The sequence below is a fragment of the Cryobacterium sp. genome (genome assembly GCF_026786305.1).
Classification (GTDB): Bacteria; Actinomycetota; Actinomycetes; order Actinomycetales; family Microbacteriaceae; genus Cryobacterium.
This window is the reverse complement of the sequence record NZ_JAJAYI010000011.1, coordinates 1-52,219: the sequence shown is the minus strand read 5'-3', so window position 1 is coordinate 52,219 and position 52,219 is coordinate 1. Positions and strand designations below refer to the sequence as shown.

Sequence of the window (52,219 nt, the reverse complement as noted above, 5' to 3'; positions counted from 1 at the left end):
GACACTACCGCGCACACCTTATTCTTTTGGAGTACCACTGTGGCCCCCCAGGGGGGCCCGCTAACAAAAAAAAAGGTGTCTATACCGCTCACCTGTTGGGCTCGGTGGGCCGCCGGTGTCTAGCGGGGGGGGGCACACCCGGTCATGCCTGTGGTGCTGATCTAGCTTGACGGCCAGCCTGCTTCGATGCTGGTCAGCACCTCGGAGGTGGGAGTTCCGTTGATCCAGCTGACGATGCCCTTGAAGAACGTTCCGGAACCTACCGCACCCGGCATCAGGTCGGAGGCGTCAAAGCGGAACGTGGTGTCGGGATCCTGCAAAATCCTGATCGATTCCGCGAGGATCGGGCTGTCGACGAGGTCGGGGTCGACACCCGAGTTGGCGCTGATACCGCCACCGATCGACACGAGACTGTTGGCCCACTCCGGGGTGGAGAGGTATTCCTGCACGGCCTGGGTGTCCGCGTCATCGGCGAAGGCACCCACGATCTCGCCACCACCGACAACGGCCTGGCCACCGGCTTCGATCGACGGCGTCATGAACGCCCAGATGTCCGAGTCCGGGCCGACCTTGCCGCCGGCGTCGCCGAGGAACCCGTCGAAGAAGGATGCCTGGTGGGTCAGAGCGCAGGTACCGGCGACGATGGGCGCAGCCACGTCACCGAACGGGACGCTGTTGATCGATTTGACGTCACCGAAGCCGGCGTTCACGTAGTCCGGGTTGAGCAGGATCTCACCGACCGAGTCAAAGGCTTCGGCGATGGCAGGATCGGTGAACGGAACCTCATTGGCCACCCACTGGTCGTAGACGTCCGGGCCGGCCTGACGCAGCACGAGGTCTTCGACCCAGTCCGTTCCCGGCCACCCGGTGGCATCCCCGGAACCGAATCCGGCACACCACGGCGCCGCACCGGTCTTCTCCTGAATGGTCTTGGTCACGGTGAGGAGTTCGTCCCAGGTCGTGGGTACCTCGACGCCCCATTCCTTGAACTTGGCGGGCGAGAACCAGATGAAGCCCTTGAGGTTGGCTTTGAACGGAGCGCCGTAGAAGACGTCGTCCACGGTTCCGTACGCCTTCCAGTCCTCCGACCAGTATTCGTCAACGTTCGCTTCAACGGCCGCCGGGGCCGGCTTGATAAACTTGCGGCTGGCCAGGTCGGCCAACAGGCCAGGCTGGGGAAAGATGCCGATGTCGGGGGGATTGCCACCCTGAGCACGAATGGAGATCTGAGACTCGAACTCCTTCGACGATTCGTACTGAATGTCGATGTTGTTTTCTTTCTCCCAGTCAGCCCAGGACTTTTCGAGCTGTTCCGCTTCGAAGTCTGCGATGGTGCTGTAGACGGTGACGACGCCGTCGCCCTCCGCTCCGGCGTCATTCGTGGTTGACCCGGGGCCGCCGGAGCAACCGGCCAGGGCCAGACCAGCAATCGCCGCCATCGCGATGGGTGCTGTAATTCGACGGTGCAGGGAAGTCCGCATCTTGTATCTCCTCATTGAGTGTTGCCGGATCGAGTCGTGCCGGATTGAGTCGTGCCGGATTGATCAGGACGGTTGAGCGCTGGACACTGCCTGCGTTCGGCTGGAATTCGGGAACCGGTTCCAGACCATAAATTACGTCACCCTTTTGGGGATAGCAAGTGCGCAAACATAACGAAATGGCAAAGATATCGACAGCGTTGCCGCCGGATACCAAATTTTAGTGAAGAACTGGACGGAAAATCAAGGGCATCACTGGAACCGATTCCATACGGGGCGAGAGCACGCTAATGTGAACGCATAGACCCCAAGGACGGAGGCCGTATGAGTGCTATCGGCGATGTCGCGCGTCTTGCCGGCGTGGCAAAGGCCACCGCCAGTCGGGCGCTCAGCGGCCGGGGCTACGTCTCGGCCGAGACTCGCGAAAAGGTCGTCGCGGCTGCACGCGAAATTGGCTACGTCGCTTCACCCAATGCGGCGAGTCTGGTGACCGGACGCACCCAAAGTGTTGGCGTGATCATCCCCTTCATCAGCCGGTGGTTCTTCGGCGAGGTGCTCGAAAGCCTGGAACGGGCACTGCTCGCGCAGGGTTACGACATGACCCTCTACAACTTGCCGCCGGAGTCCCCCGAACGCGACCGGGTCTTCGACTTCTTTTTGGCGCGCAAGCGATTCGACGGCATCATCTCTGTCGGCGTCGCCCTGAGCGAACAGGAAGTCGACCACCTGCACCGGCTCGGCCGCCCGCTGGTCGGCATCGGCGGGCCGATCCGGGGCGTTCCGACGATCGAGATCGATGACGTAGCCGCGGCCCGGCTGGCGACCGAGCACCTGCTCAGCCTGGGGCACCACGACATCGTGCACGTGGGCGGCAGCCAGGCGGACGAAATGGATTTTCAGGTGCACAGCAATCGCCTGCGGGGGTTTCACAATGCGATGCTGGCCGTCGGCGTCCCGGTGAGTGGACGCTTCTACGCCTGCGAATTCACGATGCCCGGCGGTTATGCCCGCGGCCTGGCCGTGCTCGGAGACCCGCGGCGGCGACCCACGGCCATCTTCGCCGCGAGCGATGAGATTGCCTTCGGGCTGATTCTGGCCGCGAGAGAATTGGGGATCAGTGTTCCCACAGAGCTCAGCGTGATTGGCATCGACGGTCATCCGCACGCCGAGATGTTTCGTCTCACCACCCTGGCGCAGCACCCGCGGGCGCAGGGAGAACGCGCCGTGCGCACCCTCCTCGCCGAACTTGCAGCCCGTGGCGAAACGAGTTTCCGCGCGAGCACGCGTTCCGAGGTGGGTGGCCCGGAGAGCCGAGCGGGTTCGCTGGTCCTGCCGACCACCCTGATCATTCGGTCGTCCACGAGCGCCCCGCGGGGTCGCTCGTCTTAACCAGTCAACAAGAAAAGGGGCGCCGATTCCCTGCGGAAACGACGCCCCTTGCGCACACGGTCGGCTCAGGAGCCGACCGGCTACGCCTCAATCAGAGCCCCTCGCGGGGCTCAGACTACTTGAGGGTAACGGTGGCGCCGGCCTCTTCGAGGGAAGCCTTGGCCTTGTCGGCAGCGTCCTTGGCAACGCCCTCGAGGACGGCCTTCGGCGCGCCATCGACAACGGCCTTGGCCTCGCCGAGGCCCAGGCTGGTGAGCTCGCGCACGACCTTGATGACCTGGATCTTCTTGTCGCCAACGGCGTCAAGGATGACGTCGAACGCGGTCTGCTCTTCAACCTCTTCAACAGCGGCGGCGGGGCCAGCGGCTCCGGCAGCGGCCACGGGAGCGGCAGCGGTGACCTCGAAGGTCTCCTCGAACGCCTTGACGAACTCGGAGAGCTCGATGAGGGTCAGGCCCTTGAACTGCTCGAGCAGGTCTTCAGTGGAAAGCTTTGCCATGATGTACTCCTTCTAGTTTCTTAAAAATTCGTGAACCGCGGGGACCAGGCAGGTGCCTAGTTCGCGGACTCCTGCTTCTCACGCAGCGCGTCGATGGTGCGAACAGCCTTCGACAGCGGTGCCTGAAAGAGATAAGCGGCTCCGAACAGCGATGCCTTGAAGGCGCCGGCCAGCTTGGCCAGCAGCACCTCGCGGGACTCGAGGTCGGCAAGTTTGCCAACCTCCGCTGCGGTGAGCGGGTTACCGTCAAAGTAACCGCCCTTTACCACCAGGAGAGGGTTTGCCTTGGTAAAGGCACGCAGGGTCTTCGCGACGGCGACGGGGTCTCCGTGCACGAAGGCGATAGCGGACGGACCGACAAGTTCCTCGTCGAACGAGGTGATGCCGGCCTTGTTGGCCGCAATCTTGGTGAGCGTGTTCTTTACCACGGCGTACGTGGCGTCCTCACTGATGGACTTGCGCAGGCTCTTGAGCTGCGCAACAGTGAGACCGCGGTACTCGGTGAGCAGAACGGCGGTCGAGCTTTCGAATTTCTCCGCAAGCTCGGCGACCGTTGCTTCCTTGTTCGCCATGGTGCTCCTCATTAATAATCATGTGCCGGGTAGCCCGGGGCGCAGACATGAAAAAAGCTCCAGCGCAGGGCGCCGGAGCTTGGGGAACAATCCAAAAAGACTGTAACTGAACTTCGAACACCTGCGCGGGCCGTTCACGTGAATGAACCTTCGTCTGCACGTGTGTCTTTCGACATGGCGCAGCAACCGGCGGTCTGTGGCTGAGAGTAACTGTACGGCAGGTTTCAGACGCGTGCAAATCGCAGGGCGGCGGCATCAGCTCATCGGCAGCTCAAGGTGGTTGACATTCATCAACTACTCGATTATCGTTGATAGCTGTCAATCACTGAGGAGTCGCATGAGCCGCGCCAGCCGCACAGTTCGAGAACCGGTCACCGCGGGCTCGATGACGCATCGGCACGTACTCGAAGCCCTGTCGGGCCTGCTGCTGGGCATGTTCGTGTCGATTCTGGCCAACACCGTCGTGAGCACGTCGCTACCGCTCATTCTCAGTGATCTCAAGGGCTCGCAGTCCGCCTACACCTGGGTTGTCACGGCGACGCTGCTGGCCACGACGGTCAGCACGCCGATCTGGGGCAAGTTCGCCGACCTGTTCAATCGCAAGCTGCTCATTCAGCTGGCCCTCGCCGTGTTCGTAATCGGCAGTGCACTCGCCGGCTTGTCGCAGGATGCGGGCACGCTCATCGCGTTCCGGGTGCTGCAGGGCCTCGGCGCCGGCGGTCTCGTGGCCCTGAGCCAGATCATCATGGCCGACATCATCAGCCCCCGGGAGCGCGGCCGGTACGCCGGCCTGTTTGGCGCGGTCATGGCCCTCGGCACCATCGGCGGCCCGCTGCTCGGCGGCGTCGTGACGGACACCTTCGGCTGGCGCTGGAATTTCTTCATCGCCCTCCCCGTGGCGATCGTCGCGATCGTGCTGCTGCAGCGCACTCTGCACCTGCCGCTCCGGGTGAAGCGGGTCGTGAGCATTGATTACCTCGGCGCCGCGCTCATCACGAGTGGCGTCTCGCTGCTGCTGATCTGGGTGACCCTGGCCGGTTCGCAGTTCGAGTGGCTGTCGCTGACCTCGTTCGCCATGGTGATCGGCGCCGTCGTTGTGCTCATCGCGGCGGTCATCGTCGAGTTTCGTGCCCCGGAGCCGATCATTCCACTCAGCCTGTTTCGCAACCGCACCTTCAGCCTCGCGACCGTCGCGAGCCTCGCGGTCGGCGTCTCGTTGTTCGGCACCTCGGTCTTTCTCAGCCAGTACATGCAACTCGCCCGTGGCGCCACGCCCACCCAGTCAGGCCTGCTCACCATCCCGATGATGGGCGGCTTGCTGATCTCGTCAACTCTGTTCGGCACCGTGATCAGTCGGCGCGGAACCTGGAAGTCGATCATGGTGTCCGGTTCGGTGCTCATGCTCGTCGGCACGACCCTGCTCGGCACCCTCGATGTACACACGAGCCTCGTCTTCGTCGGCGTGTACATGTTCATTCTCGGCGCCGGCGTGGGCATGGTCATGCAGAACCTCGTTCTGGTCGTGCAGAACACCATTGAGGTGAGGCACCTCGGCGTGGCCACGAGCTCGGTGACCTTCTTCCGCAGCCTGGGTGGTGCGATCGGCGTCTCGGTGATGGGGTCGATACTCGGAAGTGTCGTCGCGACGCAGATCACGAACAGCGTCGGCCACCTCAGCCCGACCCATCAAGCGGATGCCGGCCGGCTGCTCGGCGACGGCGTCATTCCGCAGGTCACTCTTCTGCCCGACGTGCTGCGCATCATCGTGGAAACGGCCTACGGTTCCGGAGTCGGCACGATCTTTCTGATCAGCGCACCGCTGGCCCTCGTGACCCTGCTCACAGTGTCGCTCCTGCCGAATCATCCGCTCGGCACGGAGACCGGCATCGATCGGGCCCGCTTTGCGGCCGTCGAGTCGGAATCAACGTCGGAGTCGGCATTTCAACGGGAGGCCGAAGACGTGGAGGATATTCTGATCGACGTGAGCGCGGCATCCGCTGGCCCGCAGCCGGTGGGACTGGCCCAGAAAACGCAGTCAATTCGCAGAGTCCGACCCTCCAGCCAACAAGCCCCATCGACCCGGACCGAGCGCAATGAGTGAGACCGCCCCGCCGCCCCTGGTGGATGAAGACAGCCCCGAGCTCACCCGCGTCGAGGCCCAGATGGCCATGCTCGCGGCGAAAATTCGGGCCAGCACCCGATCGACCGCGGCCGGGATCGACCCCACGCTCGAGCCGTTCGGACTCGCGCTGCTCCGCGTGCTGGCGCGACGAGGCGAATCGCATGCGAGCGTTGTCGCCGATGTCCTCGCGGTGGATCGCAGCATGATCAGCCGCCAGGCCAAGCTGCTCTGCGCGCTCGGACTCGTGGAGACCCGGGTCGATCCGAGCGACGGGCGCGCTCGGTTTCTCGCCCTGACGCCGCTCGCCCAAGAGAAGCTCGCCGAGGTTCGCCGCAATCGCACGGCCCTCGTACACCGGCGGCTCGGCCGGTGGACGGCCGCCGAACTCGACCAGTTCGCCACCCTGCTGGAACGACTCAACGAGCCCGACTAGCCAGTGCGTCTACGGCGCGGCGAGCGGCAGCGCCACGCGAAAGTGCGTGCGACCGGGTTCACTGTCGACCGTGACCTCGCCGTGGTGCGCGGCGACGACCGCGGCCACGATCGCGAGGCCGAGGCCCGTGCTGCCGGTTCCGCGAAAACGCGAGCTGTCGCCCCGCGCGAACCGTTCGAACAGGGTGCTCCGGAGGTCTGCGGGAATGCCCGGACCGTTGTCGGTGACCGTCACGACGGCCCGGTCGCCGACGGCGGAAAGGTGAACGACCACGGTGCTGCCGGCATCCGTGTGCACCCGCGCGTTGGCGAGCAGGTTCGTAAGGACCTGGCGAAGGCGCGGTTCGTCGCCGATTGCCTCGATCGGTTCGTCGGGCAGTTCGAGGTTCCAGACATGATCACGTCCGGCCGCATGAGCGTCGCTGACGGCGTCGACGAGCAACATGGTGAGGTCGACGGGTTCCATTTCGAGTTCGCGGCCCTCGTCGAGGCGGGCGAGCAGCAGCAGGTCTTCAACCAGGCCGGTCATGCGCACCGACTCGGATTCGATGCGGCCGAGGGCGTGCATCGCGTCGGGCGGCAGCCCTTGGCCGCTGCGCCGGGTGAGTTCGGAATAGCCACGAATGGAGGCGAGCGGGGTGCGCAATTCGTGGCTCGCGTCGGCGACGAACTGGCGCACCTTGCGCTCGCTGGCTTGCCGGGACTCCAGGGCGAGGTCGACGTGGTCGAGCATGCGGTTCAGCGCGGCGCCGACCCGGCCCACCTCGGTGCGCGGATCGGTATCGTCGGCCGGAACCCGATCGTCGAGCGAGACCTCGCCGCGGTCGAGTGGCAGTTGCGCGACGCGGGTGGCGGTCGCGGTCACGCGTTGCAGCGGGCGCAGGGCGAGCCGCACCACCCAGGCCGCGATGATGGCGACCACGATAAGCCCGGCGAGCGAGACGAAGGTGATGATCAGGGCGAGCTGGGCGGCTGTGGCCGCGACGCCCGACAGTGGCAGCCCGACCAGGTAGAGGGTACCGGTGCGGGAGGTTTCGGCCTGCACCCGGTACTCGCCGAGCTCACCGCCAAGGTCCACCGTGACCGCAGCCGACTGGTTGACGTGATCGGCGAGCTGCTGCATCTGCTGGGCCGAGAGTTCTTCGATCGCCCCGCTCTGGTCGTCGGTGTAGCCGGTCGTGATGCTTGACCCGTCATAGACGAGGGCGAGCAGCCCCGGCGGCTGGGCGGGGCCGCTGAGGATGCTGTCGGCCGTCGCAGCACCAAAGTAGGTACTGCCGGGGCTGTCGCCGGGGCGGTCGCCATCGTTGTCGCCGCCGCCGCCGCCCAGCACGGCACCGGATCGGTCGACGGCCGAGGCGAGTTGCTCGTCGAGGCGGTCAACCAGGGAGGCGCTCAAAATGACCACGCTCACCACGCCGATCGTGACGCTCACGAGGGCGAGCAGCCCGACGACGGTGAGCACGAGACGCCGCTGCAGGGTCCACGGCGAGCGCGGACGGCCGCGGCGGCGCCGCATCCGATGCGGTGAACGTCCTGCCATCAGGCAGTTTTCAGCATGTACCCGGCGCCGCGCACCGTGTGGATCATCGGCTCCCGGCCGGCATCGATCTTCTTGCGCAGGTACGAGATGTAGATCTCGACGACACTTGACTTGCCGCCGAAGTCGTAGCTCCAGACCCGGTCGAGAATCTGGGCCTTGCTGAGCACCCGGCGCGGGTTGCGCATGAGAAAGCGCAGCAGTTCGAACTCGGTCGCGGTCAGTTCGATGGCTGCGCCGTCGCGAAAGACCTCGTAGCTGTCTTCGTCGAGGGTGAGATCGCCGACGGTGATGCGCGGGTCGGTCGAGTCGGCCACGGCGAGGGTGGAGCGGCGAATGAGGCCGCGCAGCCGGGCGACGACCTCTTCGAGGCTGAACGGTTTGGTGACGTAGTCGTCGCCGCCGGCGGTGAGCCCCGCGATGCGGTCTTCGAGCGAGTCCTTGGCGGTGAGAAAGAGCACGGGAGTCTCGTAGCCGTCGGCGCGCACCCGCTGCAGCACCTGGAGGCCGTTGATGTCGGGCAACATAATATCGAGCACGATGGCGTCGGGCCGGAATTCGCGGGCGATGGTGAGCGCCTGACGGCCCTCGCCGGCGGTGCGCACCTCCCAGCCTTCGTAGCGCAGGGCCATGGAGAGCAGATCGGTGAGGGTGGGTTCGTCGTCGACGACCAACACCCGGATTGCGCTGCCATCGGCTTTGGTCAGTCGCGGGCCGTGGCCGGTTTGGGTGCTCGCACGTGTGCTCATTCTGGTGAGTATCCGGTAGTTGTCTATGAACGCGCTATGAGAATGCCCTCGGGCTGCTGTGGCCGGCCAGCGTCAGGCGACCAGCGCGGCCAGGAGCGCCGGCGCCGGCACGAGCGCGTGACTGCCGGGCAGGAACACTGGCTGGCAGCCGTCGAGTTCGACCGTGATCGGGGTGTCGGGGTGCGTGGTGGTCACATCCGTTCGAAGCGGAGCGCCGAGCTGAGCGGCGTTCCCGTAGTGGAGGTTGGGTGCCTGGCAGTCGACGTCGGCGACGAGCTGCGCGAGCGGAGTGTGCGAGACGCGACATGACTTTCCCCATGGATGGCCGTTCTCTCAGGCTGGCGAACCCAGGTCTCTTCGCGATAACGATTCCCAGCGTCATTGGGCCGCGCACGCCTGCAGCACGCGTGGCGGTGGCCCGCCGACCGGTCGCGCGGGCACACAATAGAGAGATGCCGAATTCCACGCTGTCCCTCTTCGACTTGGACCAGCACTCGGCGTACCCCGCGGCATCCGTTCTCCCGCCGGCACAGGCACCGCATACGCTGCGCGTCGTCGCCGATTCGACCGATCAGGTGGCGTGGCATCGGGCCCGCAAACAGGGCATCACTGCAACGGATGTCGCCAAGCTCGCGACCGCCAAATCGGTCGCCAACGCCGCGCACGACAAGATGCACGGCACGAGCTTCACCGGCAACAGTTTCACCGACCACGGACGCGCGCGAGAACCGGTCATCGCGGCCTGGGTTCTTCAAAACTATGGCATCGAGCCGAGCACCAACCTGTACCGTTCGGCAACGCACGACCGGCACTTAGCGACACCCGACGGTGTGGGCGTCGCCGCCAATGGCGAGCTGCATCTGGCCGAGATCAAGACCACAAGCAAGGCGTGGCGCAGCATCCCACGCAACTACCTGCGACAGGTCTGGTGGCAGCAGTACGTGCTCGGCGCCGACCGGACCCTGTTGGTCTGGGAGCAGCACCTCGATTTCGTGCCGGTCGACCCGGTTCCCCAGTTTCGGTGGATCGAGCGCGACGAAGATCAGATCGCCATCCTGATCGGTTTCGCAAACGATCTGATCGACCTGCTCAATCGCAAAAACCAGCGTTAGGTATCCGCTACCCGCTCCTTCGGCTTCGGCTTCGGCTTCGGCTTCGGCTTCGGCTTCGGCTTCGGCTTCGGCTTCGGCGATAGTCTCGTGGCTAATTCCGGAGATTCCCGGGCGCAGAGGGGCACCGGTCGCTCAAATCCGCCCCGCCGTCACGAGGCTGCAGCCAAATTTGCTGAATTCGCCATCAGGAAACACCGAGAAACACCGCGCGACGCCACGAGACGCCACGAGACGCCACGAGACGCCACGAATCAGCGTCTGGCTGGGATCAGGGACGCGACAGAATGGGGTCATGACTCTCGAACTGCCGAGCACCATGCGCGCCCTCGTCATCAACCGCACCGGGGCACCCGATGAGCTGCACATTGAGCAGGTTCCGTTGCCCCTGCAGCTGTTCGACGAACTTATTGTGCGGGTCGTCGCTGCAGGCATCAACCCGATCGACGCCAAGACGCGCGCGGGCAGGGGCGTCTCGGCCGCCATCGAGAGCTACCCGGCCATTCTGGGCAATGATTTCAGCGGTGTGGTCGTGCGCGCACCCTACGAGGCCTTCCCCCTGCAGCCGGGCGACGATGTCTACGGCATGGCCCGCGTTCCCCGCACCGGCGGCAGCTACGCGCAGTACGTGACAGTGTCGAGCCTGAGCGTCGCGCGCAAACCGAACAAGCTCAGCCACTACGAAGCGGCCGCCCTGCCGGTTGCCGCACTCACCGCGTGGGGAATGGTCGACCTGGCCCAGGTCACACCGGGCCACCGGATGCTCATCCACGCCGGCAGCGGCGGCGTCGGTCATCTCGCGGTACAGTTCGCCCACGCACGCGGGGCGCACGTCACCGCAACGGGATCGCCGGCAAACCTTGATTTTCTGCGCGAACTGGGCGCCGACGAGGTCATCGACTACACCACGCAGCGCTTCGAAGACGTCCTGTCGGGCCTCGACTCCGTGATGGACCTGATCGGGAACGTGCACGACAACACCGGCAGCCGGTCGCTCCGAGTGCTGTGCCCGGGCGGGCTGCTCGTCAACGTGCCGACCGGAAGCTGGCCGACCCTGCAGGAGGAAGCCGCGGCCGCGGGCATCCGGGCGACCGGTTTCAAGGTTGCGCCTGATGCGCGTGCCCTCGACCAGATCACGACACTTGTCAATTCGGGCGCGGTCCGCGTGCACGTCGACCAGATCTTCGAACTCGACGAGGGCGCCGCCGCCCATCGTCTGCTCGAAGAAGGCCACACCCGAGGCAAGATCGTGCTGGGCGTCGCTGGCTAGCCCCGTGGACCCAGCGACCGGCCCGGTGCCACGGTGCCCGGCCTAACCTGCGCTTCCGAACCGCAACAGCGAGCCCGCTCACGAACAGGCAAGTGGCGTAAGCGAACAACGCAGTCGGCGCGATCGGAATGATCCAGACCTTGTTCGCTCCGTTCACGAAGTTGTTGAGATAGCCGAGGTAGGTCACCAAGGACTCGGGCTTGCCCTGAATCTGTGCGGGCAGAACCAGATCGGCGTCGGGCCTGGTGTTGTTGTCCCCTCGGAATTGAAACGACCGAGTGCCATCAGGTTCGACAAGACAGCGACGATGCGGTGAGTGATCACTCCGGGCTGGCCCGGGTGTTTGGCCGGTGGCGACGTCTCCGATCACGAGAACATCGGGGTTCACCGGCCCCACCACACTCAGTGTTCCCGGCGGTCGGCGCGGCTTCATCGATCTTGTCAACACGGTCAGTGGAATGGCTCCGGTGACCTTGGGGACGCCAATCACGATGGCGGCCAGCGCGAGAACCAGCGGGAGAACCAGCGGGAGGATGGCAGCGCTCACCGCGAGTCCGATGTAGTGCAACAGACACTTTTTTGACCGTCGGCACCTCCGGCGTGGCCGGGTCAGCGCCAAGCGACGCCGTCATGACCGTCGGTGCAGGCGAGAGCGCCGGGTCGACACGAGCCACAGTCGACACGAGCCACAGTCCACCGCCAACCAGCAGCCCCGCCCACAGCAGAGCCAGGCCGGCGTTCTCGGCGCTGGTGTGCGGCAGAGACGATCGCGTCGTCTCGGGTGCTGAAAACGAGGACTTCCTGCGGGGCGGCCCCGGCCGGGGCCGCCCAAGGACACTACGAGCACCGCACCCACGACGAAGGCGGGCGCCCCCTGGCGCGTGGCCGTTTTCCAGCCAATCACGGTCAGGAAAGCGCCGTCAGTGAAGCGCCGTCAGTGTGAATTGTTGCAGCGCTGCCGTCGAGTTGCAGGTTTGCAGACCGAGCGATTCACCAGCGGTGCCTTGGGGTACGAAGATACCCAGGCCGCCGGTCACGGCAGCGGCCGAATTCCACAGCGCAAATGTTCCGGCGTCGCCCGGAAGAAGCGTGAGGCCTGCAGTACCAGCGATTGCACCAACAATGAGCTTGTTCATGAAAAGTCCCTATCGAGACAGCGGTCTTTGGATGTCGTCCATCGCAGGCCGTATTTCGGCTGGCAGATCTGTGTGGGTCGGGCTGCGCTCTGAAATAAGAACTTCGCAGGGGCTGCATCTCCATCCGCATTACGAATGCCGGCTGGTACAGACAGATTTGTCTGTCCCAGCAAGCCCCCCAGAAAAGGGCACGGCTGCATTTCGGCCGAATTGCCAGACTTGACACTCATGTGCATGTTTTGCGACGGAATCCGCAGATACACCGGGTATGAATAGAGCAAGTAGCCTGTTCTGACATTCGCAAACAAAATCACCCTGACAACTAGACCGACCTTTCTACTTCAGAATTGGTCTATTTGAATGCGTGCACCAGACTGGACCGAAACGAGGGGAAATCGTATGAGCGCCAGATCACCACACCTCAAAGCGGATGCACCACGATGAGCAACCCGCCCGGCCACCAGCCCGCCGTCGTCTGGTTTCGTGACGACCTGCGTCTCGGCGACCATCCCGCCCTGCACGCGGCGCTCGAGCTGAACCGGCCGATCGTCGCGGTGTACGTGCTCGACGAGGAATCTGCCGGTATCCGCCCCCTCGGAGCTGCGGCACGGTGGTGGCTCGACCAGAGCCTGCGGTCGCTCGCCACCTCGCTTGAGTTGCTCGGGTCTCGGCTGGTACTGCGACGCGGCCCCGCCGACCGGGTCATCGACGAGCTGGTCCATGAGACGGATGCCGCCGCCGTCGTCTGGAATCGCCGGTACGGCGCCGCTGAGCGTGCCGTCGACACGCGCATCAAGTCCGCAATGCAGGCTCGCGGAATCGACGCACACAGCTTCGCCGGGTCGCTCCTGTTTGAACCGTGGACCATCCAAACCGGGCAGGGCGGCCCGTACTCGGTGTTCACACCGTTCTGGCGATCCTGCCTGGCGGCCGCCCCGCCCCGGCCACCCGTGCCCGCGCCCACCGCCATCGCGCCCTGGGACGGCGTTGTCAATTCTGACGAGCTCGACACCTGGGCGCTCTCCCCGACCGCGCCGGACCGGGCCGCCGGTCTGCGTGAGAACTGGACCCCCGGCGAAATCGCTGCGCAGGCAGCGCTCGACCGTTTTCTCGCCACGTCATTGGCCGACTACGCCTCCCGGCGCGACGAACCGGCCCGGAATGTCACGTCACGGCTGTCTCCGCACCTGCGCTGGGGCGAGATCAGTCCGTACCAGGTCTGGCACGCCACTCAGAAGGTGCAACGCGGGGCGTCCGGATCGGCCGCGGCCAGCGGCATCCGCTTTCTCACCGAACTCGGCTGGCGTGAGTTCGCCTACCACGTGCTCTTTCACGCGCCCGATCTGGCCACCGCGAACCTGCGCCCGGCCTTCGACGCGTTCCCCTGGCCTGAGCTCGACCCGCAGGCCCTCAAGGCCTGGCAACACGGGCGCACCGGCTTCGCACTCGTCGACGCTGGAATGCGTGAGCTGTGGCGCACCGGCAGCATGCACAATCGGGTGCGCATGGTCGCCGCATCGTTTCTGATCAAGAACCTGCTGATCGACTGGCGTGAGGGTGAACGTTGGTTCTGGGACACGCTCGTCGACGCCGACCCGGCCAGCAACCCCTTCGGCTGGCAGTGGGTCGCGGGCAGCGGGGCGGATGCTGCGCCCTACTTTCGCGTGTTCAATCCCGAGCTGCAGGCTGCCAAGTTCGACCCCCAGGAGCAGTACATTCGCGAGAACGTACCCGAGTACGGCACGGATGCCTACCCCGCGCGACTCGTGGACCTGGGCGAGACTCGCCGCGCCGCCCTGGCCGCCTACGAACGAGTCAAAAACACGACCGTTTGACACTAAACATCCGACGCTGAACACCCGACACGAAAGAACGGGCAAACAGTTGGATCGCCCCTGTGATGACGCCGGGGCGGAAACAACCGTGTGCCCGCTCTCGCGGAACTAGCAGACCATTTAGAAGAAGCGGGCGTACGCGCCGACAGTGAGGAAGGTCGGGAACTCTGGCTCGAGAGCCGAGGTGCGCAGTACCGTGAGGGCGTCGTCGAAGCGGTCGGTGGGCGTGCGTTCGAGGCCGTCGACGACCTCGTCGAGCACCTCTTCGACCCAGTCGGAGTCAATCCGGCGTCCCTCCGCGGTGACCGAGTTCTCGTGGATCCACTGCCAGAGCTGCGAACGGGAGATCTCCGCGGTGGCGGCGTCCTCCATCAGGTTGTCGATCGCCGCCGCGCCCACGCCGCGCAGCCAGGACTCGATGTAGCGCAGGGAGATGAGCACGTTGCCGCGTACGCCGGCCTCGGTGATCTGACCGCCGACGGAAGCGACGTCGAGCAATTCGGCGGCGGTCACACTCACCTCGGGACGGGTGCGCTCGAGTTGGTTCGGCCGATCGCCGAGCACCTTGTCGAACTCGGCCTGCGCGGTCGGGATCAGGTCGGGGTGCGCGACCCAGGAACCGTCGAAGCCGTCGGTGGCCTCACGCCTTTTGTCGGCCGCAACCTGGGCGAGCGCCTGCTCGGTGACCGCCGGGTCGCGGCGGTTGGGGATGAAGGCGCTCATGCCGCCGATGGCGAAGGCTCCGCGACGGTGACAGGTGGCGACGAGCAGTTCCGTGTAGGCACGCATGAACGGCACCGTCATGGTGATCTGCTTGCGGTCGGGAAAAACGAAACGGCTGCCGCGGGCACGGAACGTCTTGATGATGCTGAAGATGTAGTCCCAGCGTCCCGCGTTGAGGCCGGCGCAGTGGTCGCGCAGTTCGTAGAGAATTTCTTCCATCTCAAAGCCGGCCTGGATCGTCTCGATCAGTACCGTGGCACGGATCGTGCCGTATTCGATGCCCAGACGCTCTTCGGCGTAGGTAAAGATGTCGTTCCACAGCCGTGCCTCTTTATGGCTCTCGAGCTTGGCCAGGTAGAAGTACGGGCCGGTGCCGTTTTCGATGAGCTTCTGCGCGTTGTGGAAGAAGTACAGTCCGAAGTCGATCAGGCTGCCCGAAGACTTCATGCGGCGGTTGGCGCGGTCGATGAACGTGATGTGCTTTTCGACGAGGTGCCAGCCGCGCGGACGCACCACGATGGTCGGCGTCGACTCGTTCGTGATCTCGTACTTCTTGCCCTCGGGGCTCGTGAAGCTGAGCTGGCCGCGCACCTGGTCGAACAGGGTCAGCTGGCCCTCGATCACGTTGGTCCAGGTCGGGCTCGTGGCGTCTTCCTGGTCGGCGAGCCACACCTTGGCGCTCGAGTTGAGCGCGTTGATGGCCATCTTGCGGTCGGTCGGACCGGTGATCTCCACCCGGCGATCCTCCAGGCCCGGTCCGGCTCCCGCAACACTCCACGTGGGATCGAGACGGATGCTCTCGGTAACGCTGAGAAATTTGGGGTCGCGACCGTTAGCGGCATCCACTCGGGTCTGCAGCCGGGCAGCGAGCAGGTCGTGCCGGGTGCCGGCGAAACGCTCGTGCAGTTCGGCGAGAAATTCGAGGGCGTCGGGCGTGAGGATCTCGTCGTAGCGATCGCCGAGCGGTCCGGTAACCTCGAGGTGCGGGCGAATGGTGGCGAAGCTTCCGGTGGTCGCTTTCACGGTTTCGGTGTTGGTCGGCACGGAGGCGACCGGCTGATCGATGGTCGGATTCGGGGTATTCATGGTCTGGCTCCTTGCGAAAGTTGATGGTACCGACAGGGGGTGACCCGCACGGAGCGGTTCGCCCGATCTCAGGCGGAGGGGGTAGAGCTGATCTCATTCGGTCTGCCGACGAGCGCGAGGGTGGATACGATCGTCATTCGACAGTCGGTGCTTGCCTGTGCTTCTACTCTGCCCGGTCCGTGCCGGCAAAACCACAATCCGGAAGCAGAATAAATCCCATTCTTCTGATTGTGGAAACTTTTCAAACGTGTGACACTGAGCCTATGGTTCCCGCTGAAGCCCTTGCCGCACTGTCCACCCTCGCTGCCGATGAGCCCGAGCTCGACGCACTCACTCTGGGGCGTCGCATCCGGGAGCTGCGCACCGCGCGGCGCATGACCCTCGATGCCCTCGCCGCTGCAATCGACCGCGCGCCCTCGCAGGTATCGATGATGGAGAACGGCAAACGCGAACCACGCCTGTCGATGCTGCGCACGATCGCGCTCGCGCTCGGCACCACCGTCGAGGAACTGATGAGAACGGATGCTCCCTCCGAGCGGGCCGCCCTGGAAATCTCGGTTGAACGTGCCCAGCGCGGACCGGTGTTTCAGGCCCTCGGCCTTCCCCGCATCCGGGTGAGCAAGGGCCAGAGCGACGAAACCCTGCAGACCATCCTGAGCCTGCACAACGAAATCGACCGACTCAACCGGGAACGCGCGGCCACCCCGGAAGAGGCCCGCCGGGCAAATTCTGCCCTGCGCCAGATCATGCGCCAACAAGACAACTACTTTCCCGAGTTGGAGGCGCAGGCCCTCGAACTGCTCACCGCGGTCGGGCACTCCGGTGGCCCGGTGTCACAACAGCTCGTCGCCGACATGGCCACCCACCTGGGTTTCTCGCTGCACTACGTGAACGACTTGCCGCACTCCACCCGATCGGTCACCGACAAACGCAACGGGCGCATCTACCTGCCGACCGAGCGATCGGCGTCGCGGGATTCCCGCTCGCCGATCGTGCAAGCATTCGCAAGCCACCTCTGCGCGCACGAGGAGCCCAAAAATTACGCCGAATTTCTGCGCCAGCGCGTGGAAACCAATTATCTGACCGCAGCAATTCTGTTGCCGGAACGTGACGCAGTGCGCATGCTGACCGAGGCGAAGACCCTGCGACGCATCTCGATGGAGGACCTCCGCGACGCGTTCGCGGTCTCGTACGAGACGGCCGCGCACCGCTTCACCAACCTCGCCACGGCCCGGCTGGACATCCCCGTGCACTTCATGAAGGTGCACGAGTCCGGCACGATCATCAAGGCGTATGAAAACGACAATGTGCGTTTTCCCAGCGACGCGCTCGGCGCGGTGGAGGGCACCACGGTCTGCCGCAGCTGGACGGCCCGCACCGTATTCGACGTCGAGGACCGTTTCAGCGCCTGGTACCAGTACACCGACATGCCAGCCGGAAGTTTCTGGTGCACTTCCCGCATCGAGAAGGCCAAGGAGGGCGAGTATTCGGTGAGCGTGGGTGTGCCGTTCGCGCACGTGAAATGGTTTCGGGGTAGGGAGACCGCGAACCGGGCCGTCTCACTCTGCCCCGACGAATCCTGTTGCCGCCGCGCGCCCGACAACCTCGCCGGTCGCTGGGCCGGACAGTCCTGGCCGGCCGCGCGCACCCCCACGAGTCTGCTCGCCGCGCTGCCCACCGGCACTTTTCCCGGCGTCGACCAGACCGAGGTGTACGAGTTTCTCGAGGCCCACTCGCCGCGCTGACCCGTCGACCGTTGCGGCTGATTTCGTGGTGCAGTTCTGTTTCAGCAACGTCCACGGAACGCGCACGAGACGTGCACGAGTCGCGTGATCATCGCATCCGCTCTCGAAAAACAAACCGGTACGTTGTAGGCAATAGTTTTCGCTAATATAAATATCACGCGAAAGTGCCGCCGGTCGGGTTGCCCTTGTGCGGTACCACGCACCAGAAACTGTCGGCCGGGCTCGTCCCACGTGTCGCCGCTCTCTCAACCTACCGAAATGCGGGCTGGCCATGTATGACGCTCGCGATGTGTTTCGTCGTATCAATCGCGCCGTGCGCGCAGGAATCCCCTCGGCAGAAGCCTCGATGACCGAGCCGCACGAGCAGATCGAGCCGTCCGCAGCCGCCACGTCGACCGCGCCCATGCCGTCACACTGGTTTCGCTCAGCGACGCTGCTCGACGTACGGGGCCTGCACGTCACGGCGGCCGCCCACGCGGACACCCCACAGCTGGTTGCTGGGATCTCCCTCTCGATCACGCGTGGTGAGGTGATCGGGCTGGTCGGCGACGGCGACTCCGGCGCGCTCGAAGTCGCGCAGTGCATCGCCGGCGTGCTTCCCGCTCCGGCGACAATTCGTTCCGGATCGATTCTCTTCGACGGCGTCGAACTCGTTGGGCTACCCCAACGCTCGGTCTCACGGTTGCGAGATGCCCAGGTCGCCTACCTGCCGAGAACCCCACTGGGCGGCCTTGACCCGGCCGTTACCGTGGGAACACAGCTGTCGGCAGCGCTGCGTTCCTCGTTGGGCATGTCGAAACCGGCGGCCTACGAGCGTTCGTTGGAGTTGCTGCGCCAAGTCGGTGTCGACAAGCCCGAACACACGTTCACCGCATACCCGCGCGACGTATCGGCGACGCTGGCGCGACGGGTGCACATTGCCATTGCCCTCGCCGGGAACGCGAACCTGATCGTGGCCGACAACCCGACGGACAACCTGAATGCGTCGGACGGCTCCGACATTCTCGATCTGCTGCGCCAGTTGCAGCGCGAGCGCGAGCTGACGATGATCATCGTGACCGGCTCAGTCAGCGTGGCGGCGCTGATCTGCCATCGGGTCGCCGTTGTGCGAGCCGGTGCGATTGTGGAATATGCTTCGGTCACTGACCTCTTCGGCTCACCCCGGCATCCGTACACCCTCGAGCTCCTGTACGCGGCAGAGAATGAATGAACGGCTGGGCAGCCCGGCCTTGTAGATTGGGCGCATGGAGGCGAACAACCGACCGGGCGCCCGCGACGCGATATTCGCGCAGCTCGTCGACGCCGGCCGCACCGAGCAGGTAACTGCCCGCCTCACCGATGCGATCATTCTCGGCGTCCTCGCCCCTGACGAACGCCTGCCAAGCGAATCCGACCTGGCCCGCCGCTTCGGCGTGGCCCTGGTCACGGTGCGCGAGGGACTGGCTGTGCTGCGCGATGCTGGCCTGGTCGAAACCCGGCGCGGGCGCGGCGGCGGCAGTTTCGTGATGAAAGCGGATGCCCCGCACAGCACCCTCGTGCAGGCCCGGCTCCACGGTCTCGCCCAGGTCGACCTCTCCGACATGGCCGTCTACTTCGCCACCATCGTGGAAGGGTGCGCCCAACGCGCCGCGGTGCGCGCCTCCCCACCCGACTCCGACCGCCTCGATCGGTGGCTGCGCGATGCTGATTTTACGACGATCGCCGGCGCCCGCACCAGCGCGGGCGGCTTCTATCTGGAGCTGGCCGTGCTCAGCCAGTCCGCCCGACTCGTGCGGGAGCTCATTCGGCTGCAAGCCGAGTTCGGCCCACTGCTGCTGCTCGGAATGACCGATGCCCGCGCCCGGCTGTCGCTCGTGGAGAGTAACCGGGCCATCGTCGGGGCTGTGCGTGCCAACGACGCGGCATCGGCGCGGCAGCTCTCAACCGAGCAGGTGCGCAACCTTGCCGAATGGCTGATGAATGCGAAAGCCAGAATCGAACGAGGCGGAGCCTGGGATGACTGAGACCATGACCGATTGCGCTGCTGCGGTGGGCGCGTTCTTCGCGGGCGCCTTCGCCGAGCTCGATGGTTGGCGCGACGACCTAGCCGGCGGCGACCCCACCGTGCGGCCGGCCGACCTCGATGCCCGTGTCGAAGGGTTGGCACGTCCAGCCCTGACCGACTCGAGCCCGCTGTTCGTCGGCGCCGGATTCATCGCCGCACCCGGCTATGTGCGCGGCCGGGACATCCACTTCGCCTGGTGGCTGGGCCCGCAGGGCGGCAACCCGTTGCTCGGCAGCAGCAGCTCCGCCACACGCCTCGACCTCGCCACCCGCGCCTATGCCGACTACGTGCGCAATTTTCGCACCCTGGAGTGGGACCAGGTGCCGCAGTCCACCAACCAGACGCACGTCACCGGGCCCTACGTGGACCACCTCTGCACCTGCGAGTATATTTTCACCCTGACCATGCCGGTGCGCATCGGGGAGGACGCGCCGATGGTGGGTGTGGTGGGAGCCGATGTCGCGGTCAAGCGCCTGGAACAGGTGCTGCTACCGCTGTTGCTCGCCGCCGACGGGCCGATGCTGCTGCTCAACGACGTCGGCCGGATCGTGGTGTCGACCGACCCGACGCGCCCCGTGGGAGACATGCTGGCCGGGCCGGGGCATCCGCTCACCGGCTACAACCGGGCCGCCTGCCCGGGGGTCGATCTGGTGATCGCGAGCCCCGCCCACCCGTCCCAAACATAAAGACTGCATTCCGGATGGTTGACGGTATCAACGCGGTAGGGCCTCCCCTCTTGCCTCAGGCGGCCTTTGGGACCTGGGGGCAGACCACTTCTGTTGCTGGGGTACGCTGACGATTTCGATCAGGCCCGACGCCGCTAATTCAACCGGGACAAGCTTTGGGAAGTAATCATCCGGTTCTATAGCTTTGGGTGCCGGCATCCGCTACGTTGGGCTCACACATTGACGTGTACCGCCGGGTGGGAGGCGTTTCTTTCGGATTGAAAGGGCATCATGTCCGTTGAGGCTTCCAACAAGAAGGGTATCGGTGACGGCGACCACCTGAAGGTGCTCGGCTACGACGACTCGTTCCACCGGTCCATGTCGCTGTGGGCCACCTTTGCCCTCGGGTTCACCTACCTGTCGCCGCTCGTCGGTGTGTACTCGCTGTTCGCCCTCGCCATGAGCACGGGTGGGCCACCGTCACTGTTCTGGCTGTTCATTGTGGGCACCGGGCAATTGCTGGTGGCGCTCGTGTTCGGTGAGGTCGTGTCGCAGTACCCGATAGCGGGCGGTATCTACCCGTGGACGCGGCGCCTGTGGGGCAAGCGGTACGCGTGGATGGCGGCCTGGGTCTACATCTGGGCGATGCTCGTCACCATTACCGCCGTCGCCGAGTTCGGCACCGTGTTTCTAGCCAGCCTGATCAACGCCCCGGCCACCAAGGAAGTCGCCCTGGGCCTCTCGATTGCGTTTCTCGTGGTCGCGTTCGCCCTCAACTTCTCGGGCACCAGGACGCTCGCACGGGTGGCCAGAATCGGGCTCGCTGCCGAGCTCATCGGTGTGGTGGCGGTGGGACTGTACCTGCTCATCTTTCAGCGCCACCAGGAGTTCAGCGTGTTCTTCAACACGATGGGCGTTCAGGGCAACGGCAGCTACGCCACTGCTTTCCTGGGGGCGGCATTGACCGGGCTGTTCCTGTTTTACGGCTTCGAAGCCTGCGGCGATGTGGCCGAAGAAGTGGAGAACCCCGCCCGCGGCATACCCCGCGCCATGATTCTGACGATCTTTGTGGGCGGAATCTCGGCCCTGCTCTCGTTCGGCGGATACGTGATGGCCGCACCGAACCTGCAGGACATCGTCGACGGAGTCGACACGGACCCGATCCCAGCCATTCTGGACGCCGCGCTCGGCCCGGTCGGCGCCAAGATCTTTCTCGTCGTCGCCCTCACCGCCTTCTTGTCGTGCGTGCTCAGCTTGCAGGCCGCGGCCAGTCGCTTGCTGTTCTCGTTCGCTCGCGACGGCATGGTTCCGGGACACACGTGGCTGGCCACGGTGTCGCCGCGCACCGCCGTGCCGACCAACGCACTCATCGTGTCGTGCTCGATTCCCGTGCTGCTCTGTCTAATCATCTACGTGGGCAGCGACCAGGTGCTAACCCAGATCACCTCGTTCGCCGTCATCGGAATCTATGTGGCGTTCCAGTCCGTGGTGCTGGCCGCCCTGCGCCAGCGCATCAAGGGCTGGAAACCCGCCGGCCCGTTCAGCCTCGGCCGTGCCGGCTTCGTGGTCAACGTGCTCGCCCTGGCCTATGGCATCTTCGCCATGGTACTGCTGGCCGTGCCAGGCTCCAGCGGAGAATTCTTCAGCGACTACATCGTACTGATCGGCCTCTTCGTCGTCATGGGTAGCGGACTGCTCTACCTGGTCATTGCGAGGCCCGACCGCAAGTCGCTGGCTCCCGAGGGTGACGCGATCGAGGTCGCCGCCCTACTCCGAGCACACCCCGACCGTTAGCCCATCACCCTCAAAAGAAGCAGGGCCCGTCCGAAGACGAGCCCTGCTTCTTTTGAGCGGATGCCTAGATGCTGTTCACATCGAGCGGGATGCCAGGACCGAAGGTGGTCGAGACGACGCCCTTCGTGATGTAACGGCCCTTGGACGAGCTCGGCTTGAGGCGAACGATCTCTTCGAGTGCTGCGGAGATGTTCTCGCCCAGCTGCTCGACGGAGAAGGAAGCCTTGCCAACGACGAAGTGCACGTTGGAGTGCTTGTCGACGCGGAACTCGATCTTTCCACCCTTGATGTCGGACACAGCCTTGGCAACGTCAGGCGTCACGGTTCCGGTCTTCGGGTTGGGCATGAGGCCACGCGGGCCGAGGACCTTCCCGAGACGACCGACCTTACCCATGAGCTCGGGGGTGGAGACAGCGGAGTCGAACGAGGTGTAACCAGCGGCGACCTTCTCGATGAGCTCGTCGCCACCAACCTCGTCGGCGCCGGCTGCGATAGCGGCTTCGGCGGCGGGGCCGGTCGCGAAGACGATGACGCGGGCGGTCCGGCCGGTGCCGTGCGGGAGGATGACGGTTCCACGAACCATCTGGTCGGCCTTGCGGGGGTCGACTCCGAGGCGGAGGGCGACCTCAACCGTGGAGTTGAACTTCGCGGAGCCGGTCTCCTTGGCCAGGGCCACGGCCTCGGCGGGGGTGAAGACGTTGTCTTCGCCGATTTTCGCGGCGGAGGCGCGGTACGCCTTTGACTTGGTTGCCATGTTAGATCTCCTGTGTGTACTTCAGAGTGTGGTGCGAACCTGGCAGGCTCTTCCACCAATTGCTAAGGGTGCGCGGCGCCGTGTGGCGCCGAAGCGGGGTGTGCTCAGGCGCTGACCGTGATGCCCATGGAGCGGGCGGTTCCAGCGATGATCTTCGCAGCCGCGTCGACGTCGTTGGCGTTGAGGTCAACCATCTTCGTTTCGGCGATCTCGCGAACCTGGGCCTGGGTGAGGTTGGCGACCTTGACGGTGTGCGGGGTTCCGCTGCCCTTGGCGACGCCGGCAGCCTTCTTGATGAGCTCCGCTGCGGGTGGGGTCTTCAGGATGAACGTGAACGAACGGTCGTCGTAGACGGTGATCTCGACGGGGATGACGTTGCCGCGCTGGGCTTCGGTCGCTGCATTGTAGGCCTTGCAGAATTCCATGATGTTTACGCCGTGCTGACCCAGTGCCGGCCCGATGGGCGGTGCGGGGTTGGCTGCGCCGGCCTTGATCTGAAGCTTGATCAGACCTGTAACCTTCTTCTTCGGTGCCATTGTGTTGTCCTTCGTATTGATGTGCGAGCAGCCCGGAGGCCGCTCTCCCGGTGGCCCGGATGGGCCCCGGTGGTTTGGGTAGAACCAGTGTGGATGACCCTTGCGGGGCCTTTATTCTACTGGTCAGAGCTTGGTGACCTGGTCGAAGCTGAGCTCGACCGGGGTCTCACGCTCGAACAGGGACACGAGCACGATGAGCTTGCCGCTCTCCGGCTTGATCTCGCTGATCGAGCCGGGCAGGCCCGCAAACGAGCCTTCCTTGATCGTGATGGTCTCGCCGATTTCGTAGTCGACCTCGGCAGCGATGACGCGCTGTGCCGACTTTCCGGGAGCGCCGCCAGCCTTGGTCGGGGCTTCGACGATCTCAACGAGTCCCTTGAGCATGCCAAAGGCCTCTTCGAAACGCAGTGGCGTCGGGTTGTGGGCGTTGCCGACGAAGCCGGTCACGCCGGGGGTGTGGCGAACAACCGACCAGCTGTCTTCGTCGAGGTCCATGCGCACGAGCACGTAGCCGGGAATGCGCACGCGGGTGACCATCTTGCGCTGGCCGTTCTTGATCTCGACGACATCTTCCATGGGAACTTCGCACTGGTAGATGAAGTCTTCCATCGCCATCGACTGCTTGCGGTTCTCAATGTTCGACTTCACGCGCCGCTCGAAGCCGGCGTAGGAGTGAATGACATACCACTTGCCCGGCAGAAAGCGCAGTTCCTTGCGGAAGGTTTCATAGGGGTCGACCTCGACGTCGGCATCCGCTTCAGCAGCAGCGGTCTCGTCGGTACCGAGCTCGTCTTCATCTTCAACGGCTTCGACGGAGGCGTCGGCCTCTTCGGCCGAATCGATGTCGAGGGCATCATCGACAACAGCGTCAGCTTCGGGATCGGAGGACTCGGCGAGGGCGTCGAGTGCGGCGTCGAGGTTGACCTCAACATCGTCGTTCTCGTCGATGACGTGCAGGGCGGCCTGCTCGGCGGCCTCTACGGAGTCTTCGGCGGCGGCGAGGGTGTTGCCTTCCTGCGCCTCGTCTTCCTCGGAGGACTGCTCGGCGGCAGTGGCCCAGTCGACATCGTCGTGCTTCGTCTCAGTCACTAAATCTCAATCCCTAATTTGTCTACGTGTGCAAGTTGTCTGGGCGTGCTTCCATGCCGGTGATGCAGGCGTTCCGCCAAAGCGGATGCCGGTACTGCGCTCTAACCTGGCGTTCCGAACACATAAAGGACGGCGAGGCCGAAGACCCAGTCGAATGCCGACACGATGGCCATCATGATGATCACGAACACGAGCACGACGCCGGTATAGCTCAGCAGCTCTTTACGAGTCGGGGTGACGACCTTGCGCAGTTCGGCAAAAACCTGCTTGATAAACAGGGACAACCGAGCGAAAGGACCGCGATTGGATTCGCGGGCCATTCGTGCGTTCGCGACGACTTCCTCACTAGGTTCGTCGACAACTTTTCGGGCCACCTGTCACACCTCTCATGATCGGCAGACTTCTACCGATGTGCAGGGCGGACAGGACTCGAACCTGCAACCTGCGGTTTTGGAGACCGCTGCTCTACCAATTGAGCCACCACCCTATGGAAGCAAACCCACCATGCCGATACCACTTTCAACCAAGAGAGAACACTGATAAAAAGGCGCAAAAAAACATCGCAGATTTAACTACCGTGAACAAGTCTAGGTCACGTACCGGCCACTGTAAAGCTGAGACGAGTCAGCCCTCTGAATGAGCCCCGTACCTCTCTGCCTGACTGACACAAGCAGAGTGGCACAAGCAGAGTGGCACAAGCAGAGTGGCACAAGCAGAGTGGCACAGAACGCTCTAGCGCATACCTCCGAGATGCGTGGGTCTTCATCGATTGGTCGCGTGCCAACCGCTCTGCCAGGTCGGGCTTTCCCCGCTTGCACGCCCGAGCCAGCTCCCACGATCAGCGACCGTCGAGACGGCCGATCAGCTTGTGCATAGCGGTCATGGCGCCGCCGAGCACGGCCGGGATACCGCCGCCGGGGTGCACCGACGCGCCCACCTGCCACAGCCACGGGCGTGCCCAACTGGTGTACCCGGGGCGGTGGAACGGACCGCTCTGCCAGAGCGGGTTGGTGGCGCCGTACAGGGCTCCACCGGTCGAACCCCAGCCGCCGAAGTAGTGCGGGTCGAGCACGACGTGGTCCCGGAACAGCTCGCTGATCGGCCGGTCCAGGCCCACGACGGCGCTGATCCGGGCGACCTCACGCGCCACCCACGGGCTGTCGAGATCGTAGTGGCGGCCGTCGGCGGGCGCGGTCAGGAGCACCGCCACTGTGGCCCGGTCATTGGGATAGACCTCGTGCGGCCGGTAGTAGTTCAAGAAAGCCATCGTTTGTTCCGGCACAACCCCGCCAGCGAGGCTGCGGTGCAGGGCCGCCGGGTCGTCGGGCAGCACGACGGAGTGCGTGGCCGTGCCCTCCGGCAGCAACGTTTCGAGGGCCGCATAGATGGCCACCCCCGAGCAGGAGCGCGCCCGCGGCCGTGCCGGCGACGCGCCGCGCAGTCCATCGAGCACAGCGCTGTCAAGCCCGCTCACGATCACGTCGGCCAGGTACGTCGCCGACGGCGTGGTCACGAGCCCCTTCGACACGGATGTGACGGGCTCGCCCGTCTTCACATCCGCGCCGGCGTGCAGCGCCAACCGGTGCAACGCGAGCGGCAACTCGTTCACGCCGCCGCCCGGAACCCACACGCCGTCCCTGGCCATAATGGCCGGCATGCTCGCGTACAGGGCGAGGGTATGCCGGGGAGAGACCCCCGCGTTGAGGGTGTGGATGGCGATGACCTCACGCAGGCCGTCCGGCATCCAGCTCAGGCCGTCTAGAAAGCTGCGCGTGGTCAGGCGGGTGCCGTAGAGGCGAAACACGTTGCGTACGGCCGGCAGCGACGCCGGGTCGGCCGGGTCGGCGGTGAGCATGCTCGTGAGTTGGGGACCGAGGCCGCCGTGTTCCCGCTCGAAACGGATCCAGGCCGCGTGCCAGGGATGCCCGGCCGGCACCGGCAGGGTGGTTTCCTCTCCCCGGTAGAAGTACCGGCCCACTTCGGGCAGTCTCTGCAGCGTCACCCCAGCCACCGCGGCGGCCTCAGGGGGAGCTTGCCTGCGGGCACCGAGTGCGTCGTAGCGGGCCAGCAGTTCCTCCCAGACCCGGGGAAAAGTGACCAGCGCCGGCCCGGTGTCCACGCGCTGTCCGTCGATCTCGAGGCGCCTGCTCTTGCCGCCGATCCAGTCGGAGCCTTCCAGCACGGTCACCGAATGGCCGGCGCGAGCCAGCAGCGCGGCGGCAGTGAGCCCGCCGATACCCGCGCCGAGCACGACGATGCGCTGCGGGGTCGTGTTCGTGCGCGTTCGGGTCATGGATAGGCTCCTAGTAAAATAGCTGCCACAATTTGGGCCCCGGCAACGGAACCTGCAACATAGGGGAACACGATCGAGTATCGGTACAGGCGGCGGGCCGTCGCCGGCGTGGGGCTGCGTCCCAGCGACACCACCAGCCAGCCAGCGATGAGCGCATTCACCAAGGCGACCGGCCAGCTGATCAGCGCGAAAGCCACGGTGGACAGAACCCACCACACGCCGCTCCAAACCGTGGCGCCGCGCGCGCCGAGATGAACGGCGGTGGTCTGGATTCCGGCGGCGCGGTCCTCGTCGATGTCCTGCACAGCGTCGTAGGTGTGCTTGGCCACACTCCACGCCATCAGCCCGACAGCCGCCGCCCAGACCGGCGACTCGCCGAGGGCGAGGGGTACGAAGACCAGCGGGAAGGCGTAGGCGGCGTTACTGAGCGAGTCGAGGTAGCGCCGGGCCTTGAAGCGCAGCGGGGGTGCCGAGTAGAAGATGAAGATCACCGTGTACGCGGCGATCCAGGCGAGCGCCACCGGCGGCAGCGTGAGCAGAAAATACGCGACGAACGGTGCGTTGGTCAGCACAACCCCAAGCACGATACCGCGGGTTTCCGAGCCGAGGATGCGGGCCCCCTCGAGGCCGCCCTTGCGGGCGTTCTGGGCGTCCGTTTCCTGGTCGAAGATATCGTTCACGCCGTAGATCAGTAGGTTGAACGGCAGGGTCGCCCAAAGCATCAAGGGAATGACGTCCCAGCGCCACAAATCCCCGATCAGCCACATGCCGATGACGGTGGTTCCGATGGTGTTGACCCAGAGCACCGGGCGGGAGATATGAACCAGGCGGGTGAACACCCTCTCACTCTATCCCTGCGAAAGACCCGTTTTTCGCGGGTGTCGCGTCGCTCAGCCGGGGGCGACCGAATCTACGCCAGACGGGCTGACACGAGCGCCGGCTCAGCCTGGGGCGCCCCTAGCCCGAGCGCTGGTCGGGTAGCTAAGCTCAACGTGTGGCTCACGAACTCAAGCGAATTTCTACTCGGATCGGCTCTATTGCTGAATCGGCAACCCTCAAGGTTGACGGCAAGGCCAAGGCGCTGCAGGCAGCGGGGCGGGCGGTGATCAGCTTCGCGGCGGGGGAACCCGACTTTCAGACGCCCGAGCACATTGTGGAGGCGGCGCTGGCCGCCGTGCGTGATCCGAAGAACTATCGGTACACCCCGGCAGCTGGTCTGCCCGAGCTGCGCGAGGCCATCGCGGCCAAGACGCTGCGCGACAGCGGGCTCGCGATCTCGCCGAGCCAGGTCGTCGTCACCAACGGTGGCAAGCAGGCCGTCTACCAGGCCTTCGCGACCCTGCTCGATCCCGGCGACGAGGTCATCGTGCCGACCCCGTATTGGACCACCTACCCCGAGGCGATCCGTCTCGCCGGCGGCGTGCAGGTCGATGTCTTCGCCGGCAGCGACCAGGGTTACCTCGTGACCGTCGAGCAGCTTGAAGCTGCACGCACCCCGCGCAGCAAGGTGCTGCTATTCGTCTCACCGTCCAACCCCACCGGCGCCGTCTACTCGCCGGAACAGACTCGGGCGATCGGCCAGTGGGCCGAAGACAATGGCCTCTGGGTCATCTCCGACGAGATTTACCAGAACCTCACCTATGACGGCGTTCGCGCGGTGTCTATCGTCGAAGTCGTGCCCGCGCTCGCCGACCGCACCATCCTGGTGAACGGCGTTGCGAAGACATATGCCATGACCGGCTGGCGTCTCGGCTGGATGGTCGGCCCCGGCGACGCCATCAAGGCGGCAGCAAACCTGCAGTCGCATCTCTCGTCCAACGTGTCGAATATCTCGCAACGCGCCGGAATCGCCGCGCTGAACGGCCCGCAGGATGCCGCTGAGGCCATGCGGGTGGCTTTCGACCGCCGCCGCAGGCTGATCGTTGCGGAGTTGAACAAGATCCCCGGCGTCGTGACACCGACTCCACAGGGTGCCTTCTACGTCTATCCCGATGTGACGGGTCTACTCGGCCGTGAGTGGGGCGGGGCCACCCCGACAACCTCTCTCGAACTGGCCGACCTGATGCTCGACCAGGCCGAAGTGGCCGCCGTTCCCGGCGAGGCCTTCGGCCCGAGCGGGTTCCTGCGCCTGTCGTACGCCCTCGGCGACGACGCCCTGCTTGAGGGCGTAAAGCGCCTCCAGCGCCTGTTCGCCTAGCCGCCTTTCGCTGAGAGTCTCCGTTCTACCCGGAGTCCCCGTTCACATGGCGACTCTGAGTAGAAAAGGGGCAAGTCGGCTTGAGTCGGGTTGCGGAGCATCCATCGACCGGTGGATGCATAAATCAGCCGGCTGCCCGGTGGTGCGGGCGGCCCCGCGGTGGGATTCTGGTGACATGACATTCTTAGACCCGGTGGTGCAGGTGCGCGACCTGCGCAAGTCCTATGGGACCCTGGCGGCCGTCAACGGTGTGAGCTTCTCCATCGCGGCCGGTGAGACCTTCGTCCTGCTCGGCCCGAACGGGGCAGGTAAGAGCACCACGATTGAGATTCTTGAGGGATATCGCGATCGCAGTTCGGGCGAGGTGAGCGTGCTCGGCGTCGACCCGCGACACGGCGGTCTCGATTGGAAGGCGCGACTCGGCATGGTGTTGCAGACCAGCGGCGAGCAGGGCAATGTGACGGTGACCGAACAGCTCACGCACTTCGCGGGTTTCTATCCGAACCCCCGCAATGTCGACGAGGTCATCGACGCCGCCGGGCTGCGCGAGAAGGCCAAGACCCGCATCAGCAAGCTCTCCGGTGGGCAGCGACGCCGAGTGGATGTCGCGCTCGGCATCATCGGGCGGCCCGAGCTGCTCTTTCTCGACGAACCGACCACCGGCTTCGACCCGGAGGCCCGGCATCAGTTCTGGAACCTCATCCGCGGGCTGAAAGCCGAGGGCACGACCATTCTGCTTACGACGCACTACCTCGACGAGGCCGCGCAACTTGGCGATCGGGCCGGGGTCATCGCTGGCGGCCGACTCATCGACATCGGCGCGATCGATGAGATCGGCGGCACCGAGGCGCGCGTTCCGCTCGTGCGCTGGCGGGATGCCGTCGGCCTGGTTCACGAGCGCCGCACGAGCGAGCCGGGTGCGGTGGTGGCCGAGCTCATCGCGCAGACCGGCGGAGAGCCGGTCGACCTTGAGGTCATCCGGCCGAGCCTCGAAGATGTCTACCTGGGCCTGGTGCGTGGTGACAAACTGCCGACGCAGCCGAAAGCCCCAAGCTCGGTTTCGAACGGAACGGGAGATATTCTCACATGAGCATATTCTTCAGCGGGGCCAGCCGGGTCGGGTACGAGACCCGGATCTACTTTCGTTCCCCCGACACCGTGTTTTTCACGTTCTTGTTTCCCTTCATCATGCTCGGCATCTTCACGGCCGCCTTCAGCGTGGGTGGCAACCTGGGCACGAATCCCGACGGCACCGGTGGCGTGAGCGTCGGTGCCTACTACCTGCCCGGAATGCTCGCCGCCGGCATGCTGCTGTCGGGCGTGCAGAACCTGGCGGTGGACATCGCCGGCGAGAAGAGCGACGGCACCCTTAAACGTCTCGGCGGCACCCCGTTATCACCGTTCAGCTACTTCATGGGCAAGATCGGGCAAGTCTTCGTGACCGCCATACTGCAGGCCGGACTGCTGCTGCTCGTCGCTCGATTCGCGCTCGGCATCGACCTGCCCACGTCCGGTGAGAAGTGGTTGCTGTTCGCCTGGGTGTTTCTGCTCGGCGTCATCACCTCGGCTTTTCTGGGCATCGCGCTTTCTGCCGTGCCCCGATCGGGCAAGAGCGCGACCGCCGTTGTGGCCCCGATCGTGCTCGTGCTGCAGTTCATCTCGGGGGTCTACCTGCAGTTCAGCACCCTGCCGGACTGGATGCAGAACCTGGCCGGCCTGTTTCCGCTCAAGTGGATGGCGCAGGGCATGCGCAGCGTTTTTCTGCCCGATAGTTTTGCTGCCGCCGAGCAGAACGGCGTCTGGAATCTCGCTTGGGTTGCCGGGGCGCTCGCTCTCTGGCTCGTCGTCGGGCTCATACTCAGCCGCGTGACGTTCCGCTGGATCCGCAGAGACAGCTGACCTAGAGCAGTTTGCGTTCGAGGGCCCAGGCGGTCAGTTCGTGTCGGCTCGAGAGCTGCAGTTTGCGCAACACGTTCGACACGTGTGTCTCCACGGTTTTCGTTGCAATGAACAGGGTCGTTGCGACCTCTTTATAGCTGTAGCCGCGGGCGATCAGTCGCATCACCTCGGTCTCACGGGCCGAGAGCCGGTCGAGTTCCTCATCGGTTTGGGCGGTCTCACCGGCCACGGCGCCGAACGCGTCGAGCACGAATCCGGCCAGCCGGGGTGAGAACACCGCGTCACCGCCAGCCACCCGGCGGGCAGCATCAGAGACCTCGGCCCCCGACGCGCTCTTGGTGATGTACCCGCGGGCACCGGCTCGAATGACGCTGACCACGTCATCCGCTGCATCAGAAACGCTGAGTGCGAGAAAGAGGGTGTGCGGGGCGTGCGTCGCTGCCTCGCGAATGACCTCGGCGCCGCCGCCGCCGCGGCCTCCGGGTAGGTGAACATCGAGAAGCACGACGCGCGGCTGCAGCCGGGTCACGAGGTCAATCGCCTCGTCGACGGTCGCCGCTTCGCCGAGCACCGAGAGGCTGGCGTCGAGCTCGGCGCGCAGGCCGGAGCGAAAGATCGAGTGGTCGTCGACGATGAGGACCGCGAGCGGCTCGGGCGTCGGTTCCGCGCTGGGGGTCATGGCAGGGACGTTTCTTGGGGATGGGGGTCTCCAAGCGGTGCTGGAGACTCGTTCGGAATCGGTGGAAGGGTGAGCAGGATCTCGGTGCCGGTGCCGCCGGGCCCCGAGCGCACAACCGCCGTGCCGCCAGCCCGGCGCATCCGCCCGATGATGGATTCACGAACACCGAGTCGATCCTCGGGCACGGTATCGCGGGCGAAACCCGGGCCGCGGTCGGTCACACTGAGTTCGAGGCCGCGCCGACCGATTTCGAGGTAGACCGAGACCGGGCCGCCGGCATGACGGGCGGCGTTGAGCATCGCTTCGCGGGCTGCCGCAACGAGGGGTCTGGGGGCCTCGCCCGGCAGAACGCCGGCGCTGACGACCTCGAAGTGCACCGTGAAGTCCGCTTCGATTGCGCTTGCGATGCGGCGCAGTTCGGTGGCGAGGTCGGTCGTACCACCGCTTGAACCGGTGAACAGCCACTCGCGTAGCTCGCGTTCCTGCGCGCGGGCGAGGCGAGCGGCCTCGCTGTGCGGGCCGGCCTTCTGCTGAATGAGGGCGAGGGTCTGTAACACCGAATCGTGCAGGTGCGCGGCGATCTCGGCCCGTTCGGCCTCACGCTCCCGAGCGGCCCGCTCGTCGGCGAGGTCGCTCCAGAGTCGCAGCACCCACGGTGCGATGACGACGATGACGGCGAGCAGAACGGATGCGGCGGCCAGAATGACAGTCCACACGTTCGGGCTGTCCCCGGTCACGAAAAACAGCAGAATGCCCACCGCCACCAACACGAGCGCGCCAAGCGTGCGCACCGCCAGGGCAGAGGATTGCTGGGCGGCGCCGCTGCGCACGTCGGCAAACTGCCGCCAGGCCAGCGCGGTGCCGGCGAGCACGACGATCCCGGGCACGACGACGGCGAGCGGAATGTTGGCCCCGAGACGGCTGGCCACCAGGGCGATGCCAGCCGCAAGCAGGGCGAGTCCGAGCAGGATCTCGGTGACCGGCGCGGCGCGGGCGAGCTGGGCATCCGCTGCCGGGGCGCGCAAAGCGAGGTCGGGTATACCGGGCGCGTCCGGCTTCATCCGGGCGCTGCCGGACGAAACGTCGGTGGCGCGACTGGCGGCGGGAGAAACCGCGCGGGCCAGACTGGATTTGGGGAGCGGTTCCGCCGCCGTCGGCGCGACGGTACTCGGTGTCGTTGCCCACAACCAGGCGTAGAGCAGCACGCCGGCGCCTCCGCACAGCGACAGCAGCATGGTGGCCACGCGCACGGTTGTCACCGGCAGGCCGGTGTGGTCGGCGAACCCGGCGCAGACTCCGCCGAGCAGGCGAAGCCGGGGCCGGGTTATCCGTTCGGTTCTCACTCGTTCATCAAAGCACGCCGGGGGTACGCCCGGTCGCGTGCGGCGAGAGTTCAGGGTTCAGTCAGGGTCATCCCCCATGGCTGCTGGTCGGCCGCGCTGCCAGACTCGAAGCATGAACGACACCCCCCTCCCACCGCATCCCGGTAGCACCCAGCCTGGCAGCACCCTGCCTGGCACGACCTACTCGGACACCGAGCCGAAGCCCGACCAGATCACCCGATTCTTCGACTGGATCCGGGCTTCCGGTCTGAACCGCGATGGCGACCGCTGGTTTGCTGGCGTCTGCGGAGGCATCGCAGCTCGCACCGGGCTCGACCCGCTGATCGTGCGCGGCATTGCGGTCGTCCTTGCCATTCTCGGCGGCCCCGTAATCTTCGCCTACGCCGTGGGCTGGGCGCTCCTGCCGCGCGGCGCCGGTCGCATCTACGTCGAGGATGCCCTGCGTGGTCGATTTCAACCGGCCATGATCGCCATCGGCGCTCTGCTTTTCTTCACGATCGTGCCGATCTTTCAAGACGGCTGGTGGCGCGGCCCCGTCGTGGGCCTGCCCAACTGGCTAAGCACACTGTTTGGGATCGGCTGGAGCCTGGCCCTCCTGGCTGGCATCGGCTGGCTGGTCGTCTATCTGGTTCGGCGCCGGAGCGGCAACCGCACCGGGGCAGCCGGCGCGAACGGGTCAGCCCGCTCGACCGGCTCACCGTCGGGCCGCTCCGGCTCGTACCCCATGCCCGGCTATGGTTCGACGCCACCGCGCACCGCTGTGGGCCCCGCGTCGGCCTTCGTGCCCGAAGAACGTGCTCCCGCCACGAACACGGCATCAGCAACCGAATCCCGGGCCGAGTCACCGGCGGCCGGCGCCGAGACTCCGAGTGGCAGTGGCACCCACTACCCCAGCCCCTACAGCGCAGCAACGTATGTCTCGGGCCGAGAAAAGCCGGCGGACCAGAACAATATCTGGCAGGAACAGCACCTCGCACGCCAGGCTGCGCGGCGCGCTCTCGTGCGCGCTCGCCGCCCCGGTACGGGATTCACCTCCATCGTGCTCGGTCTGGCGCTCGCAACCGGCGCCGTGGCGGCCATGGTCAATTCCCGTGGTGTCTGGTCGAACGAAGTCGTTCTGCTCGGCCTCGCCTTCGCCCTTGGCGTTCTCGCGGTCGGCATCGTCATCGCCGGAATTCGCGGCCGCACCGACGGCGCCATGGGAGGCTTCGCCCTTCTCGCCGCCGTCGTCATCGCGGCCGTGGCTGTGTTCCCCCCCGGCACCCAATTCTCCGCCTTTGGCACGAATGTCTGGGCGCTCAGCGCGAACACCGCGGATGCCACCGAGACGCCCGGTTACGCCATGATCGCCGGCCAGACGATCCTTGACCTGCGTGACTTCGACAACCCGGGCCTTCGCAACGACCGCACGATTGATGTCTGGCTCGGAGCCGGCGAAACCAAGCTGATTTTGCCAGCGGATGCCCCGGTGCGCGTCGAAACGCACGCCGTGGTTGGTGGGGTGGACTACTCGGGACGCAGCAGCTCGAGCGAGAACGGCGAGCGAAACGGCCTATTCACCGCCGACAGGCGCACCTTCAACGCAGGCAGCGTCAACTCCACGAGGGATGAGAACGGGCCCGTGCTGCGCATCTGGACGCTGGCCGGCCTCGTCACCCTCACCGATTCGAACGACTAGGACACCCCATGACCACTCCCGACCCGCGCGAGACAGCCACGAACGACACCTCGAACGTCGCAGACCAGGCCGCTGACGCTGCCAACGCCACTGCAGCGACCGAGAAGCTCGCCTTCCCCTTCGAGGGGACCCCGGCGAAAGGGACCCCGGACATCGTGACCCCCAGTCCCGCATACCCCTTGCCCGCACAGCCCGACGACGGGTTGCGCGGGGCCCAGCCCGCGGCATCCGCTGCCCGACTGCACCCACGGTTCAGCACGATTCTCTGGGGGGTGCTGTTGCTGGCCTTCGCCACCTGCGTGGTCGTGTTCAGTCTCGTGCCGATCCGGCCGGACCCCACGCTGTGGCTGCTCGGAGGGGTCATCGCGGTCGGTCTCGGCCTCGTCGTGGCCGGCATCGCGGCCGCCGCTCGCCGCTCCGACTAGCCCGGCGCACCGAGTTACAGCGTGAGCCCCACGAGCACCGGCTCGGCCTGTAGATTCACACCGAACTCGGCCCGCACCCGGCCGAGCACATAACGGGCGAGTTCGGCCACCTCGGCCGCGGTCGCCCCGCCCGTGTTCGTCAACGCGAGGGTGTGTTTACTCGACACGGCCGCCTTCGATCCCGGCAGGCGAAAACCCCGACGGACACCGGCGTGTTCGATGAGCCAGGCGGCACTGAGCTTGACCAGGCGCACGGGTTCCTCACCGGGAATCGGACCGACGCCCATATATTCCTCAAGTGGAATTACTCGATCGGCCGGCTCGGGCTCCAGCGGCCAGCGCGGCGCATCCGTTGGCAGCGAGCGCGCAAACCCCTCGGTGACGATCGGGTTGGTGAAGAACGATCCGGCACTGAAGGTGTCGGGGTCGCTCGGGTCAAGCACCATGCCCTTGCCGGCCCGCAGGCCGAGAACGGTCGCGCGCACGATCTGCAGCGGCACCCGGTCGCCCAGCTGAACACCGAGCGCTCCGGCGAGTTGGGAATACTTCAACGGTTGGCCGAGAGTGCTTCCCAAAACGGATGCCTCGGCCGCGGTGTCATGCAACTCCAGCTCGATCGCCAGCACGACGCCACGCAGCCCTTGCTTGAGCGCCGAGGTTCGGTAGCCGAGGTCGAGGTCGGCGCGCTCAAGCCGTTCGACCTCACCGGTTTCGTAGGAGAGAAAGTCGACCGCGACGAGGCTGTCAGAGAGTTCCTGGCCGTAGGCGCCAATGTTCTGCACGGGGGCAGCGCCGCACGATCCGGGAATGCCTGACAGCGCCTCGATTCCGGCCCACCCGCGATCCACGGCGTAGGCGACGAGATCGTCCCAGGGTTCGCCTGCCTGTACGCGCAGGCGTACCCGGGCGCCGCGGTGCTCGGTGCCCGATTCGGGGCCGGCAGCGACGGGATCGTCGTCTGCGGGATCGTCGGCGGCGGCATCCGCTTTGCTGCCATCTGCGAGCACCTCGATGCCGCGGGTCACCACGTGGATGACGATGCCGTCGAAACCTGCGTCGGCTACGACGGTGTTGGATCCACCGCCGAGCAGCAGCCAGTTCTCGTCCATACCCCAGACCGAGAGGGTCTCGTTGATGAGGTTCTGCTCGGTGACCGGCGCCACCCGGGCGGCTGGTGGCCCACCGAGACGAAAGGTGGTGAGGGTGCTCAGGGCAACGGGTTCAATCATGTTTCAACCGCCTCAGGCCAGGTTGACGCGCGCCTGCGCCTTGCCGAGAACGGTCGCGCCGTTGAAGTTCACAACGAGGTCGATGCGCGCCACATTAGCTTCGAAATCGAGGGCGCCGACCTTGGCGACCACGTTGACAAGGGCACCTTCCGTGGCGTCGACGAAGACCGGGCGGGTGAACCGCACCTGATAGTCGACCACCCGGGCCGGGTCGCCGGCCCAGTCAACGACGGGCTGCACGGCCAGGCCCATGGTGAGCATTCCGTGGGCGAGTACGCCCGAAAGTCCCACCGACTGCGCGACGTCATCGCGGTAGTGAATGGGGTTGAAATCACCGGATGCCCCGGCGTAGTGCACGAGTGAATCGCGCGTCACTCGGAAACTCGCCTCGGCGACGACACTGCCGACCGTGAGATCAGTCAAAACGTGGGTCATTCGTCTCCCCTGACGACGAGGGTGGAGATGGCGGTCACGACGTGGGCGCCGGTCGCGTCGACGATCGTGGACTCGGCGGTCACCATCGAGTGGCCACCGAGGGTCTTGATGCTCGTCACCGCGAGGGTAGCCGTGAGTTCGTCGCCGGCGACGATTGGGCGCAGATAGCAAAAGCGCTGGTCGCCGTGCACGACACGGGTGAAGTCGATGCCGCCATCCGGTTCGGCCAGAAGCTGGGCCAGGGTGGCCTCCTGCACGACCACGGCAAACGTGGGCGGGGCGACGACGTCGGCGTGGCCAGCCGCGCGGGCCGCTTCGGGATCGTGGTTGATCGGGTTGGTCGCGAACACGGCGCGGGAGAATTCGCGCACCTTTTCACGTCCGACAAGGTACGGTGCGACCGACGGAAAGACCCGTCCCTGCAACTCTGGGTTCACTGACACCCATTGAGTCTACTCAGAGAGCTCCCGGTGGCGGGTCAGAACCACACCAGAACAAGGCGCACACTATAAAGCGTGAAATGTGTATCCGTGCGCCTCGGTGACCCCGAGGTGGCCCCTCTCCTGCTTGACCTGCACCGTGAATACGAAACCCGATACGGCGACGGCGATTCCGTGCACGACGTCGACGGGGCCGAGTTCGATCCGCCCAGCGGCGGCTTTCTCGTGCTCGTCGACGGTGACACGACGGTCGCCGGTGGCGGCCTGCGCCAGTTCAACGCCACCACCGCCGAGGTCAAGCGCATGTGGACCAACCCCGATTACCGCCGCCAGGGCCACGCCCGCACGATTCTGCAAGAGCTGGAATCCCTCGCCCGCACCCTCGGCTACGAGCGGATGCGACTCGAAACCGGCTACGCCCAGCCCGAGGCCCTCGCCCTCTACCGCAGCCTCGGCTTCACCGACATCGGCAACTACGGCATCTACGAGCACGCCTCCGGCTTCGAACTCACCCTCACCTGACCGAGCCCCGCCGCTCAACGGACGCGGGCCCGGCTCGCCCACTCTGTCGTTCCGTCTACGGCGCCGCATTACTCTCACGAGATCGTCGCTCCGGAACGGATTCGATGGCCCGCGTCGCGCCGGGGAGGTAGCGTTAGAGGGCTATGCAAAACAAATTGATCCCGCACCCCGAACTTCCGATCGACCTGCCGACCGACGAGCGCATTCGCGCCGCCGTTGCGCACTACGGCGAGAGTGTTGTCATCGATAACGCCGTCGCGCTGTTGCGCGCCAAGAATGCCGGAAAAGACTTTCTGCTGTACGCGGGCGGCCGCCACGCCCTCGGCATCCTCGAGGGTGCCCCCGCGCTGTACTGGCCCGAGCTGTGGGGCGCCCGCGCACTGCTGCATGTCTGGGGCGAATCGGCCGCTCCATACATCGTCGTCGGGCTGAACAACCAGGCCTGGCGGGTACGCGAGATGTGCGCCAAGGTCGTGCTGCTGCGCGGGCTGCAGGTCGTGCCCAAGCTCGTGCGCCTCACCACCGATGAGAACCCCCGTGTGCGCTCCGCTGCCCTGCACGCCCTCGCCGACCAAGGCACCGCCGACAACATCGCGACGATCGAGGTGCGCCTGCGCGACGCCGACAAGGAGGTGCGCCGCGCCGCCCAGCAGGCCCGCGACGCGATCCGCGGCCGCCTCAAGCTGACGAAACCGGCCACCGAGCCTGAAGCCTGAACCAGTCGGCTAGCCGCCGGCATCCGTTTGCGAAGAGCCTGATCTACGGTCGCCGGAGCAGCGCTCCCTCATGCCTGCAGGTGGCGGCGGCGGTCAGCATGGCGTCGGCCAGCAGCGCCTGCCAGGCGGCCAAATCCTGCGGCACCCCGTCGGTCACGATGGTGCAAACGGATGCCGCAAGCGTCGCGTCCCCGGCACCCATCGTGTCGATGACCGGGCCATCGAGCTTCGCGATCGGCGCACTGACCTGCTTATTATTCGCGAACGAAACCGAGGCGCCGAGGCGTCCGGCGGTCGCCAGCACGGTGTGCGCGCCCGCATCGACGAGCCGTTCCCGCAGCTCGTCGAGCGTGCTCTCGTAGAGAAGGTCGGCGTCTTCGTCGCCGACCTTCACGAGCAGGCTGCGCGCGGCGAGCGCCTCAAAGTTGCGCACAAACCGCGGCCCGTCATGCAGCATGCCGGCCCGCGGGTTGGGGTCGATCACGAGGCGATGCTCGGGGTCGCTCACGCAGGCCGCGAACGCTTCGGTCTGCGCGGTGTCGTCGAACGGAAAGCAGCTCACGACGACGAGCGCGGCGCCCTTGAGTGCGGCGCACTCGGCCACCCCGAACTCGATGCGACGCGCCTTGGCGGCATCATTGAAGAAGTAGCGGGGTTCGCCGTCGGTGCGGTCAGACACCGCCCGCGACGAGCCGAGCGGCCCCGGTGTCGCGATCAGCTGCACGTCGTACTGGTCGAGGAACGCTCGAAGCACGGTGCCATCGGCGTCGTCGCCGACCATCGCGATCAGGGTCGTCGGCACGCCGAGCACGGCCAGTCCGACCGCCACGTTGAGCGCGGCGCCGCCGGCAAATTCCCGGCTCGACTCCGAGTCGCGCAACACGTCGATGAGGGCGTCGCCCACAACGACGACACGAGCGGGGGCGCTTTGTTCAGGCATGGGGTCCATTCTCTCCGGAGCCGCGAGCAATGAGCCCGGTCGGCACAGTGTACGGGGGTGCAGGGGTCTGGCCGCCATCCAGGCGCTGCGCCGGGCCGGCAACAGGCATGTGCCGACACAGAAAACAGCCGCCGGGAGGAGTTCATTCTCCTCCCGGCGGCTGCCCCTCATGCAGTTCTAGACGCTTTTGCGTCCTGACATCGACCGCATCAGGAACATGATCACTGCGATGATCGCGAGCACGATACCGACCCAGAGCAGAAACTGGAGCGACTGCACCAGACCGCCGGTAATGAGCAGCACCACCGCAACAATGGCCACAATGATGAGTAGCGGATTCATAGTCCGACCTTTCATTCATGCGCGGGAAAGTCCCGATTGCCCAGATACTACCCCCAAGTGAGGGCCGAAGCGGATGCCGCGCGCGGCGTCCGCTTATCTGTCGTGTTGGGCCCGGTGCCCGTGCCGGAACGAGCGCCCGGGCACGCACGTCGTTACCATTGAGCAATCGGCACGCGCGGGGCGGAGCGCTTGCGCTCCCGACTGCCACCCGATCTGGAGCCCGATGCGACACTTCACTCTCACCCAGTTGCGGTATTTCGCCGCCGTCGCCGAGCTGGAAAGCATGACCCAGGCCGCCGCCCGGCTGCTCGTGAGCCAGTCGGCCGTCTCCACGGCCATGGCGGAGCTGGAGCGCACGCTCGGCGCCCAGTTATTCCTGCGCAGCCCCTCGACCGGGCTCAAACTCACGCCGACCGGGCGCAGGTTCGCGCTCGACCTCAAGGCGTTTCTCGACCACGCCGATTCCCTGTTCGAATCGGTCTACGGTGCCGCCGAAACGCTCACCGGCGAGCTGACCGTCGGCGTGTTTTCGCCACTGGCCTCGTTTCGGCTGCCGGCCATTCTCAAGGCGTTCGAAGCCGCCCACCCTGGCGTCGACGTGACCTTTCTCGAAGCAGACCTCGCTTCACTGCAGACCGAACTGCGCGAGGGGCGCTGCGACCTCGCACTCATGTACGGGCACGGCCTTGGCAGCGGTTTCTCCAGCCAGGTGCTCGAGCGGGTTCCTCCGCACGTCATCGTTCCCGAGGGCCACCGGGCCGCGAACAGCCCCGGTCGAGAGATCGCCCTGCGCGACCTCGCCGGCGAACCGCTGATTCTGCTCGACCTGCCGCACAGCAGGGAGTATTACGAGAGCCTGTTCGCCGTGGCCGGGGTGGTGCCCAACGTACGCCACCGATTCGCCGGCTACGAAACGGTGCGCTCCTTCGTCGCCCAGGGCCACGGCTATGCCCTGCTCAACCAGCGGGTCTACAACGATGTGCCCTACTCCGGCGGTCGCGTGGTGCCGTTGAGATTGACTGATGAGTTTCCGCCGAGCGAGGTCATGCTGGTGCGTCTCCACGCCGCCCTGCCCACCCGTCGTACCCTGGCCTTCGAAGAGACCTGCCGACGTTTGTACGGTGCCACCCGACCTTAGATCATTACCAAAATCGATGAGGTTGGCCAGGAGAATCAATTGGACAAGGGACTTTCGCGACGCGCAAGCTTGACCACAATTAGCAGCGCGCTCCCGGCACCGCTCGTCTGTGACCGGGATCCGACTCATCGTGATCAAGGAGGATCAGTGTTCGAGCAGACAATTCATGTGTCGCCCCGGTTACACACCAGCGGATGCGCCGCAATATGACCGACACACGGCTCGCGCAGAGTTCACGGGCCAGAAACGAAGCGGCGAGCGCCGGAATCACCACGATCGTACGGTGGACTTCATGACCACGACCGCAGCCACCGCCCCGATCAGTCCGCTAGCCGACGCCGCTCCCCCGAAGAAAATCACCGGCCTGCAAAAGCGGGTGCTGCTCGGCGGCAGCATCGGCCAATTCATCGAGTTCTACGACTTCACCCTGTATGGCTTGACGGCGGTGATCTTCTCTCAGCTGTTCTTCCCGAGCACTGATCCGAACCTCGCCCTACTCGCCACCTTCGCAACCTTCGGCGTCGCGTTCATCGTGCGCCCTCTCGGCGGTCTGTTCTTCGGTGCCCTCGGCGACAGGATCGGGCGGCGCAAGGTGCTTGCCATCACCCTGCTCTCCATCGGTGTGGCGACCGCCTGCATGGGACTGCTGCCCACCTTCGATCAGATCGGCCTGGGCGCTCCCCTACTCTTGCTGCTGATGCGCCTCGTGCAGGGTTTCTCGGCCGGTGGCGAATCGGTCGGCGCGCCCTCATTCGTTTTTGAACACGCCCCGATCAACCGGCGCGGCCTCTGGCTGAACCTGACCATCGCCGCGACCGCACTGCCGTCCGTGTTCGCCGGTACGATGATTCTCATCCTCAGCCAGAGCATGTCCGACGCGTCGTTCACCGCCTGGGGCTGGCGCCTCCCGTTCCTGCTTGCCCTGCCGCTGGCCCTGTTTGGCGTCTGGATTCGTAGCAAGACGAGCGAGAGCAAGTCGTTCACCGACGCCCAGGCCACCAGGACCACGGAGTTCAGCCCGATCAAGGAAGCCTTCAGCGAGAACAAGCTGCGCATGGTGCAGGTCATCTTCGTGATGGGCCTCACCGCGATGGGCTTCTACTTTCTCTCGGCCTACTTCGTGGCGTACGTGCAGACCACGGGTAACCTCAGTCGCGAGCAGTCCCTGCTGGCCAATGCGGCCGCCCTCGCCCTGTACGCCGTGCTGTTGCCGATCGGGGGGCGCATCGGCGACAAGGTCGGGCGCAAGCCGATGCTGATCGCCGGGTCGGCCGCGATCGCCGTTCTCGCCATCCCGAGCTTCATGCTCGTCACGAGCGGCAGCCTGCCGCTCGCCCTGCTCGGCCAGATGCTGTTCGTCATTCCCCTGTGCATTTACGGCGGCGGCTGCTACACCTTTTTCGTCGAGATCTTCACGACCAGAACCCGCTTCACGAGCGCTGCCGTGAGCTACAACCTCGGCTATGCCATCTTCGGCGGCACCGCGCCGCTCGTCGGCGCGGCCCTGGTCTCCAGCTCGGGTGTTTCGTTCGCCCCGGGCTTCTACATGGCCGGCGCCGCCGTGATCGTGTTCCTGCTCGTAACCCTCACCAAGGTGCCCGAGACGCGGGGGCGTCTGGGCTGAGAGCGCCGCGGCATCAATTCATGCACCATCCGCTTTTGAAGGAGCACACGTGTCATCTGCTGACTTTCTGACCGATTTCCACCACGTTGCGACCATCGGCGCCACGCCCCGCGAGGGCGTCGACCGCCAGGCCGCCACCGCCGAAGACGCGCAAAGCCGCGCCTGGTTCTCGAAGTGGGTCGCCGACGCCGGCTACACCCTGCACGTCGACGGCATCGGCAACATGTTCGGACTGATCGAGTGGACCCCCGGCGCGCCCTACGTGCTCGTCGGTTCACACCTCGACAGCCAGCCGCTCGGCGGGCGCTTCGACGGCGCCTACGGCGTGCTCGCGGCACTGCACGCTGCCCGCAACATCGACGAGCTGGTCACCACGAACGGCACGGTGCCGCCGTTCAACCTCGCCGTCGTGAACTGGTTCAACGAAGAGGGCGGCCGTTTTGCACCGAGCGTCATGGGCAGCAGCGTGTTCGTCGGGCTGTTCGACCAGGAGAAAATGCTCGACACCACCGACCTGGCCGGTGTCACCGCCCGCGCCGCCCTCGCCGAAATCGGCTACCTTGGCACCGACCCGCGCCCGGTCACGGTGAGCTACGCCGAGATTCACATTGAACAGGGTCGCATCCTGGAACGCGAGGGCATCGCTGTCGGTGTGGTCGACCGAAGCTGGTACACCCAGAAACTCGACATCGAGGTGCTCGGCGAGCAGTCGCACACCGGGGCGACCGCCATGGCCGACCGGCACGACGCCCTCGTTGCCGCCGCCAAGATCATCCTCATGGTGCGCGAGGTCACCACCGACTTCGCCGACGAGGCCATCGTGTCGTCGGTCGGGCAGCTGACCCTCGAACCCAATTCCCCCATCGTGGTCGCCCGCCGGGTGCGCCTGGTCGCCGACCTGCGAAGCGGCAACCCCGAGATCGTGCAGGCGGCCCGCGCCACTCTGCTCGAGAAGATCGCCGTCCTCGCCCTCGAGCACGACATCCAGATCAACGTCACCGACTTTGATATTCGTCCGATCAGGTACTTTCCGGAGAACGGCCTGCAGCTGGCCGAACAGGCCGCCATCCGCGCCGGGCTCTCCACCCGCCGTATCCAGACCATGGCCGGCCACGACTCGGTCGCGATGAACACCATCGTGCCCTCGATCATGCTCTTCATTCCGAGCGTTGACGGCGTCTCGCACTGCGAACGCGAATTCACCACGGATGCCGATATGGTCGCCGGGCTCACGCTGCTCACCGAGATCGCCACCGATTTGGTCAACGGGGCCCTGGTCGATCCGGCGCTGTCGCCCGCACTGGCTGCGTCGGCTCGCGCTGAGTCGGGTCAGGCATGATCAGCCGTACCGAATCCCCTGCCATCATGTCGAGCAACACCGGCACCGACCTGCACTACCTCGGCGCGAGCGAGGCGCTCGGTCTGTTTCGCTCGCGCGAACTGTCGCCGGTCGAGCTGCTCGAGGCGGTACTGCAGCGCATTGACGCGGTCAACCCGCAGGTCAACGCGCTGACCGAGCAACTGGTCGACGAGGCACGGGAGTCGGCCCGCAACGCCGAGCGGCAGTACCGGGTCGGCGGAACCGTCGCCCCGCTGCTCGGCTTGCCCGTGGCCGCGAAGGAGAAGCACTCCCTCGCTGGGCACGTGCTCAGCAATGGGCTCGTCGCTCAACGTCAGGTCGTGGCGCGCGCGAATCATCCGGTGATCAGCCGCATCCGCTCGGCTGGCGGCATCGTGCACACCCGCACCACGACGCCCGAATTCTGCTGCGCGACCGTGACGCACTCGCCGCTCTGGGGGGTCACGCGCAATCCGTTCAACCTCGAGCTCTCCCCCGGCGGCTCCTCCGGCGGCTCCGGCGCTGCCCTCGCTGCCGGATTCGCGCCACTCGCCACCGGCTCGGACATTGCCGGGTCGACCCGGTTGCCGGCGGCCTTCACCGGAACTGTCGGGTTCAAGGCTCCGTATGGCCGCGTTCCGGGGGTCGCGCCGCTCTCCGCCGACCACTATCGCGGCGACGGCCCGATGTCCCGCAGTGTTGCGGATACCGCCCTCCTCGCCAACATCATGGCCGGCCAGCATTCGGGCGACCACACCTCGCTCGCCACCGCCGCGCCGCTGCCCGGCGAGTGGGCCTCGGTCGCGGGCCTGCGCATCGCCCTCTGCATTCGACTTGGTGACTACCTCGTCGATCCCGATGTCGAGGCCAATACCCGCGCGGTCGCTGCGGCGCTTGAGGGCGCCGGTGCGATCGTCGAAGAAGTCGAGCTGCCGTGGACCACGGCCGAGATTCACCGGGTGTCGTTCACGCACTTCGGTCATATTCTGGGCCCGGCGATGGAGGACGAGACCCGTGCGGCAAGGAGTCAGCTCGCCGCCTACACGGTGCAGTTCATGGCGGATGCCCGTGCTGCGGCCGCCGGCACCCGCTTTCTCGACGGACTCACCGCCGAAACTCGAATGCAGGGCGAGCTCGCCGCGGTTATGACCGGGTTCGACACCCTGATCTGCCCGACCTCGGCGATCGCGGCGCTGAAGGCCGACGGTCACTATCTCGACGGCATTTCGGCCGGCGGCGAGCACCTCGAACACTACTGGCAGGCGCACATGACGGTGCCGTTCAACATCGCCAACCGCTGCCCGGTGCTCGCGGTACCCAGCGGCATGGCCGACTGCGGCATCCCGACCGGGGTGCAGATTGTCGGCCATCCCTTTGATGACGACACGGTCTTTCGCATCGGCGCCACCGTCGAAATCGTGCGCCCGTGGGCCCACCGCTACGCGCAGATCGGTGGCTGACCCGCACCGTTTCAGTGCGCCGGAAGCGTGGGCTCGATCTCCTTCACCCACGCCAGGATCCCTCCCTCGACCTGGCACACGCGGTCGTAGCCACGACGCTCCAACTCGGCGAGAACGACGGCCGAGCGAAGGCCAGCCTTGCAATGCAGAGCAATATCGCGGTCCCGGGCGAGAGTCGATAGCGCGTGTCCCGAGAGGATGCCGCCCTGCGGAACGAGCCGCGCCCCGGCAATATGCACGATCTCGTATTCTTCTGGTTCCCGCACATCGATGAGGTCGCTCTCGCCCGGCGCCCGGCGATCAAGCATGGCGATCAAGCATGGCGGCGAGTTCCGGTACGGAAATTGCACCTATGGCTCACCGCGCCACCTATAGTGGGCGCGCCCACGCATCTGCGGTGCGTGGGCAGCCCGAATTGGGCAAAAAAGCCCCGGATGTTCGGCCGAGCCGGTGAACATGTGTCTACAACTCGGACTCCCCGGAGCGCTGAGTAGGTGTGGCCGCTAACGAGCCGCAAGCACAAATCAGACGGCCATGACTCCTGTTCACCGTACCGACTTGGGCGGGAGCGACAGGCGTTACTTGTATCGAGGATCGCCCTGTTCAATACCTCGCGACGCCTCAAGCGCTTGAATGAGTGTGGCCGCATCGTATGGACCGTGATGGCGTACCTCCCCGACAAAGAACGTCGGGGTGTGGTTGAGGTCCATGAGTTCCGCATCCAGAATATCGTCTGAGACACGGTTCGCAACGTGTGCCGAACGCATGTTCGAGGCGAATCGATCAGTGTCAAGTCCAAGTTCTACCGCATATGTATACAGGTCATCACTGTCGAGGTGATCCTGATGTGAGAACATAATGGGCAACAGCTCGAAGAATTTGTCGTGAAGTGCAGCGGCTTCGCTCGCATAAGCCGCTTCGAGGGCGTGCGGGTGCTCACGACTCGTAGGCAGGTGGCGCCACACGTATCGCAGGTCTGCACCAAAATACGCCCGAATCTCATCGATTGAGCCGCTCGCGTGGCTGCAGAATGAGCACTCAAAGTCTCCGTACTCCACGAGGGTGAGAGGAGCATCGGGGTTTCCTAAGATGTGATCGCGACCAGCATCGACCGGGCGCACGAGCGTTCGTCCAATCGCCGTTGGTGGCTGTAGCCGATCTACGATGCGAAAGATTGCCCAGCCGAGCAATAGCGCCGCAACGGATGCAGCCAATACGCCAACGCGGGCCTCGTCCTGCTTCACGGGATCAGCGATCGCGATATCCACAATCAAGAGGGAAATGGTGAACCCGATGCCAGACAACGCCGCGCCGCCGGCGACGCGTCCGACGGTCAAACCCGGCGCCAACTGACCCACATGTAGAGCGCGAAGAATCGCAGTTATCGCGGTAATTCCTAGCAGCTTTCCCGCTACCAAGCCAGCCACGATTCCCCAGGTGAGAGGAGAGATGACGGCAGCTGCGAGGGTCTTACCATCGAGACGCACTCCCGCGTTCGCCAGCGCAAAGATTGGCAGAATGATGTAGGCAACATATGGCGCATACTCGCTGTGCAGACGCTCGCTAATAGAGATCGAATCACGCAAGCCACGAGTCGCAGCGCGTGCGTAGTGCGAGCTGGGCGACTGCTCGAACGCATGAGTGAGTGTGACGGCCCGTTCAACCGCGAGTCGCTTCGGCGGGAACACTGGAATCAGGAGGGCGAGGGCGACGCCTGTCAGTGTCGGATGGACACCCGCAGCAAACAGGGAGAACCAAATGATTACCGCGAGGAAAGCGTAAGCGAGTCCGCGCCCTGCTCTGAGGAATCGGACCAGGGCGACGATCACCAAGCAGATGAGAGCAAGGAGCAAGGGCGCCAGTTGCACGTCATCCGTATAAAACACGGCTATGACGATAAGGGCGCCAACATCATCGACCACCGCAAGAGTCAACAGGAACAGACGCAGACGCGTCGGAAATTTTGGACCCGCGATCGCCAGGGCTCCCACAAGAAACGCCGTGTCAGTCGAGATGACGACGCCCCAGGCCTGGGCGTTCTCGCCCGTGGGGTTCACAACCAAAAAGACAAATGCGGGAATTATCAGGCCAGCAATAGCGGCCGAAATGGGTACCAGTGCACGGGAACGATCCGTGAGTTCCCCGATGGTGAACTCTCGCTTGACCTCCAGCCCTACGGTGAGGAAGAAGAACGTCATCAAGGCGTCGTTGACCACTTCGCGGAAAGTCAACTCGATACTGGCGGCGCCTACCCGCAGGTCTATCGTCGACGACCAAAATTCCAGGTACGTGTGCGATAGCGGAGAGTTTGCCCAGCCAATCGCCACGAGGGTGAACAGGATGAGAAGTGCTGCGGACGTCTTCTCGGAGCGTGGCGGAGCCTGCATGGTGATTCACAACCCTTTCCGCGTGAGAATCCCGCGGCGTGGCGATCCTCCGTGCGGTCTATGGCGAGCTGACCATTTCGAATCCGGTCTCAAACCTAAGCTGACCCTGAACCCTCAGAAGTACTATACACAGCCACCCGCTGTCCGGGAGAGCACGCACAACTCCGGTAGGTCAAGCCCGACGTCTACTGCTCGCGGGTACTTCGGGAATGCGCCGGAGGAGTATCTCGGCGATATTCCGTCTCGAATCCAACTATGACAACTATCGCAATCGTTGGATCAATCGAGTTCTCCATTTACGGCCCTGTCGCTGCGGTGCACCAAGTGCTGCCTGGCATGCGGTTCCTCGGTAAAAACCGAGGCACTATCGTGTTCGTCAACGGTGGAGCTGCCGTCGCTCCGGGTCGAAACGTCACGGGAACGTCTGTAGCGTTCGCCGATCAGGCGGCCTACGCACAGCTGCTCAACGAGGTGCTCGGCGAAGAGGGCATTCAGGTGTCCCTGCTCATCATCGGGGGCCGCATCTTCACCGAAGATACCGAGAAAGTCCCTGCCGTGTTGGCAGGATACCTGTGGGACCTGCACACCAAGCGCGACCGTTTTCGACACCAGGTCAGCGCCGACTAATTTGCACCGACTCATCTGCACTAAAGACATCGCGGCATCCGTGTACTGAGACGCCTTATTATTTGACGATGACGGCGTCGCGTGGTGTGCGACATGGCCCTGCTCCCGGAGTGCGAACGCCGGTTATACCGCTTCTTCAGCTGATCGCGGCGCGGAGGTCGGCAGCAGCGGCTGCGGCGCCTTCTACGCTATGGATGGCGTTACCGGCAACGGCGACGGCTGCAACGGCGCGTTGGTCAGCTACGATCGCGGTGAGTTCGACTCCGCTGGCGATCGAGAATGAAACGTTCGCGGTCTCGCCCTGGCGGAGCAAAGTTACGATGGAGAGCCGCATCGCCGACCCTACCCGCGATTCGCCCATCATCGCACAAGCAGCTCGAACCTGTCCCCACGCGGTGTGGACCTGCTGCAAGAGCACCCATCCCCAGCGTCGATGAAATCCGTCGGCACGCTCCGGCTCGGCAACTGACTGATCAAGCGGGCGCCCCGGATAGGGCGTCGCCTCGCCGCCGAAATCACGCAGACCCTCAGCGAGCAAATGGTCTCGTCGTCGTGGGCACGAAGGCGGCCAACACGGTACGTCCTCGCCTCGCCGAACAGCTGGCCGCTCTGCGCCGACAACGCGACGAGATCGCCGTGGAAGTGGAGAACGTCGTCTGTCGAGCCCTTGAAAGGATGAAACCGCTGCTCAGTGCGTTTTCAATCTGCGGGTAAATGCGGGATGTCTGAGGAGTTACAAAGAAACCACGTTCCTCCGGCGCGAACGGCAAGGGGAACCATGGTGAGGTCGCACCAATCTGTCAGCATCGCATCTGTGACAGACGCTGTGCCTACGCAGACCAGCGGCCTATGACGCGGTCGCTGTTAGCTACGCAGCGGCTCTGCCCGACACTCATGTCGAAGCGTCTTTAGACCTCGCTATGGTCGACTACGTCGTCGATTCACTGGCCGGTGTCGCCGCGCCCAAAGCACTCGACACCGGCTGCGGGACGCAGCACCCCACAACCCCGAAAAGCCAGAACGGGGGAAGCGGGGTCAGGCGTCCAGGTCACGGCCGAGCATTTTGAGCAGCTCAGCGAGGGACGGCGTCTCGCAATCGGTTATTTCAGCAGGCCCTTCTTCGTGAGCCAGTCCTTCGCTGCCGTTGCGGCCTGGGCCTTCTCCGATCCTTCGACGCGGTCCCGCAGCGCGATCAGGTCCGTGGTGCTGAGAGCGGCGGAAACCCGGTCGAGCACCTTCGCGAGTTTCGCACTGTAGATCTTCGAGTTGAGCAACGGCAGCACGTTCTGCGCAGCGATCAGGTTCTCTGGATCTTTCAACACCAGGAGCTTCTTCGCGACGAGATCAGGAGAGGTCGTGTAAATGTCGGCCACCTGCACCGCGTTGTCCACGAGGGCCTTCACCGTGTCTGGTCCGCCGAAGTCCTCGATCGGCACGAACGTCACATCCTTGATCTTGTAAACCGACTTCAGGCCGGGGATGCCGTACGCGAGCTCGCCGAACTGTGGATTGGACCCAAGACTGAATGGTTCAATCTTCGTGAGGTCGCCAATGGAAACAAGCCCCTCTTTTTTTGCAAGTTCCTGGGTGACGACGTAGGCGTCCTTGTCCTCGGCCGGGGATGAGGTGAGCACGCGGAATCCCTTCGGCACCTTGGTCGCAAGCGCAGCATCGACCTCGGATGTGGTGCGGGCGGTGTTCTTCGTGTCATAGAAGAACAGCAGGTTGCCGTTGTACTCCGGCATGAGGTTGATCGACCCGTCCTTCAGCGCCGGAATCGTGGTCTGACGCGGTCCGAGATTGAACTTCGTATCGACCGAGTAACCCGCGTTCTTGAGGGCGAGGGCATAAATATTGCCAAGGATCTCGCTTTCGGGGAAGGCGAATGAGCCGACGACAATCTTCGGCCCCGTCGCGGAGTCGGTCGGCGAAGTACCGGTCGGGTTGGAGGTGGCGCACCCGGCCAGTGCAACGAGCGCTCCCGCGGCGATGACCGCGGTGGCGATCCGTGCCCTTCGATTTGCTGTGAACATTATTTCTTCCCTTCGTCGGCGGTGGTTCCCGCCACCGTGACCGGTCCGAGTGACCGGCCGCGGACGTGTGTTTTCTGCTGGCGTGTGTCGGAGAAGCCGCGTCTTCGGGTCAGGCGCTGGGCGAGTGCGAAGATCCCATCGACCACGAGCGCGAGTACGGTGACGAGCATGGCACCGCCGAGGATGCGATTGTTGTCATTGAGTCCGATACCGCTTGCGATGATCGATCCGAGACCGCCGAGCGAGATGTACGAGGCGATCACGGCGGTTGCGATCACCTGCAGCGCGGATGCACGGATACCACCGATAATCAGCGGGAGCGAGAGCGGTATCTCGATCTGGCTGAGCACCTGCAACTCGGTCATGCCGCTCGCACGTCCGGCATCCACCGTCTGGCTGTCGACCGATTCGATGCCCGCGTATGCGCCGGCCAGAGTCGATGGAATCGCCAGGATGACCAGAGCGATTATCGAGGCAACGAACGCGGCCTGCGTGAACGGCACTGTCGCCCCGACGATGACGAAGAGGGCCATCAGCAGGCCAAGTGTCGGGAGTGCCCGCATCCCACCGGTGAATCCGATCACGAACTGGCGGCCGCGCCCGGTGTGCCCGATGTAAAAACCGAGTGGAAGCGCGATGATCGCCGCGATCACCACCGACACGACCGAGTAGAACAGGTGCTCGCCGATCCGAGCCTGGATCGGTAGGGGGCTCTGCGCTCCTGCGACGTAATTCGCGGGATCCAACAGCCAGCGGAAGGCGTCAAGAAAGAATTGCACGGGTCAGGCCACCCCCTCGACGGGAAGGATGCTCCGGAACCGGGTCCGACCTCTCCGCCGCGTCCAGGGCATGAGCACGCGGCCAAGAAGAACGAGCACAACGTCGAAGACGAGGGCGATGACGAGGCTCGCCACGATGCCGATGACGATCTCCTCGAGAAAGTCGCGTTGCTTGCCGTTCGTGTACAGGTAGCCGAGGTTGGCCGAACCAATGATTGCACCAACCGAGACGAGCGCGATCGTGCTTGCCGAGACCACGCGAAGGCCCGCGAGAAGCACCGGGCCAGCGAGAGGAAATTCCACCAGCCAGAATCGGGTCCACGTGGAGTACCCCATGGCCGTAGCGGCCTCGATCGCATCCGCCGGCACCGCCGCGAGGGCGTCTGCCGCGGTGCGCACCATCATCGCAATCGCATAAAGAGTCAGCGCTACGACAATGTTCCGGTCATCGGTGATCTTCGTCCCGAGCACGTAAGGCAGGATCACGAAGAGCGGAAGGGAGGGGATTGTGTACAGGAGACTTCCCCCGGTGATCACGATCGACCGCAGGGCCAGCCGCCGGTTAGCGATCCAGCCAAGTGGCATAGCGATCGCGAATCCGAGCACAATCGGAACAATGCTGAGTGCAACATGATTGGCAGTGAGGCCCCAGATCAGGTCGACGTTTTCGATGAACCAGCTCATCGATCCTCCCTCATCGATCGGCCCCGAGAATTCCCGCGGGCCGGCCGTCCCCATCGACGATGAGGGTCGCGCTGTCCCCCTCGCGATGCTGGAGGTGCAGGGTGCGCTTTCCCCTGTCCGCACCGATGAAAGTCGCGACGAATTCGTCCGCTGGGTTTGCCAGAATCTCGGCCGGAGTTCCCACCTGCGCGATCACACCGCCAGTGCGGAAGATCACCACCTGGTCGGCGATCGCGAAAGCCTCGTCGATGTCGTGTGTGACGAACACCGTGGTCTTGCCGAGTTCACGCTGCAAGCGGTTGAGTTCGACCTGGAGTTCCGCCCGAACAATCGGGTCGACCGCGCCGAACGGCTCATCCATGAGAAGGATGTCCGGGTCGCTAGCGAGAGCACGCGCAACTCCGACGCGCTGCTGCTGGCCGCCGGAGAGCTGGTCCGGATAT

The 52,219-nt window shown here is 65.1% G+C and carries 51 protein-coding genes, 1 tRNA gene and 1 pseudogene; 24 read left to right on the top strand and 29 right to left on the bottom strand.

Features of this window, described 5'->3' with window-relative positions:
* Nucleotides 1–161: 161 nt before the first annotated feature.
* Nucleotides 162–1,481, bottom strand: coding sequence for an ABC transporter substrate-binding protein (locus LH475_RS01235; protein ID WP_196844202.1), 1,320 nt, complete (start codon nt 1,479–1,481; stop codon nt 162–164).
* 321 nt (nt 1,482–1,802) lie between these two features.
* Between LH475_RS01235 and LH475_RS01230 the strand changes: the two genes are divergently transcribed.
* On the top strand, nt 1,803–2,867 hold the full coding sequence (locus LH475_RS01230) for a LacI family DNA-binding transcriptional regulator (protein WP_196844203.1): 1,065 nt from the start codon (nt 1,803–1,805) through the stop codon (nt 2,865–2,867).
* 115 nt (nt 2,868–2,982) lie between these two features.
* On the opposite strand, the gene rplL is transcribed toward LH475_RS01230, so the two are convergent.
* Both rplL and rplJ read right to left on the bottom strand, forming a co-directional pair.
* Nucleotides 2,983–3,366, bottom strand: a complete 384-nt coding sequence (gene rplL / locus LH475_RS01225) for a 50S ribosomal protein L7/L12 (RefSeq protein WP_104083139.1) — start codon at nt 3,364–3,366, stop codon at nt 2,983–2,985.
* Nucleotides 3,367–3,422: 56 nt separating this feature from the next.
* Complete coding sequence (gene rplJ / locus LH475_RS01220) at nt 3,423–3,938, bottom strand: 50S ribosomal protein L10 (protein WP_196844204.1); 516 nt, start codon at nt 3,936–3,938, stop codon at nt 3,423–3,425.
* A 337-nt stretch (nt 3,939–4,275) separates the two neighbouring features.
* On the opposite strand from rplJ, the gene LH475_RS01215 reads away from it, so the two are divergent.
* Nucleotides 4,276–6,039 (top strand): MDR family MFS transporter, encoded by a 1,764-nt coding sequence (locus LH475_RS01215; RefSeq protein ID WP_297412674.1) that lies wholly within the window; start codon nt 4,276–4,278, stop codon nt 6,037–6,039.
* Complete coding sequence (locus LH475_RS01210) at nt 6,032–6,493, top strand: MarR family winged helix-turn-helix transcriptional regulator (protein WP_196844205.1); 462 nt, start codon at nt 6,032–6,034, stop codon at nt 6,491–6,493. The genes LH475_RS01215 and LH475_RS01210 overlap by 8 nt, the downstream gene beginning before the upstream one ends.
* A gap of 9 nt (nt 6,494–6,502) precedes the next feature.
* Here LH475_RS01210 and LH475_RS01205 read toward each other — a convergent pair whose 3' ends face one another.
* From LH475_RS01205 to LH475_RS01195, 3 genes are all read right to left on the bottom strand, one after another.
* Nucleotides 6,503–8,035, bottom strand: coding sequence for a HAMP domain-containing sensor histidine kinase (locus LH475_RS01205; RefSeq protein ID WP_297412673.1), 1,533 nt, complete (start codon nt 8,033–8,035; stop codon nt 6,503–6,505).
* Complete coding sequence (locus LH475_RS01200) at nt 8,035–8,781, bottom strand: response regulator transcription factor (protein WP_196844206.1); 747 nt, start codon at nt 8,779–8,781, stop codon at nt 8,035–8,037. The genes LH475_RS01205 and LH475_RS01200 overlap by 1 nt, the downstream gene beginning before the upstream one ends.
* A gap of 72 nt (nt 8,782–8,853) precedes the next feature.
* Entirely contained in the window at nt 8,854–8,976 is a 123-nt protein-coding gene (locus LH475_RS01195; protein WP_297412672.1) for a hypothetical protein, read from the bottom strand.
* A gap of 257 nt (nt 8,977–9,233) precedes the next feature.
* Here LH475_RS01195 and LH475_RS01190 point away from each other — a divergent pair, with 257 nt between their 5' ends.
* Complete coding sequence (locus LH475_RS01190) at nt 9,234–9,893, top strand: YqaJ viral recombinase family protein (RefSeq protein ID WP_196844208.1); 660 nt, start codon at nt 9,234–9,236, stop codon at nt 9,891–9,893.
* Nucleotides 9,894–10,185: 292 nt separating this feature from the next.
* Complete coding sequence (locus LH475_RS01185; protein ID WP_297412671.1) at nt 10,186–11,160, top strand: NADP-dependent oxidoreductase; 975 nt, start codon at nt 10,186–10,188, stop codon at nt 11,158–11,160.
* Between the two features lie 920 nt (nt 11,161–12,080).
* Here the strand turns inward: LH475_RS01185 and LH475_RS01180 are convergent.
* Entirely contained in the window at nt 12,081–12,296 is a 216-nt protein-coding gene (locus tag LH475_RS01180) for a hypothetical protein (protein ID WP_297412670.1), read from the bottom strand.
* A 440-nt stretch (nt 12,297–12,736) separates the two neighbouring features.
* Between LH475_RS01180 and LH475_RS01175 the strand changes: the two genes are divergently transcribed.
* Nucleotides 12,737–14,131, top strand: coding sequence for a deoxyribodipyrimidine photo-lyase (locus LH475_RS01175; RefSeq protein ID WP_297412669.1), 1,395 nt, complete (start codon nt 12,737–12,739; stop codon nt 14,129–14,131).
* A 120-nt stretch (nt 14,132–14,251) separates the two neighbouring features.
* On the opposite strand, the gene aceB is transcribed toward LH475_RS01175, so the two are convergent.
* A complete protein-coding gene (gene aceB / locus LH475_RS01170; protein ID WP_297412668.1) occupies nt 14,252–15,940 on the bottom strand; it encodes a malate synthase A in 1,689 nt (562 codons plus the stop codon).
* 263 nt (nt 15,941–16,203) lie between these two features.
* On the opposite strand from aceB, the gene LH475_RS01165 reads away from it, so the two are divergent.
* The 5 genes from LH475_RS01165 to LH475_RS01145 all read left to right on the top strand — a co-directional run bounded on the left by LH475_RS01165 (nt 16,204) and on the right by LH475_RS01145 (nt 22,188).
* A complete protein-coding gene (locus LH475_RS01165; protein ID WP_196844211.1) occupies nt 16,204–17,685 on the top strand; it encodes a helix-turn-helix transcriptional regulator in 1,482 nt (493 codons plus the stop codon).
* A gap of 346 nt (nt 17,686–18,031) precedes the next feature.
* Nucleotides 18,032–18,895, top strand: a complete 864-nt coding sequence (locus tag LH475_RS01160; protein WP_297412667.1) for an ATP-binding cassette domain-containing protein — start codon at nt 18,032–18,034, stop codon at nt 18,893–18,895.
* A 34-nt stretch (nt 18,896–18,929) separates the two neighbouring features.
* Nucleotides 18,930–19,688: a GntR family transcriptional regulator gene (locus tag LH475_RS01155; RefSeq protein WP_297412666.1), complete on the top strand. Its 759-nt coding sequence runs from the start codon at nt 18,930–18,932 to the stop codon at nt 19,686–19,688.
* Nucleotides 19,681–20,415, top strand: coding sequence for a hypothetical protein (locus LH475_RS01150; RefSeq protein WP_196844214.1), 735 nt, complete (start codon nt 19,681–19,683; stop codon nt 20,413–20,415). Before LH475_RS01155 ends, LH475_RS01150 begins: the two co-directional genes overlap by 8 nt.
* Before the next feature lie 270 nt (nt 20,416–20,685).
* Nucleotides 20,686–22,188 (top strand): amino acid permease, encoded by a 1,503-nt coding sequence (locus tag LH475_RS01145; RefSeq protein ID WP_196844215.1) that lies wholly within the window; start codon nt 20,686–20,688, stop codon nt 22,186–22,188.
* A 64-nt stretch (nt 22,189–22,252) separates the two neighbouring features.
* On the opposite strand, the gene rplA is transcribed toward LH475_RS01145, so the two are convergent.
* From rplA to LH475_RS01110, 7 genes are all read right to left on the bottom strand, one after another.
* Nucleotides 22,253–22,942: a 50S ribosomal protein L1 gene (gene rplA / locus LH475_RS01140; RefSeq protein ID WP_196844216.1), complete on the bottom strand. Its 690-nt coding sequence runs from the start codon at nt 22,940–22,942 to the stop codon at nt 22,253–22,255.
* A 104-nt stretch (nt 22,943–23,046) separates the two neighbouring features.
* Nucleotides 23,047–23,478, bottom strand: coding sequence for a 50S ribosomal protein L11 (rplK, locus tag LH475_RS01135; RefSeq protein ID WP_196844217.1), 432 nt, complete (start codon nt 23,476–23,478; stop codon nt 23,047–23,049).
* A gap of 123 nt (nt 23,479–23,601) precedes the next feature.
* Complete coding sequence (nusG, locus tag LH475_RS01130) at nt 23,602–24,567, bottom strand: transcription termination/antitermination protein NusG (protein WP_196844218.1); 966 nt, start codon at nt 24,565–24,567, stop codon at nt 23,602–23,604.
* 101 nt (nt 24,568–24,668) lie between these two features.
* Nucleotides 24,669–24,941 (bottom strand): preprotein translocase subunit SecE, encoded by a 273-nt coding sequence (gene secE / locus LH475_RS01125; RefSeq protein WP_196844219.1) that lies wholly within the window; start codon nt 24,939–24,941, stop codon nt 24,669–24,671.
* A gap of 40 nt (nt 24,942–24,981) precedes the next feature.
* Nucleotides 24,982–25,054 (bottom strand) — tRNA-Trp (locus LH475_RS01120).
* A 351-nt stretch (nt 25,055–25,405) separates the two neighbouring features.
* Entirely contained in the window at nt 25,406–26,860 is a 1,455-nt protein-coding gene (locus tag LH475_RS01115; protein ID WP_196844220.1) for an NAD(P)/FAD-dependent oxidoreductase, read from the bottom strand.
* Nucleotides 26,857–27,699 (bottom strand): UbiA family prenyltransferase, encoded by an 843-nt coding sequence (locus LH475_RS01110; RefSeq protein WP_196844221.1) that lies wholly within the window; start codon nt 27,697–27,699, stop codon nt 26,857–26,859. The genes LH475_RS01115 and LH475_RS01110 overlap by 4 nt, the downstream gene beginning before the upstream one ends.
* Before the next feature lie 155 nt (nt 27,700–27,854).
* Between LH475_RS01110 and LH475_RS01105 the strand changes: the two genes are divergently transcribed.
* From LH475_RS01105 to LH475_RS01095, 3 genes are all read left to right on the top strand, one after another.
* Nucleotides 27,855–29,057: a pyridoxal phosphate-dependent aminotransferase gene (locus LH475_RS01105; protein WP_196844222.1), complete on the top strand. Its 1,203-nt coding sequence runs from the start codon at nt 27,855–27,857 to the stop codon at nt 29,055–29,057.
* A 175-nt stretch (nt 29,058–29,232) separates the two neighbouring features.
* Complete coding sequence (locus tag LH475_RS01100) at nt 29,233–30,147, top strand: ABC transporter ATP-binding protein (protein WP_196844223.1); 915 nt, start codon at nt 29,233–29,235, stop codon at nt 30,145–30,147.
* On the top strand, nt 30,144–30,956 hold the full coding sequence (locus LH475_RS01095) for an ABC transporter permease (RefSeq protein WP_196844224.1): 813 nt from the start codon (nt 30,144–30,146) through the stop codon (nt 30,954–30,956). Before LH475_RS01100 ends, LH475_RS01095 begins: the two co-directional genes overlap by 4 nt.
* A gap of 1 nt (nt 30,957) precedes the next feature.
* Here LH475_RS01095 and LH475_RS01090 read toward each other — a convergent pair whose 3' ends face one another.
* Together LH475_RS01090 and LH475_RS01085 are read right to left on the bottom strand one after the other, a co-directional pair.
* Nucleotides 30,958–31,635, bottom strand: coding sequence for a response regulator transcription factor (locus LH475_RS01090; RefSeq protein ID WP_196844225.1), 678 nt, complete (start codon nt 31,633–31,635; stop codon nt 30,958–30,960).
* Nucleotides 31,632–32,978 carry a PspC domain-containing protein gene (locus LH475_RS01085; protein WP_196844226.1) on the bottom strand — a complete coding sequence of 449 codons (1,347 nt, stop codon included), beginning with the start codon at nt 32,976–32,978 and terminating at the stop codon, nt 31,632–31,634. Before LH475_RS01085 ends, LH475_RS01090 begins: the two co-directional genes overlap by 4 nt.
* A gap of 112 nt (nt 32,979–33,090) precedes the next feature.
* On the opposite strand from LH475_RS01085, the gene LH475_RS01080 reads away from it, so the two are divergent.
* The gene (locus tag LH475_RS01080; RefSeq protein WP_196844227.1) at nt 33,091–34,656 is read left to right on the top strand and encodes a PspC domain-containing protein; all 1,566 of its coding nucleotides are present in this window, start codon (nt 33,091–33,093) and stop codon (nt 34,654–34,656) included.
* Between the two features lie 8 nt (nt 34,657–34,664).
* On the top strand, nt 34,665–35,081 hold the full coding sequence (locus LH475_RS01075; protein ID WP_196844228.1) for a hypothetical protein: 417 nt from the start codon (nt 34,665–34,667) through the stop codon (nt 35,079–35,081).
* Between the two features lie 14 nt (nt 35,082–35,095).
* Here LH475_RS01075 and LH475_RS01070 read toward each other — a convergent pair whose 3' ends face one another.
* The 3 genes from LH475_RS01070 to LH475_RS01060 are packed head-to-tail and all read right to left on the bottom strand — an operon-like array spanning nt 35,096 to nt 37,188.
* Nucleotides 35,096–36,310 (bottom strand): UDP-N-acetylmuramate dehydrogenase, encoded by a 1,215-nt coding sequence (locus LH475_RS01070; protein WP_196844229.1) that lies wholly within the window; start codon nt 36,308–36,310, stop codon nt 35,096–35,098.
* A 12-nt stretch (nt 36,311–36,322) separates the two neighbouring features.
* Entirely contained in the window at nt 36,323–36,745 is a 423-nt protein-coding gene (locus LH475_RS01065) for a MaoC family dehydratase (RefSeq protein WP_196844230.1), read from the bottom strand.
* A complete protein-coding gene (locus LH475_RS01060) occupies nt 36,742–37,188 on the bottom strand; it encodes a MaoC family dehydratase N-terminal domain-containing protein (protein WP_196844231.1) in 447 nt (148 codons plus the stop codon). The genes LH475_RS01065 and LH475_RS01060 overlap by 4 nt, the downstream gene beginning before the upstream one ends.
* Nucleotides 37,189–37,260: 72 nt before the next feature.
* On the opposite strand from LH475_RS01060, the gene LH475_RS01055 reads away from it, so the two are divergent.
* Both LH475_RS01055 and LH475_RS01050 read left to right on the top strand, forming a co-directional pair.
* Entirely contained in the window at nt 37,261–37,707 is a 447-nt protein-coding gene (locus LH475_RS01055; protein WP_196844232.1) for a GNAT family N-acetyltransferase, read from the top strand.
* 143 nt (nt 37,708–37,850) lie between these two features.
* Nucleotides 37,851–38,423, top strand: a complete 573-nt coding sequence (locus LH475_RS01050) for a HEAT repeat domain-containing protein (RefSeq protein ID WP_196844233.1) — start codon at nt 37,851–37,853, stop codon at nt 38,421–38,423.
* Between the two features lie 43 nt (nt 38,424–38,466).
* Here LH475_RS01050 and LH475_RS01045 read toward each other — a convergent pair whose 3' ends face one another.
* A complete protein-coding gene (locus tag LH475_RS01045; RefSeq protein ID WP_196844234.1) occupies nt 38,467–39,363 on the bottom strand; it encodes a PfkB family carbohydrate kinase in 897 nt (298 codons plus the stop codon).
* A gap of 177 nt (nt 39,364–39,540) precedes the next feature.
* Nucleotides 39,541–39,705 (bottom strand): hypothetical protein, encoded by a 165-nt coding sequence (locus LH475_RS01040; RefSeq protein WP_196844235.1) that lies wholly within the window; start codon nt 39,703–39,705, stop codon nt 39,541–39,543.
* Nucleotides 39,706–39,928: 223 nt separating this feature from the next.
* Between LH475_RS01040 and LH475_RS01035 the strand changes: the two genes are divergently transcribed.
* From LH475_RS01035 to LH475_RS01020, 4 genes are all read left to right on the top strand, one after another.
* On the top strand, nt 39,929–40,843 hold the full coding sequence (locus LH475_RS01035; RefSeq protein WP_196844236.1) for a LysR family transcriptional regulator: 915 nt from the start codon (nt 39,929–39,931) through the stop codon (nt 40,841–40,843).
* A 292-nt stretch (nt 40,844–41,135) separates the two neighbouring features.
* Nucleotides 41,136–42,467 carry an MFS transporter gene (locus LH475_RS01030; RefSeq protein ID WP_297412665.1) on the top strand — a complete coding sequence of 444 codons (1,332 nt, stop codon included), beginning with the start codon at nt 41,136–41,138 and terminating at the stop codon, nt 42,465–42,467.
* Nucleotides 42,468–42,516: 49 nt separating this feature from the next.
* Nucleotides 42,517–43,806 (top strand): M20 family metallo-hydrolase, encoded by a 1,290-nt coding sequence (locus tag LH475_RS01025; protein ID WP_196844238.1) that lies wholly within the window; start codon nt 42,517–42,519, stop codon nt 43,804–43,806.
* A 26-nt stretch (nt 43,807–43,832) separates the two neighbouring features.
* Nucleotides 43,833–45,266 (top strand): amidase, encoded by a 1,434-nt coding sequence (locus tag LH475_RS01020; RefSeq protein WP_196844239.1) that lies wholly within the window; start codon nt 43,833–43,835, stop codon nt 45,264–45,266.
* 11 nt (nt 45,267–45,277) lie between these two features.
* Here LH475_RS01020 and LH475_RS01015 read toward each other — a convergent pair whose 3' ends face one another.
* Nucleotides 45,278–45,574, bottom strand: coding sequence for a rhodanese-like domain-containing protein (locus tag LH475_RS01015; RefSeq protein ID WP_196844240.1), 297 nt, complete (start codon nt 45,572–45,574; stop codon nt 45,278–45,280).
* 270 nt (nt 45,575–45,844) lie between these two features.
* On the bottom strand, nt 45,845–47,653 hold the full coding sequence (gene nhaA / locus LH475_RS01010) for a Na+/H+ antiporter NhaA (protein WP_297412664.1): 1,809 nt from the start codon (nt 47,651–47,653) through the stop codon (nt 45,845–45,847).
* A gap of 255 nt (nt 47,654–47,908) precedes the next feature.
* On the opposite strand from nhaA, the gene LH475_RS01005 reads away from it, so the two are divergent.
* Entirely contained in the window at nt 47,909–48,280 is a 372-nt protein-coding gene (locus LH475_RS01005; RefSeq protein ID WP_196844242.1) for a hypothetical protein, read from the top strand.
* Nucleotides 48,281–48,416: 136 nt separating this feature from the next.
* On the opposite strand, the gene LH475_RS01000 is transcribed toward LH475_RS01005, so the two are convergent.
* On the bottom strand, nt 48,417–48,614 hold the full coding sequence (locus LH475_RS01000; protein WP_196844243.1) for a hypothetical protein: 198 nt from the start codon (nt 48,612–48,614) through the stop codon (nt 48,417–48,419).
* Nucleotides 48,615–48,677: 63 nt separating this feature from the next.
* On the opposite strand from LH475_RS01000, the pseudogene LH475_RS00995 reads away from it, so the two are divergent.
* Nucleotides 48,678–48,937 (top strand): annotated as a pseudogene (locus LH475_RS00995) (IS110 family transposase); the annotation flags it as partial.
* 443 nt (nt 48,938–49,380) lie between these two features.
* On the opposite strand, the gene LH475_RS00990 reads toward LH475_RS00995, so the two are convergent.
* The 4 genes from LH475_RS00990 to LH475_RS00975 all read right to left on the bottom strand — a co-directional run.
* Nucleotides 49,381–50,313, bottom strand: a complete 933-nt coding sequence (locus LH475_RS00990; RefSeq protein WP_297412663.1) for an ABC transporter substrate-binding protein — start codon at nt 50,311–50,313, stop codon at nt 49,381–49,383.
* Nucleotides 50,313–51,092: an ABC transporter permease gene (locus LH475_RS00985; protein ID WP_196844245.1), complete on the bottom strand. Its 780-nt coding sequence runs from the start codon at nt 51,090–51,092 to the stop codon at nt 50,313–50,315. The genes LH475_RS00990 and LH475_RS00985 overlap by 1 nt, the downstream gene beginning before the upstream one ends.
* Before the next feature lie 3 nt (nt 51,093–51,095).
* The gene (locus tag LH475_RS00980) at nt 51,096–51,776 is read right to left on the bottom strand and encodes an ABC transporter permease subunit (RefSeq protein WP_196844246.1); all 681 of its coding nucleotides are present in this window, start codon (nt 51,774–51,776) and stop codon (nt 51,096–51,098) included.
* A 10-nt stretch (nt 51,777–51,786) separates the two neighbouring features.
* Nucleotides 51,787–52,219 (bottom strand): ATP-binding cassette domain-containing protein (locus LH475_RS00975; protein ID WP_297412661.1); only part of this gene is annotated, 433 nt, incomplete at its 5' end.

Bases quoted from the DNA above. Each gene is read 5' to 3' on its own strand.
- LH475_RS01235 (WP_196844202.1), bottom strand. From the start codon at position 1,481: ATGCGGACTTCCCTGCACCGTCGAATTACAGCACCCATCGCGATGGCG.
- LH475_RS01230 (WP_196844203.1), top strand. From the start codon at position 1,803: ATGAGTGCTATCGGCGATGTCGCGCGTCTTGCCGGCGTGGCAAAGGCC.
- rplL (WP_104083139.1), bottom strand. From the start codon at position 3,366: ATGGCAAAGCTTTCCACTGAAGACCTGCTCGAGCAGTTCAAGGGCCTG.
- rplJ (WP_196844204.1), bottom strand. From the start codon at position 3,938: ATGGCGAACAAGGAAGCAACGGTCGCCGAGCTTGCGGAGAAATTCGAA.
- LH475_RS01215 (WP_297412674.1), top strand. From the start codon at position 4,276: ATGAGCCGCGCCAGCCGCACAGTTCGAGAACCGGTCACCGCGGGCTCG.
- LH475_RS01210 (WP_196844205.1), top strand. From the start codon at position 6,032: ATGAGTGAGACCGCCCCGCCGCCCCTGGTGGATGAAGACAGCCCCGAG.
- LH475_RS01205 (WP_297412673.1), bottom strand. From the start codon at position 8,035: ATGGCAGGACGTTCACCGCATCGGATGCGGCGCCGCCGCGGCCGTCCG.
- LH475_RS01200 (WP_196844206.1), bottom strand. From the start codon at position 8,781: ATGAGCACACGTGCGAGCACCCAAACCGGCCACGGCCCGCGACTGACC.
- LH475_RS01190 (WP_196844208.1), top strand. From the start codon at position 9,234: ATGCCGAATTCCACGCTGTCCCTCTTCGACTTGGACCAGCACTCGGCG.
- LH475_RS01185 (WP_297412671.1), top strand. From the start codon at position 10,186: ATGACTCTCGAACTGCCGAGCACCATGCGCGCCCTCGTCATCAACCGC.
- LH475_RS01180 (WP_297412670.1), bottom strand. From the start codon at position 12,296: ATGAACAAGCTCATTGTTGGTGCAATCGCTGGTACTGCAGGCCTCACG.
- LH475_RS01175 (WP_297412669.1), top strand. From the start codon at position 12,737: ATGAGCAACCCGCCCGGCCACCAGCCCGCCGTCGTCTGGTTTCGTGAC.
- aceB (WP_297412668.1), bottom strand. From the start codon at position 15,940: ATGAATACCCCGAATCCGACCATCGATCAGCCGGTCGCCTCCGTGCCG.
- LH475_RS01165 (WP_196844211.1), top strand. From the start codon at position 16,204: ATGGTTCCCGCTGAAGCCCTTGCCGCACTGTCCACCCTCGCTGCCGAT.
- LH475_RS01160 (WP_297412667.1), top strand. From the start codon at position 18,032: ATGACCGAGCCGCACGAGCAGATCGAGCCGTCCGCAGCCGCCACGTCG.
- LH475_RS01155 (WP_297412666.1), top strand. From the start codon at position 18,930: ATGGAGGCGAACAACCGACCGGGCGCCCGCGACGCGATATTCGCGCAG.
- LH475_RS01150 (WP_196844214.1), top strand. From the start codon at position 19,681: ATGACTGAGACCATGACCGATTGCGCTGCTGCGGTGGGCGCGTTCTTC.
- LH475_RS01145 (WP_196844215.1), top strand. From the start codon at position 20,686: ATGTCCGTTGAGGCTTCCAACAAGAAGGGTATCGGTGACGGCGACCAC.
- rplA (WP_196844216.1), bottom strand. From the start codon at position 22,942: ATGGCAACCAAGTCAAAGGCGTACCGCGCCTCCGCCGCGAAAATCGGC.
- rplK (WP_196844217.1), bottom strand. From the start codon at position 23,478: ATGGCACCGAAGAAGAAGGTTACAGGTCTGATCAAGCTTCAGATCAAG.
- LH475_RS01115 (WP_196844220.1), bottom strand. From the start codon at position 26,860: ATGACCCGAACGCGCACGAACACGACCCCGCAGCGCATCGTCGTGCTC.
- LH475_RS01100 (WP_196844223.1), top strand. From the start codon at position 29,233: ATGACATTCTTAGACCCGGTGGTGCAGGTGCGCGACCTGCGCAAGTCC.
- LH475_RS01095 (WP_196844224.1), top strand. From the start codon at position 30,144: ATGAGCATATTCTTCAGCGGGGCCAGCCGGGTCGGGTACGAGACCCGG.
- LH475_RS01090 (WP_196844225.1), bottom strand. From the start codon at position 31,635: ATGACCCCCAGCGCGGAACCGACGCCCGAGCCGCTCGCGGTCCTCATC.
- LH475_RS01080 (WP_196844227.1), top strand. From the start codon at position 33,091: ATGAACGACACCCCCCTCCCACCGCATCCCGGTAGCACCCAGCCTGGC.
- LH475_RS01075 (WP_196844228.1), top strand. From the start codon at position 34,665: ATGACCACTCCCGACCCGCGCGAGACAGCCACGAACGACACCTCGAAC.
- LH475_RS01070 (WP_196844229.1), bottom strand. From the start codon at position 36,310: ATGATTGAACCCGTTGCCCTGAGCACCCTCACCACCTTTCGTCTCGGT.
- LH475_RS01065 (WP_196844230.1), bottom strand. From the start codon at position 36,745: ATGACCCACGTTTTGACTGATCTCACGGTCGGCAGTGTCGTCGCCGAG.
- LH475_RS01050 (WP_196844233.1), top strand. From the start codon at position 37,851: ATGCAAAACAAATTGATCCCGCACCCCGAACTTCCGATCGACCTGCCG.
- LH475_RS01045 (WP_196844234.1), bottom strand. From the start codon at position 39,363: ATGCCTGAACAAAGCGCCCCCGCTCGTGTCGTCGTTGTGGGCGACGCC.
- LH475_RS01040 (WP_196844235.1), bottom strand. From the start codon at position 39,705: ATGAATCCGCTACTCATCATTGTGGCCATTGTTGCGGTGGTGCTGCTC.
- LH475_RS01035 (WP_196844236.1), top strand. From the start codon at position 39,929: ATGCGACACTTCACTCTCACCCAGTTGCGGTATTTCGCCGCCGTCGCC.
- LH475_RS01030 (WP_297412665.1), top strand. From the start codon at position 41,136: ATGACCACGACCGCAGCCACCGCCCCGATCAGTCCGCTAGCCGACGCC.
- LH475_RS01020 (WP_196844239.1), top strand. From the start codon at position 43,833: ATGTCGAGCAACACCGGCACCGACCTGCACTACCTCGGCGCGAGCGAG.
- LH475_RS01015 (WP_196844240.1), bottom strand. From the start codon at position 45,574: ATGCTTGATCGCCGGGCGCCGGGCGAGAGCGACCTCATCGATGTGCGG.
- nhaA (WP_297412664.1), bottom strand. From the start codon at position 47,653: ATGCAGGCTCCGCCACGCTCCGAGAAGACGTCCGCAGCACTTCTCATC.
- LH475_RS01005 (WP_196844242.1), top strand. From the start codon at position 47,909: ATGACAACTATCGCAATCGTTGGATCAATCGAGTTCTCCATTTACGGC.
- LH475_RS01000 (WP_196844243.1), bottom strand. From the start codon at position 48,614: ATGCGGCTCTCCATCGTAACTTTGCTCCGCCAGGGCGAGACCGCGAAC.
- LH475_RS00990 (WP_297412663.1), bottom strand. From the start codon at position 50,313: ATGTTCACAGCAAATCGAAGGGCACGGATCGCCACCGCGGTCATCGCC.
- LH475_RS00980 (WP_196844246.1), bottom strand. From the start codon at position 51,776: ATGAGCTGGTTCATCGAAAACGTCGACCTGATCTGGGGCCTCACTGCC.